The organism is Clostridium frigoris (genome assembly GCF_018861865.1).
Classification (GTDB): domain Bacteria; phylum Bacillota; class Clostridia; order Clostridiales; family Clostridiaceae; genus Clostridium_AD; species Clostridium_AD frigoris.
Window position 1 is genome coordinate 173,015 of the sequence record NZ_JAHLDV010000001.1, and the last position, 54,940, is coordinate 227,954.

The 54,940-nt window shown below is 30.6% G+C and carries 48 protein-coding genes and 1 pseudogene (1 of these 49 only partly in view); 12 read left to right on the top strand and 37 right to left on the bottom strand.

The genetic code is table 11. The annotated features are described in order from the left end of the window. A protein-coding gene (locus KPL37_RS00745) for a ribonuclease H1 domain-containing protein (RefSeq protein ID WP_216145273.1) crosses the window boundary here: on the bottom strand, positions 1-92 show its start. 868 nt of this gene lie to the left of the window's left edge; the window shows 92 of its 960 coding nt (coding positions 1-92); it begins with the start codon at positions 90-92; its stop codon lies beyond the left edge, outside the window. Between the two features lie 358 nt (positions 93-450). On the opposite strand from KPL37_RS00745, the gene KPL37_RS00750 reads away from it, so the two are divergent. After that, positions 451-2,247 carry an ATP-dependent metallopeptidase FtsH/Yme1/Tma family protein gene (locus KPL37_RS00750; protein WP_216145274.1) on the top strand — a complete coding sequence of 599 codons (1,797 nt, stop codon included), beginning with the start codon at positions 451-453 and terminating at the stop codon, positions 2,245-2,247. A 447-nt stretch (positions 2,248-2,694) separates the two neighbouring features. Here KPL37_RS00750 and KPL37_RS00755 read toward each other — a convergent pair whose 3' ends face one another. The 6 genes from KPL37_RS00755 to KPL37_RS00780 are packed head-to-tail and all read right to left on the bottom strand — an operon-like array spanning position 2,695 to position 7,674. Further along, positions 2,695-3,696, bottom strand: coding sequence for a rhomboid family intramembrane serine protease (locus KPL37_RS00755; protein WP_216145275.1), 1,002 nt, complete (start codon positions 3,694-3,696; stop codon positions 2,695-2,697). 27 nt (positions 3,697-3,723) lie between these two features. Further along, complete coding sequence (locus tag KPL37_RS00760; protein WP_216145276.1) at positions 3,724-4,782, bottom strand: HD-GYP domain-containing protein; 1,059 nt, start codon at positions 4,780-4,782, stop codon at positions 3,724-3,726. Between the two features lie 18 nt (positions 4,783-4,800). After that, positions 4,801-5,199, bottom strand: a complete 399-nt coding sequence (locus tag KPL37_RS00765; RefSeq protein WP_216145277.1) for a DUF6762 family protein — start codon at positions 5,197-5,199, stop codon at positions 4,801-4,803. A gap of 15 nt (positions 5,200-5,214) precedes the next feature. Next, entirely contained in the window at positions 5,215-5,631 is a 417-nt protein-coding gene (locus KPL37_RS00770; RefSeq protein ID WP_216145278.1) for a Fur family transcriptional regulator, read from the bottom strand. Between the two features lie 18 nt (positions 5,632-5,649). Further along, positions 5,650-7,110: an aminoacyl-histidine dipeptidase gene (locus tag KPL37_RS00775; RefSeq protein WP_216145279.1), complete on the bottom strand. Its 1,461-nt coding sequence runs from the start codon at positions 7,108-7,110 to the stop codon at positions 5,650-5,652. Positions 7,111-7,125: 15 nt separating this feature from the next. Next, entirely contained in the window at positions 7,126-7,674 is a 549-nt protein-coding gene (locus tag KPL37_RS00780; RefSeq protein ID WP_216145359.1) for a manganese efflux pump MntP, read from the bottom strand. A gap of 260 nt (positions 7,675-7,934) precedes the next feature. Here KPL37_RS00780 and KPL37_RS00785 point away from each other — a divergent pair, with 260 nt between their 5' ends. Both KPL37_RS00785 and KPL37_RS00790 read left to right on the top strand, forming a co-directional pair. Continuing rightward, positions 7,935-8,870 carry a magnesium transporter CorA family protein gene (locus tag KPL37_RS00785; protein ID WP_216145280.1) on the top strand — a complete coding sequence of 312 codons (936 nt, stop codon included), beginning with the start codon at positions 7,935-7,937 and terminating at the stop codon, positions 8,868-8,870. Positions 8,871-9,008: 138 nt separating this feature from the next. Beyond that, positions 9,009-9,410, top strand: a complete 402-nt coding sequence (locus KPL37_RS00790; RefSeq protein WP_216145281.1) for a hypothetical protein — start codon at positions 9,009-9,011, stop codon at positions 9,408-9,410. A gap of 128 nt (positions 9,411-9,538) precedes the next feature. Here KPL37_RS00790 and KPL37_RS00795 read toward each other — a convergent pair whose 3' ends face one another. The 8 genes from KPL37_RS00795 to KPL37_RS00830 form a co-directional block, all read right to left on the bottom strand. Then, positions 9,539-9,925 carry a hypothetical protein gene (locus tag KPL37_RS00795; protein ID WP_216145282.1) on the bottom strand — a complete coding sequence of 129 codons (387 nt, stop codon included), beginning with the start codon at positions 9,923-9,925 and terminating at the stop codon, positions 9,539-9,541. Between the two features lie 41 nt (positions 9,926-9,966). Next, positions 9,967-10,581 (bottom strand): hypothetical protein, encoded by a 615-nt coding sequence (locus KPL37_RS00800; protein WP_216145284.1) that lies wholly within the window; start codon positions 10,579-10,581, stop codon positions 9,967-9,969. A 15-nt stretch (positions 10,582-10,596) separates the two neighbouring features. Then, positions 10,597-11,439 carry an SLAP domain-containing protein gene (locus KPL37_RS00805; protein ID WP_216145286.1) on the bottom strand — a complete coding sequence of 281 codons (843 nt, stop codon included), beginning with the start codon at positions 11,437-11,439 and terminating at the stop codon, positions 10,597-10,599. A 102-nt stretch (positions 11,440-11,541) separates the two neighbouring features. After that, positions 11,542-12,507, bottom strand: coding sequence for a GGDEF domain-containing protein (locus KPL37_RS20220; protein ID WP_216145288.1), 966 nt, complete (start codon positions 12,505-12,507; stop codon positions 11,542-11,544). A gap of 264 nt (positions 12,508-12,771) precedes the next feature. After that, positions 12,772-14,967 (bottom strand): S-layer homology domain-containing protein, encoded by a 2,196-nt coding sequence (locus KPL37_RS00815; RefSeq protein ID WP_216145290.1) that lies wholly within the window; start codon positions 14,965-14,967, stop codon positions 12,772-12,774. A 99-nt stretch (positions 14,968-15,066) separates the two neighbouring features. Next, entirely contained in the window at positions 15,067-16,314 is a 1,248-nt protein-coding gene (locus KPL37_RS00820; protein ID WP_216145291.1) for an efflux RND transporter periplasmic adaptor subunit, read from the bottom strand. Then, positions 16,311-19,394 (bottom strand): efflux RND transporter permease subunit, encoded by a 3,084-nt coding sequence (locus KPL37_RS00825; protein ID WP_216145292.1) that lies wholly within the window; start codon positions 19,392-19,394, stop codon positions 16,311-16,313. Before KPL37_RS00825 ends, KPL37_RS00820 begins: the two co-directional genes overlap by 4 nt. A gap of 146 nt (positions 19,395-19,540) precedes the next feature. Continuing rightward, positions 19,541-20,788 carry a S1C family serine protease gene (locus KPL37_RS00830; protein WP_216145293.1) on the bottom strand — a complete coding sequence of 416 codons (1,248 nt, stop codon included), beginning with the start codon at positions 20,786-20,788 and terminating at the stop codon, positions 19,541-19,543. Positions 20,789-21,202: 414 nt separating this feature from the next. Between KPL37_RS00830 and KPL37_RS00835 the strand changes: the two genes are divergently transcribed. Both KPL37_RS00835 and KPL37_RS00840 read left to right on the top strand, forming a co-directional pair. Then, entirely contained in the window at positions 21,203-23,404 is a 2,202-nt protein-coding gene (locus tag KPL37_RS00835) for a YhgE/Pip domain-containing protein (RefSeq protein WP_216145294.1), read from the top strand. A 33-nt stretch (positions 23,405-23,437) separates the two neighbouring features. Next, positions 23,438-25,636, top strand: a complete 2,199-nt coding sequence (locus tag KPL37_RS00840) for a YhgE/Pip domain-containing protein (RefSeq protein ID WP_216145295.1) — start codon at positions 23,438-23,440, stop codon at positions 25,634-25,636. Between the two features lie 91 nt (positions 25,637-25,727). On the opposite strand, the gene KPL37_RS00845 is transcribed toward KPL37_RS00840, so the two are convergent. The 6 genes and pseudogenes from KPL37_RS00845 to KPL37_RS00870 form a co-directional block, all read right to left on the bottom strand. After that, complete coding sequence (locus tag KPL37_RS00845) at positions 25,728-28,388, bottom strand: Ig-like domain-containing protein (protein WP_216145297.1); 2,661 nt, start codon at positions 28,386-28,388, stop codon at positions 25,728-25,730. 177 nt (positions 28,389-28,565) lie between these two features. After that, positions 28,566-29,183, bottom strand: a complete 618-nt coding sequence (locus KPL37_RS00850) for an SLAP domain-containing protein (protein ID WP_216145299.1) — start codon at positions 29,181-29,183, stop codon at positions 28,566-28,568. 82 nt (positions 29,184-29,265) lie between these two features. Then, positions 29,266-30,081, bottom strand: a complete 816-nt coding sequence (gene spo0A / locus KPL37_RS00855) for a sporulation transcription factor Spo0A (RefSeq protein ID WP_216145301.1) — start codon at positions 30,079-30,081, stop codon at positions 29,266-29,268. Positions 30,082-30,193: 112 nt separating this feature from the next. After that, positions 30,194-30,634 carry a TcaA NTF2-like domain-containing protein gene (locus tag KPL37_RS00860; RefSeq protein WP_216145303.1) on the bottom strand — a complete coding sequence of 147 codons (441 nt, stop codon included), beginning with the start codon at positions 30,632-30,634 and terminating at the stop codon, positions 30,194-30,196. A gap of 24 nt (positions 30,635-30,658) precedes the next feature. Beyond that, positions 30,659-31,177 (bottom strand): annotated as a pseudogene (locus KPL37_RS20355) (TcaA 3rd/4th domain-containing protein); the annotation flags it as partial. Positions 31,178-31,207: 30 nt separating this feature from the next. Beyond that, positions 31,208-32,101, bottom strand: a complete 894-nt coding sequence (locus KPL37_RS00870; RefSeq protein WP_216145306.1) for a zinc ribbon domain-containing protein — start codon at positions 32,099-32,101, stop codon at positions 31,208-31,210. Positions 32,102-32,415: 314 nt separating this feature from the next. Between KPL37_RS00870 and KPL37_RS00875 the strand changes: the two genes are divergently transcribed. Next, positions 32,416-33,849 carry a zinc ribbon domain-containing protein gene (locus KPL37_RS00875; RefSeq protein WP_216145307.1) on the top strand — a complete coding sequence of 478 codons (1,434 nt, stop codon included), beginning with the start codon at positions 32,416-32,418 and terminating at the stop codon, positions 33,847-33,849. Between the two features lie 109 nt (positions 33,850-33,958). After that, on the top strand, positions 33,959-34,387 hold the full coding sequence (locus tag KPL37_RS00880) for a hypothetical protein (RefSeq protein ID WP_216145308.1): 429 nt from the start codon (positions 33,959-33,961) through the stop codon (positions 34,385-34,387). 278 nt (positions 34,388-34,665) lie between these two features. Here KPL37_RS00880 and KPL37_RS00885 read toward each other — a convergent pair whose 3' ends face one another. The 12 genes from KPL37_RS00885 to KPL37_RS00940 form a co-directional block, all read right to left on the bottom strand. Beyond that, on the bottom strand, positions 34,666-37,650 hold the full coding sequence (locus KPL37_RS00885; protein WP_216145309.1) for an Ig-like domain-containing protein: 2,985 nt from the start codon (positions 37,648-37,650) through the stop codon (positions 34,666-34,668). A gap of 274 nt (positions 37,651-37,924) precedes the next feature. Next, positions 37,925-39,121, bottom strand: a complete 1,197-nt coding sequence (locus KPL37_RS00890) for a hypothetical protein (protein ID WP_216145310.1) — start codon at positions 39,119-39,121, stop codon at positions 37,925-37,927. 208 nt (positions 39,122-39,329) lie between these two features. After that, positions 39,330-41,408: a glycosyltransferase family 39 protein gene (locus KPL37_RS00895; RefSeq protein WP_216145311.1), complete on the bottom strand. Its 2,079-nt coding sequence runs from the start codon at positions 41,406-41,408 to the stop codon at positions 39,330-39,332. A 195-nt stretch (positions 41,409-41,603) separates the two neighbouring features. Next, the gene (locus tag KPL37_RS00900; RefSeq protein WP_216145313.1) at positions 41,604-42,602 is read right to left on the bottom strand and encodes a LacI family DNA-binding transcriptional regulator; all 999 of its coding nucleotides are present in this window, start codon (positions 42,600-42,602) and stop codon (positions 41,604-41,606) included. A gap of 93 nt (positions 42,603-42,695) precedes the next feature. Next, positions 42,696-43,631 (bottom strand): ribose ABC transporter substrate-binding protein RbsB, encoded by a 936-nt coding sequence (gene rbsB, locus KPL37_RS00905; RefSeq protein WP_216145314.1) that lies wholly within the window; start codon positions 43,629-43,631, stop codon positions 42,696-42,698. Positions 43,632-43,666: 35 nt separating this feature from the next. Further along, positions 43,667-44,596: an ABC transporter permease gene (locus KPL37_RS00910; protein ID WP_216145315.1), complete on the bottom strand. Its 930-nt coding sequence runs from the start codon at positions 44,594-44,596 to the stop codon at positions 43,667-43,669. A gap of 33 nt (positions 44,597-44,629) precedes the next feature. Beyond that, complete coding sequence (locus tag KPL37_RS00915) at positions 44,630-46,129, bottom strand: sugar ABC transporter ATP-binding protein (RefSeq protein ID WP_216145316.1); 1,500 nt, start codon at positions 46,127-46,129, stop codon at positions 44,630-44,632. Between the two features lie 12 nt (positions 46,130-46,141). Further along, positions 46,142-46,537 carry a D-ribose pyranase gene (gene rbsD, locus KPL37_RS00920; protein WP_216145317.1) on the bottom strand — a complete coding sequence of 132 codons (396 nt, stop codon included), beginning with the start codon at positions 46,535-46,537 and terminating at the stop codon, positions 46,142-46,144. A 2-nt stretch (positions 46,538-46,539) separates the two neighbouring features. Further along, a complete protein-coding gene (gene rbsK / locus KPL37_RS00925; RefSeq protein ID WP_216145318.1) occupies positions 46,540-47,469 on the bottom strand; it encodes a ribokinase in 930 nt (309 codons plus the stop codon). A gap of 235 nt (positions 47,470-47,704) precedes the next feature. Further along, positions 47,705-47,923 carry a M domain protein gene (locus tag KPL37_RS00930; RefSeq protein WP_216145319.1) on the bottom strand — a complete coding sequence of 73 codons (219 nt, stop codon included), beginning with the start codon at positions 47,921-47,923 and terminating at the stop codon, positions 47,705-47,707. 114 nt (positions 47,924-48,037) lie between these two features. Further along, complete coding sequence (locus KPL37_RS00935) at positions 48,038-48,532, bottom strand: VanZ family protein (protein ID WP_216145320.1); 495 nt, start codon at positions 48,530-48,532, stop codon at positions 48,038-48,040. A gap of 296 nt (positions 48,533-48,828) precedes the next feature. Beyond that, positions 48,829-49,344: a polysaccharide deacetylase family protein gene (locus tag KPL37_RS00940; protein ID WP_216145322.1), complete on the bottom strand. Its 516-nt coding sequence runs from the start codon at positions 49,342-49,344 to the stop codon at positions 48,829-48,831. Positions 49,345-49,526: 182 nt separating this feature from the next. Here KPL37_RS00940 and KPL37_RS00945 point away from each other — a divergent pair, with 182 nt between their 5' ends. After that, complete coding sequence (locus KPL37_RS00945; protein WP_216145324.1) at positions 49,527-49,751, top strand: DUF1659 domain-containing protein; 225 nt, start codon at positions 49,527-49,529, stop codon at positions 49,749-49,751. A 59-nt stretch (positions 49,752-49,810) separates the two neighbouring features. Next, on the top strand, positions 49,811-50,047 hold the full coding sequence (locus KPL37_RS00950) for a DUF2922 domain-containing protein (RefSeq protein WP_216145326.1): 237 nt from the start codon (positions 49,811-49,813) through the stop codon (positions 50,045-50,047). A 69-nt stretch (positions 50,048-50,116) separates the two neighbouring features. Here the strand turns inward: KPL37_RS00950 and KPL37_RS00955 are convergent, their stop codons facing one another. After that, on the bottom strand, positions 50,117-50,554 hold the full coding sequence (locus KPL37_RS00955; RefSeq protein WP_216145328.1) for an ImmA/IrrE family metallo-endopeptidase: 438 nt from the start codon (positions 50,552-50,554) through the stop codon (positions 50,117-50,119). A 22-nt stretch (positions 50,555-50,576) separates the two neighbouring features. Then, complete coding sequence (locus tag KPL37_RS00960; protein WP_216145331.1) at positions 50,577-51,011, bottom strand: helix-turn-helix domain-containing protein; 435 nt, start codon at positions 51,009-51,011, stop codon at positions 50,577-50,579. A gap of 229 nt (positions 51,012-51,240) precedes the next feature. Here KPL37_RS00960 and KPL37_RS00965 point away from each other — a divergent pair, with 229 nt between their 5' ends. From KPL37_RS00965 to KPL37_RS00975, 3 genes are read left to right on the top strand one after another with little or no spacing between them, the layout of a single operon-like run. Beyond that, positions 51,241-51,510, top strand: coding sequence for a helix-turn-helix domain-containing protein (locus tag KPL37_RS00965; protein ID WP_216145333.1), 270 nt, complete (start codon positions 51,241-51,243; stop codon positions 51,508-51,510). A 19-nt stretch (positions 51,511-51,529) separates the two neighbouring features. Beyond that, positions 51,530-52,618, top strand: a complete 1,089-nt coding sequence (locus KPL37_RS00970) for a DnaD domain-containing protein (RefSeq protein WP_216145334.1) — start codon at positions 51,530-51,532, stop codon at positions 52,616-52,618. A 32-nt stretch (positions 52,619-52,650) separates the two neighbouring features. Beyond that, on the top strand, positions 52,651-53,184 hold the full coding sequence (locus KPL37_RS00975; RefSeq protein WP_216145335.1) for a sigma-70 family RNA polymerase sigma factor: 534 nt from the start codon (positions 52,651-52,653) through the stop codon (positions 53,182-53,184). A 68-nt stretch (positions 53,185-53,252) separates the two neighbouring features. Here KPL37_RS00975 and KPL37_RS00980 read toward each other — a convergent pair whose 3' ends face one another. Both KPL37_RS00980 and KPL37_RS00985 read right to left on the bottom strand, forming a co-directional pair. Beyond that, positions 53,253-54,314: an acyltransferase family protein gene (locus KPL37_RS00980; protein WP_216145336.1), complete on the bottom strand. Its 1,062-nt coding sequence runs from the start codon at positions 54,312-54,314 to the stop codon at positions 53,253-53,255. A 257-nt stretch (positions 54,315-54,571) separates the two neighbouring features. Next, positions 54,572-54,730 (bottom strand): hypothetical protein, encoded by a 159-nt coding sequence (locus KPL37_RS00985; protein ID WP_216145337.1) that lies wholly within the window; start codon positions 54,728-54,730, stop codon positions 54,572-54,574. Positions 54,731-54,940 lie beyond the last annotated feature (210 nt).

The window sequence follows — 54,940 nt, forward strand, 5'->3', positions numbered from 1 at the left end:
CACTCTGCCCAAGTGCCAACTATTATATTTTCTATTTTTTCATTAGTGTTAGAATTAAACCCTTCTTTTATAGCATAAACTTTTTTACCCATTCTTTATGTTCTCCTTTTTTAAAGCTTCTTTATAATTTAAGCCTCTAGGTATTATCTGATACCCCTTTAATTCTATCATAAATAAAGAATACAATAAATGATAAAATTAACAATTCTCTTTTTACAATATTTACATTTCCATAATCTATTAGGTTCGATGGACAAGACCTTAGAATAATATTATAATAACTCTTACAAGTCGATATTGCATAAGCGCAATTCGACATATTCAACATGTCTCTTAAACTAAAACATAAGATATATTGGTATAAAAAATTTTTTACTTATAAGAAAGGATGGTGAATGATGCGGGTTAATCAAATACTCTAAAGTAGATTGATTTTCTCGCTTCGATCATATGAATAAAATTAAAAATAAGTATATTTTTCTTCCTATTATCACCGCAGTTTTATCACTAGTATTCCTGATTTTTATAAGTAATACCTTTAAAGTATCTTCAAATAAACTATATACAGATTTTCTTAAAGATGCCTCCTTAAATACTATTTCCACAGTATATGTAACAACCTCTCCTAAGATCCAGGTTAAACTTAAGGATGGAACTATTTATGAAACTGATAATCCAAGAACTAACAATTTTAAAGAGGGCTTACTAAAAAATGGTATAAACGTTTCTGAGCAAGCTTTAACTAGTCCAGGAGAAATAGCTTCAATAGCTGGTTTTGTAATTTCTCTTATAGTACTTGGACTTATGAGTTTTAAGACTACGAAAAGAAAAACAAAAGGCATGTTCTCGGCTACAAACCTTGATGTTACTGCAGTTAACGATATTGGATTTAACTTTGATAATGTAGCTGGTAATGAAGAAGCTAAAGATAGTGTACAAGATGTAGTTGATTTTCTTAAAAACCCTAAAAAATATTCTGCTTACGGCGCTAGAATGCCAAAAGGAGTAATTTTGTATGGAGATCCAGGGACAGGTAAAACACTTCTTGCAAAAGCAGTAGCTGGAGAGGCAAATGTACCTTTCTATGCAGTTTCCGGTTCTGATTTTGTTCAGATATATGTAGGGGTTGGAGCTGGAAGGATCAGAAACTTATTTAAAAAAGCAAGAAGTCATGGAAGAGCAGTTATCTTTATTGATGAGATTGATGCTATTGGAAAGAAAAGAGATAGTGGAACTGGTGGAGGATCGGACGAAAAAGATCAGACACTTAACGCTCTACTAACGGAAATGTCCGGTTTTAATGAGACAGAGGGCATAATTATAATTGCAGCAACTAATCGACTTGACATGTTAGATGAAGCACTACTTCGTCCTGGTCGTTTTGATAGACATATAGAAGTAACTCTTCCGGATGTTTCTGCAAGAGAAAAGATTTTAAAACTTCATCTTAAAAACAAACCCATTAAGGATATAGACTACTCTGAATGGGCACACAAGACTTCATATTTTTCAGGTGCAAAACTAGAAAATCTAGCTAATGAAGCTGCGATTATTGCTTGTAAAGACAATTCAACCTTTATTGAAAATATTCACTTAGATAAAGCTTATTCAATAATGCTAGCTGGTTATGAAAAAGTTGATAGGGATTATATTAAAGATGATGACAGAAAAATCACTGCCTTTCATGAAGCGGGACATGCTTTAATTTCACTTAAGATGTTACCAAAAGACAAAGTATCTAAAGTAACAATAATTCCAACTACCAAAGGTGCAGGAGGTTATACCTTAAGTATTCCAGAAGATAAACTATACCAAAACAAAGATTATATAAAGAAAAAAATAATGGTACTCCTGGGTGGTAGAGCCGCTGAAGAGATTATTTTTGGTATAGATCATGTAACCACTGGTGCATATAGCGACCTACAAAGAAGTACTGAGCTTATAACAAACATGATAACAGAATACGGAATGGGTGAGTCTTTAGGATTACTTACTATGGACAAATTAAAAGAATCAGGTTTTACAAATCAAGATGAAGTATTCTCGGAATGTAAAAATTTAATTTCCCAGTTATATGATGAAGTTATAACCATATTAACAAACGAAAAAGAATCTTTAAAAAATATTACAAGTTTATTAATTAAAAAAGAAACAATAAATCATGAAGATTTAATAAGTATTATTAGTGATACTACTAAAATAGAAGATACCTCTAAAACCGAAAAAGCTCTTAATATAACAACATAAATTATTATTTAAGGCACATTCAAATACAACGCAAGCAAATGATGCCTGTTGTTAATTTGAATGTGCCTTATAACTGTTGTGTTACTACTCTCGGAAATTCCCAATATAGAATGCCTATGGCACTTTAAAACCATATTAGTAGCCCACTTGTATAGAAATAGACATTATAACTTATGTGAAAGAATAAAAAAACCGAAAAACCACTGGTATGAATTTCTCCGGAATTTGTACCAAATAAGAAAGTTGAGGAACATTGAAATCCCTTTTAAAATTCTTCTTTTGCCAATATAAAGTTGTCGTGAGCCTGACTAAAAGGAAGGCTAGCGAGCCGGCGCATGCCGAATGAGAGCGATAGAGAATTTTATATTTGCAAAAGTTTAGAATTTCTTAATGGAATTTCACGTTCTAAACTTCTTATTTGGTGCTATGCAGGAGAAAATCATATTGTTACTCTTTAATTTTAAAATTCACAAGAAATGCTACAAGCATTCCCCCAATAAGTCCACCCATATGAGCAAAATTATCAATACCCGGCATTGTAACTCCTATAAATATATTTATAAATATAACAGATAAAATACTTTTTATAAAACCACTACCAGTCTTTCCTTTAGATGTAATTGCAAAAACAAGTACCGCCCCGAGTAATCCAAAGATTGCACCGGAGGCACCAATTGAAATACTTGTTGAAAATATATAACTAAATATAGATGCACCTATTCCAGAAATGAAATAAATAGCAAGATACTTTGTCTTTCCGTAAACACTCTCAACCATAGGACCTATAGCATAAAGCGAATACATATTGACCGCTACATGTACAATCCCACCATGTAAAAACATACAAGTAACAAGCCTATAATACTGACCTTGATTTATTAATTCATTAACCTTTGCACCAAGTAAAACTAAAACATTGGTATCACTATTTAAAACGCTACCACTTGATATATAACTCAAATATGCTGTAACAACATACATTAAAATATTTATAGCTATAATTATTATGGTAATCCAAGGTTTATCTTTTACATTTGTCTTCTCAGATCTACTACGTAAATTATTATTGTTCATAATTGAAACTAAATCATTCACTACCTCTAATTTTACATTTTGAGAATAATTTACTTTTTTCTCTGATACATTAACCCTTATTAATGGTTTTTGTAATAAATTATTAGCAGATAGTACTTTATCAGATTCATCGCTATTCAATTCACCCTCAGATAATAATATATATATATTGTTTTTATCTGCTGGGATATCATACTCTATTAATTGATTTAAGCTTGTAGGAGTCATAAATATTATTCGGTAATCTAAACCATTTATACTCTTGCTCACCGTCCATAGCTCTGAATTATTATTTTTACTTGTTATATCTTCTAATAAATACCCCTGCTGCGAAGTCATCCCATTTATAATGGTTTTTATATTTTTTTCTAACATATTATTCTCCTAATCCAATAGCTATTTTTACATTATTGATTCTACAATAACATTATGATGCTTAAGCAAATCTATTTCGTAAAATTTAATAGGCAGCCGTGTTTCACTCTCATATAGTACCCTTAGTATAGGCCTATCCGGAAAATTTTTATTTTGCTTAATTACATATCCTTCAACACCATTTGATAGTTTTAAACAAACTCCTAATGGAAACACTGAAAATGTTTTTTTGAAATCTTTTACTACTTCCTCATCAAATGCATTTCCAGCACCCGCGAGTATTAGCTCATAAGCATCACTAGGATTAAATTTTTTTCTATAACATCTATCGTTACTTACAGAATCATAAACATCACAAATACCAATTATCTTTGCAAATTTAGAAATTTGATTTTTAGCAAGTCCATACGGATAACCCTTACCGTCAACTCTCTCATGATGATGTTCCACTGCTTTTAAAATCCTATTCGTCATGCTAAAATTCTTCATCAAAATTTCTTTCCCATATATAGGATGATTTTTTACTTCATCAAACTCTTCCTTTGTTAATTTACCAGGTTTCAATAAAATCTTTTTGTTTATTTTAGTCTTCCCAATATCGTGAAGAATTGCACCAATGCTTAACTCTTTCAGTTCACTTTGCGTAAGATTCATTGAAATACCAAGAAAAACCGCCATAATTCCAGTATCTATAGAGTGAAGATAGGTATAGTTATCAAATGTTTGAATATCATACAAACTTTTATTAACATCACCCATCTCAATAATATAATTAACCAAATCTTCCACAACCGATAAAGAGCTTTTAGTTCCTTTTGCATCTCCCTCAGTTACATTTTTCATTATTTTAGACATATTTTTCATAGTTAATTCTTTTAAATCACATAATCTCTCATCTTCTATTGATATATCATCTAGCCTTGAGTCTTCTACATAAATATAGAAAACTCCGAGCTCTCTAAGTTTAGAAATATATTCCTTTGTTAAAGGAACTCCAGCTCTTAGTAGTATACTTCCATCATTAGTTACTATATTTTTACCTAGTATTTCATTTACCTCTACCCTATTAATAAACTCAAGTCTCATGTCCACCTCTAAATTATTCTATTTATATTCTTCTTCTTTACCTTTGATTTTTATAAAAACTTCTTTAAGTTCTTGCTTTATTATCTCGCATACTTCAATTAATGCTTCACCAACTACCATATGGTCAGTAGAATATTTGAACTTAACTAACCATGTTGGGTTATACTCATCATCGATAGGCTCAATAATATATCCTTTAGAACTAAATACATCTTCATTAAAATAATCATAAATTGCTGAAAATTGCCATTCTTCCACATCCTCATGTGTATCAAACGTTAAATTAATTAAGTCTCCAAAGTAGTTTAATTTTGTTACAAACTCTGCGCCCTGAGATGTTTCATAACTTCCAATCTCACGAACAAATTTATTAGTTTCTTTATCTACTTCCATTAATACCAATGAAGAAAATTGCATAAAATTCACCCTCTCTTATTTTTTGCATTTTTTGCAGTCCTTACAAATACCTTTTAAATAAACATGACTTTCTGTAAGTGTAATTCCTGTTTTAGCCTTTATTTGCTCTTCTATTTGAGGTATTGGACAATCTATAACCATCTTCTTATGACATAAATCACACTCAATTATATGTTTGTGTGAATTATTATTTATAACATAGTTATACATATTGTTTCCTAAATCAAACTTATTAACAATTTTTTTACTCTCTAGCAAATCTAATGTTCTATATACCGTTGATAAATCTATTTTAATATCTTCTTTTTTAAGTAAATCATATATTAAATTTGCGTTTATAGCATCAGAGCTTTGGAGTATAATTTCAAGTATGCTTTTTCTTGCTTTAGTAACCCTAATATTATTATCTTTTAAATATGAAAGTACATTCATCTACATCACCTTACTACATTATTTTATTTCTTTTAATACTGCTAATAAGTAATTCCACATTCTTTCTGTTGATGATATACTTAGGTGTTCCTTGGATGTGTGCACATCATACATATTAGGTCCAAAAGATATTTGATCAATATTACCACCAAACTTTTTACTAAATAATCCACACTCGAGTCCTGCATGTATAGCTGCTATTTCAGGCTTTTTGCCAAATAAATCATTATATACATTTTCAAATACTGTTTTTATCTTAGAGCTAGGATCATATTGCCACTCTGGATAATCAGATTCAAATTCAATAGTCGCTCCTACCATTTCTGCAAGCACTATAGTTTCATCACATATTAATTTCTTTAAAGATGCTACTGAGCTTCTTATTGCAGAATCAAACACTATATAATTATCATCTGTTGTAAGTACTCCTATATTTGTTGAACTTTGTACTAACCCTTTTATATCCTGGCTCATGTTTTTAACTCCATTTGGAATTAAGAAAAGTACTTGAAGTGCTTTTGTAGCAGTATCCTCTGAAAATATTTTACGTGAATTATTTTCTAATATTTCGATAGATAAATTAACATCTGGATCAACAGTATTTAATTCATTCTTAAATATAGAATTCCATAAAGCTAATTTCTCTTTAACTATTTTTTGGTCATCTTGTCTAAATAATATAATAGCATCAGCACTTCTTGGAATTGCGTTATTTTTAGCTCCTCCACTTATAGAATTTATTTTAAAATCTATAGCTGATTTTAAATCTATTAAAAAACGTCCCATGATTTTATTAGCGTTACCTCTTTCTTTATCTATTTCCATTCCAGAGTGGCCGCCTTTTAAATCTCTTAGTTTTATAAGACAAGTTACAAAACCGCCCTCTGATTCTTCCCAAATTATAGGAAGTTTTATTTTTTCTCTTACTCCGCCAGCGCAACTTACTAAAAGTTTTCCTTCTTCTTCTGAATCTATATTAATAAGTACTCTTCCTTCTAAATCCTTAGGGTCTAACGCTTCTGCTCCAACCATACCTACCTCTTCACCAGTTGTTACTAATAACTCAATTGGCGGATGAGGGATATCTGTTGAATCAAGTACCGCAAGACTCATTGCTACTGCAATACCATCATCAGCTCCAAGTGTAGTACCATTTGCGTGTAAATTGTCACCCTCTACAATAAACTCGATAGGATCCTTTAAGAAGTCATGTTTTGAATGAAGCTCTTTTTCACAGACCATATCCATATGACCTTGAATTATTATCTTTGGCGCATTTTCATATCCTGCGGTTCCTGGTTTCTTAATTATTATATTTAATGAAGCATCCTGAGTAACTTTCAAATTATGTTCTTTTGCAAAGTTTACTAGAAAGTCACTTACACCCTTTTCATTTCCAGACCCTCTTGGAACCTGGTTCATCTCTTTAAAATATTTAAATGCTTTAAATGAATTTAGATCTTTTAATTTTTCTAACATATTTATCATCCTTTCTTAAAAAAACATCATTTTCAGTCCAAAAAACACTAAGATTATTCCTCCAATGTAGTCTGCATATTTCCCTACAATATCTATTTTTTTTAGATATTTAGAAACTACAAAGGCTATTATTACCATTGCAAAAGTTACGGCTCCAATGATCAATGTATCTTCTAATAATATAACCTTTGTTATATTATTTAATACTGTAAATCCTACCACCATAGCATCTATACTAACAGAGATTCCTAAAATAAAATACATCTTAGGTTTAAGTAATGGACACTTACCTTGATTCGTAATTCCTTCTTTAATCATAACAACTCCAACTAACGCTATAATTATACCGCCAATAATACTTGGCATTGAAGCTACATATGTATTAAAAAGGAACCCCGCATAAGCTCCAATATACGATAATAAAAATTGAAATAAAGCAAACGAAATTGTAAACCCTACCTTGTTTGAAAATTTAGTTTGATTGTTTAAGCCTATACATAAAGCTACTCCAAAAGCATCTAAAGATAGAGCTAAAGCAATCATAAATAATGGGTACATAGACAGCTTCCCCACCCCCTTAATTAATGATTCAATATACTTTAATTTAACTATTTAATAACATTATAATCTTACTAATTAATGTGTATAACTTTCCATATACCATTATCAATTATTGAGCCTTTATTGTCAACTAACATTTAACATTATAAAAAATATTATGGTGTAAATATATCGACAAAAGAGATAATTTAACTGATTATTGCTTGTATATATTTACTTTTATAGACTATAATATAAAGGTATTTAAACTAGGAGGTGTTGTAATGCTATCAATATATAGCAATGGAGAAAATAAACAACTTACAAAGCTAGAAAATATAGAACCTGGTTGTTGGATTAATATGATAGATCCATCAGAAGAGGAGTTAATATTTGTTTCAAAAAACACAAATGCACCTATGGATTTTTTGATGGCCGCTTTGGATGAAGAAGAAACCTCCCGTATTGACATAGAAGATTGTACTTTAATTATATTAGATATTCCCTTTACTGATATAGACGATAATTCCTTAACCTATGATACATACCCTATAGCTGTGATCCAAACAGACAAAGTAATAATTACGGTCTGCTTAAAAAACAGTAAAGTATTATCAGATTTTGGTGATGGAAAAATCAGTTCCTTCTATACCTATAAACGTCAAAGATTTATGCTTCAAGTCCTATATAGAATTGCAAGATACTATTTAATATACCTAAGACAGATTGATAAAAAAAGTTATATAGTTGAAAAACAACTACATAAAACCTTAAGAAATAAAGAACTTATTCAATTATTGGCTCTTAAAAAATCACTTGTATATTTTTCTACTTCCTTAAAAGGAAATGAAATCACCTTGGAAAAAATGCTTAAACTAGATATTCTTCAAAAATATGAAGAAGATAAAGACGTACTCGAAGATGTTATTATTGAAAACAAACAGGCTATAGAAATGTGTTCTACTTATACTGATATTTTAAAAAGCACCATGGATGCCTACTCTTCTGTTATTTCAAATAAACTAAATGTCGTAATGAAATTAATTGCTGCCATTACAATAGTTATGGCTATACCAACTTTGGTTTCAGGACTTTTTGGTATGAATGTAGGTGGAATACCCTACGGTAACGCTGGTATGGGTTTTTGGTATGTGTTTGCAATTATCGTTTTTTTAGTAATTTTTTCTATATTTTTCTTGAACAAGAAAGATATGTTTTAAATATTGAAACTAAATTCGTTCCCCGCTCGTATTATATATGAGTGGGGAACTTTTATTTAGGTTCACATTATTTATGCAACATATTTTCTGTGTAAAAAACGACCCAGAAGATGATTTAATGATAGGAGGACTATACTTATGAGAAGAAGAAAAATTTTATATGCTGCGCTAATTATAGCTGCACCGCTATTTATAGCTAATCTGTCTAACATAACGCTAACAAAAGCTTACGGAGCTACTACCGCAATGCCAGGAGGCACTGTAGTTATTGGAGCAAAGGCTTTTTCACTTGATTACGCTAATGATACTAAAAACGAAAGCGAAATTATGACCGCAATAGTAACTGGTGGTAATGTATATGTTAAAAGTTATGATAATTCATGGGTTAATAATGCCACATACACAAGTATAAATGCTAACATACTTCCTAGTGTAACTTATAAAAACTCAACTGGTATAATAAGTAGTTATGCAGCTGGAGATACCTCATCAGATACACCAACTGTTACAGATCCACTAGAAATAATTAACATAGAATAAATTTAACAAATTGTAGTTTGGAAAAGCGAGTAACGTTTCACAAAATAGGTACCCCTTAAATTTGTTATATAGAGAAGAGGAGAGACAGTTTCAAAAACTATCTCTCCTCTTCTCTATGTAATTATTCTTTATTTAACTTCTTCTCCCTTTTTTAGTTCTAAATCTACTGAATATGCTACTTTATCTGATTTCAAAAGTTTAACTGCCACTTTATCATTTTCTTTTCTGATTGGAAAAGCTGTAGTAGCTGTACCTATTACTGTTTTTTGATTTATAGCTTTGCCGTTATAATAAATCTGGTATTTTGTAACATCCTTATATTGTTTCTTTCCTGCATCTGATAGAGTAACATTTACTACACATCCAAAAGAAGCTTTTCTTACAGTTGCCGTAATTGGTGCTGATGCATCTACTTTACTCTCCTTACTTTTCACATAAAATATACCTGCAATTGCTAGTATAATTACTATAATCGCAACTATACTTATTGTCTTTTTATTAATTTTATTTCCCATTATTATCATTCACTCCTATTATTATATTATTGTTTGTTTTGTTATCTCGCACTTAATTTTATATTTAATTCCTTAATAACCTTCTTATTGCTCCCTAAAAGCTTTACTACCACCTCAGTTCCAGCCTTTTGAACTGGGAAAATTGTAGTTTTATTTTTTATTATACTCTCAACCTTTGATATAGCCGTATTACCCTTGAAATATTGATAATACTTATAACTATTACTAACTTCACTTTTAGCTATTATAATTTCGGCAATAGAGCCAAAATTTGCAGCTTTAACATAAACTGTAACCACATCTTTACTACTTATAACTTCTGATTCTTTAGGCACTGACTCTTTAGCCTTTTGAGCCTTAGCAGCTTCATCCTTTTTTTGCTGAACTGTTAGTGCCTTTTCATTACTCGTGGTATTTGCATCGTCTACACTTGCTTCATTTTTCCCGGGTACTTCCACGCTAATTGAAGATTTTCCATTTGACTTTTTTACAGGATTTTTATTTAGCTGTCCTGTATCTTTTGCACTTTTATTTTTAATAATAGCAGCATCTTTATCAATTTTTGATTTATGAAGTAAAACTACAAAAGATAATATCATTAATATAATTACAAGCAATAAAATTATTATATTGCGTTTTTTTTTGCTCACTTTCATTTCTTATCCTCCTTGCTAGGTTCTGAAATATACTTTACAGTTATTTATATCAGCATCCTTCTTAACAATATACTCCTGTGTTATAGTAAAATCATAAATTTTTGCCTTGTGCGGATTTACATTTACATTTTCAATATCAAACACTCCACTAGCTACTATTTCTCCATCCTCATCCTTAATTATTATTGGTAATGTTTCTAATTTTACAATAGTATCACACCCATTACGAATCAGAAAAACTATAGAAATAGAATTATCTAAACATCTTAGAGTTTTAAACACTTCAATATTAACATCTCCAGCTTTTATTAAAGGTAACTTATTTAAGAATTTTGTAAAAGTACCCTCTAACTCCTGATGAACTTCACCTGGAAATCCTTCAAATTGAACCTTTACCGTATTTACTGTACTAACAGCTTTTCCAAACTGTATTTTCCAATCATCACTGGAAATAACATCAACAAGCATATTTATTTTATCAAAGTAAACCTTATATGGTCTTGCACAGAAAGGCTTTAATATACCAAACTCCTTCATATCCACAGTCTGCCTTGCAATTATATCACCGTTATTATTTACAATAAGTAATGGTACTTTATGAAAATTAATCTGTTTAGATGATCCATTTCTTATATAAACGCTAACTTCAATTTTATCTTCCATATCAAAGGTGTATATACCATTAATAGATACTTGTCCATCTTCAAGTGGTGGTAATTCATTTAACTCTTCTATTATAAATTCTTTTTGAAAATCTGACATAACTCCTTTGTCATATTCATTAAGATCAAGTTCTATCTTTACCGCCTCTTTTTCTAATACATTATTGCTTCTCATTAAATTATCATTACTTGTCATCCAAAATTCCTCCTAATAGGTTCTGCTCTTATTCTTTATACATATCCACTTTAAATTACGTTGAATCTAACAAATAGTTGCACTTCATTTTCAAATAGCATACTAAATTGTAGTCTTATTTCTTCCTGTGTTTTTGCTTTTAAATAAATTATTATCCGCAATTTGTATTACATCTTGAATATCACGTGCTTCATCAGTGTTAACAGCTACCCCTATACTTATAGTAAATTTAATTTTAACCTCATCTGACACCACAACAAAACTTTCTATTAATTTTCTAATCGCATCCGCTTTAATAAAAGATAATGTTTTTGAAGACACTCCATGTAAATATACTACAAATTCTTCCCCACCATATCTACATACTATATCATCCTTGCGTGTACTGGTAAGTAGAAGCTTTCCAAATGTCTTTAATACCACATCTCCAGCATCATGACCATATTTGTCATTTATAAGCTTAAATTCGTCTATGTCAAACATTAAAATACAATAATTTTTTTCATAAATACGTCTGGCTTTTATAAGTTCATAAAAAGATCTCCTATTACAACAGCCAGTTAGTAAATCTGTATTTGCTTGTAATAACATTTTTTCATTTAGCGACCTATTGTCTAGTATAAGTAATACTTGAGCGCAAATAAGCTTTAGAAATTGTTTTGTATACCCCGGAGTAGTACTACCATTAGCCGTTCGTACTTCTATAGCACCAATAATTTCACTGTTTTTAGTTATATACTCAAGTATACTATTTTCTACTACACTTAAAGTATCTAATTCACAACCTATTTTATAATTACTTGAAGCCATTACTATTAGCTTTCTGTTTACAGTTATCGCTATTGTACAATAAGAAACGCCTAGTACGCCTACTATCATGTCACTTAATATTTCATACAAATCTTTTGATAACTGAAAGTCATTTAAATATTTGTACATATCAAGTATGGAGTTTAACATCGCTACTTGTTTTTCATAATCATTAATTATACTAATATACTTAATTGTCTGTGCCTCCATCAATTCTTGGTATTTATTATATTCTATATTAATATCTATATTTTCCACTCTCAACACCTCATAAAAATAATTTAACCTTGTATATCAATAATTATTTACAAAAATATTCCCACCTCTACCTTATTATAGTTAATCTAAGTAGTATTATAGACCTTATTTTTCTATAATTGTTGCTCCTATTAAATTAATTATAAAATTAAAGCAGAAAAATTCCATCTTATGGAATTTTTCCTGCTTTATTATTTATGAAAATTTTATCGTTGGTATATTTAAATCAATTTTAAGGGTTTATTCAATATTGGTGCTAAATAGCTAATATATATCAACTATGTTTCCATCTTGTCCTATATTTACTTTAATAAAACCACCAGTATAATATTTATCAAGTTTTGTTTTATCAAAATACTTGCTAAAACCATAGGCTTTGCCGTTTATTGTTATACTACTTGCATTGATTTTATTTGGTCCAAAAGATGTAATATCACCAAATGCACTGTCATCACTAGAATAAATATAACGGTTTTTGTTCCAAATATCTGATACAAAATAAACTACATCATTATAATTTACACTATTTATATTCTGTGTGTACATTTCATTACTATAAACAAATGAATATTCACTGTCTTCCATTTCCTTTAAAAATGTCGAATCACCACTTCTATAAACTTTAGGTATACTAAAGACTGGATCAATTATAACAGCATATTCATATCCAGTATTGGCACTGTTTTTAGATAACATTATTGAAGAATAAAGATTGATGTCATTAACTGCAATATTATAATTAACCTTTTCTCCATTATGGTAATAAACAGTAGCCTTAGGTAAATTCATACTACTAGTTACATCTTTATCATTTTCCCATTTCATGTCTGTTCCTGTTTTCTCAGTAACAGCATAATTTACTGTAGTATTTTCTTTTTCATCAACCTTTGTAACTACAGTATCGTCAACATATAATTTATACTTTGCACCGACCTCAGGAGAAGTTATCCCACTAAGACATGTTAAAGTACCTTTATCAGTAAGAATCTCATTGTCTGATAAATCATCATCTGTAGCAGATGTCCCAAGTATTATATATTCAGATAACTTTCCAGTCCTGTTTTCTATATCTTTTATATCCACTACCTTATCATCTTTATCTAGTATTATCTGTACTAAATCTCCCTCTTTAAAAAATTCAAGTTTAGAAATATCCATATCATCACTATAACTATAATTTGCTTTATCTATTTGAATATCATATAAACTATTTGAATCAGCAGGAATATCTGTAATATAGCCATCAACATAATTTGAAGCTACAAGTATATATCTATTGTTACCATTTAAATCTGTAATACTGTAAACTACATCCGTATCTTTTATATCACTTTTTAAAATAACCTGACCATTTTCTATAATCTTTGTATTATCATCAAACACTATATTTCCTAGTGTATCTGAATTCTTATCAATATTTGATGCAAGCTCCGGATCACTATATATTGGATCTGTTATAACAGCATAACTTTCATCTACATTACTATCATTATCAAATGTTATAGTTGAATTAGCTTTTAAAAGACCACTTACACTATCATAATTTTCTTTTACACCATGGTAATAATAAGTATTGCTAGATGGAAGTGTCATACTTTTTGCCACTCCACTTTGCTCATAGTTAACAACATTACCTACTATAGTGTCTACAGTAATACTAACTGTAGAGCTTACTATGCCATAAATCTTTGTAACTTGTCCGTCTTCTATTTTGACTCTATACTTTGGTCCAACCTGAATCTTTTTCTTATTACTAGCTGAAATTGTCATAATACCCTTATCTGTAAGAACTTCATTATCCGCTAAATTATCATAAGACTCTGAATTATCTTCTATAATACAATCGGTATATAAATTACTCGCCTGTGAAAAATTTTCTTTAATAGCACTACTGCTTTTCACCTGAGTAGCAAGAAGCCTATCAAACATTACAGCTGCTTGACTCATAGAAACCGTCTCCGTAGTTCTTAACCCCATCTTATCAGTCAAATCTAAATCCGCCGCTTTTTTTATATAATTAATAGGGAAACTTCCTGTTAAATCAGCTTTAGAATAACCTAAAAGGAGTACCATATTAACACAAATATCTTGATAAGTTATACTCTTTGACGGATGAAAATAGCCATCATTTGTGCCATATAAAAGTCCTGCTCCAACAACAGCATTAACATACCCACTTAAAACACTATTCTTAACTACATCCGGAAATATAGTTTTCCCGCGAAGACTAGCTGCACTATCCCCTAACCCATCAGCTATAGCCATAGCTTTAACCAATTCAGCATTCGTCATTTTTTTATTAACATTAGTAACCGAACTATCTATAATACCAAGCTGCTTCATCCTTGTAACAGAAGTTTTATAATCTAAAGTACTCGCAAAAGTTAAAGCAGGAACCATAACATTTATTAACATTGAAAATATTAATACAATACCCAATAACGGTTTTTTAATTTTCATTTTTACACCATCCTTTTTATTTATTATTTTTTAGTATCTTTAAGTAAACTAAGTTTAGAATTACTCAGCAAAGCGAATTGCATTTGTAGTAATATACATTTATTTAATGATATTAACTTTCTGCCCTTCATTTAAGAAGCTTTGCCCTTCAGTTATTACAGATTCTCCAAGCTTTATACCACTTACAATTTCGGTTTGCGTAGTATTTGCTATTCCCACAACTACTTGTTTCTTTTTTAATCTATTAGCCACAATTACATATACATATTGAACACTATTTTCTGTAAATATTGCTCCATTTGGTACAACTGGAATATCTTTTTTTATCACATCTGGAAACTCAGCTCTTACTATCATTCCTGGTTTTAATTTGTTATCACCATTCACTATTTTAAGTTTTACTGTATACAATTGTGTTTTGGCATCCGCAGAAGGACTTATAGTGTCTACTATTCCTTGTATAGCCTTATTATTCATAGATGATATTTGTACATGTATTTTCTGATTTACTTTTACCTTTATAACATCCTTATCTGTCATATCTACTTCAGCTCGGAGACTACTTGCATCAATTATGGTAAATGCACTAACTGCACTTGATACCAACTCCCCCACTTCAACATTTCGCTCAGATATAACTCCATTTATAGGTGATGTAATAGAAGCATTATCTATTTGTATTTGTGCTAAATCAAGCGATGCGTTGGCCTGCTGAACTTGGCCTTGCGCTGCTGCATCCGTTTGTGGTCCTGTTTTTGATTTTAGGAGTGATAAAGAATCACTTGCTGCGTTTTCTTGGAGCTTCGCACTATCCATCTTTGATTTTGCAGCATCAAGTTCGCTTTTGGCAGAGTCTCCTATATTATATTGCTGATGAATTGTATTATAATTATTTTTCGTATCATTATATGTTGTTTTTGCGATAGCTAATGTTGAATTTGCAGATATTAACTGCTGCTCGTAACCCGAACCACTAGTTTTATCAAGATTTGCATTAGCAGTGGTAAGAGCCGCTTTTGCTACATTATATTGCGCAGTAAGTTCCAATTTATCAAGAGTAAATAAAACATCTCCCTTTTTTACTACTTCACCAACATCAACACTTACATTATCAACTTTTCCAGCTATTTTAGATGTAACCACAGTTTGACTAGAGGTTACTAACTTACTTCCATATTTTGAAGTTGTTGTTATTGAAGCTACACTAACTGGAGTCGCCTTAACATTTTTTGAAATATCCTTCGAAAGGACACTTACCTCTTTATTTCCACACCCAACTCCAATTAAAGTTATACTAAGGGTTAGACTTATTAATAAAATTCCTTTAATGCCTTTAAGTTTCATCATAATGTAATCTCCTTATCTATTTTACTAGATCTTTTTTTCTTTTTGTCAAAGAACCCTTTCATATCATCAATTAGAGTGTATACCACTGGAATTATTATTGGTGAAATAAGTGTAGATGCAATCATTCCTCCAATTATTGCAACGGACATTCCTACCCTATACTCACTACCTTCAGCAGTAGCAAGTGCTGAAGGTAGCATTCCCACTATCATAGTTATTGTAGTCATTACGATAGGTCTTAGCCTTGTTGATCCAGACTCTACCAATGCTTCTCTTAGAGGCATCCCTGTTTTCATAAGAGTTAGCGTATAATCTATTAATAATGTTCCATTCTTAGCGCAAAGACCATCCAGCATTATTAATCCAATCATTGAAATAATATTTAAACTGTTTCCTGTAATAGCAAGTGCTATAAATGCGCCAATTAATGCACAAGGTAGTGATAACATTCTTAAAGCTGGTGTTAAGAATGATTCATATAAAACAACCAATATCATATATACAAGTACAATGGATGCAATTACAGCTTGAATAAGTGATTTAAATGAATCTGCCATGCTCTTTTGATCCCCACCATAACTTAGCTCGTATCCATCTGGAATTGTAATTTTACTTATTTTTTCTTTAATTTCAGTAGTAATATCACCAAGGGATCTTCCCTGATTATTAGCATATATGGTAACCATTTCGTCACGGTTCTTTCTTAATATCTGTTGTGGAGTATCTGACATATAAACCTTTGCTAACTGATCAATTGGAATCTGCTCACCAGCCTGATTAGCTACTTTTATTGTGGATATATCCGATTTTGTAACAATTTGACCTTTATCAAGTTTTACGATAACATCATACTCTTCATTATTTTGCCTAAATGCTCCACCAGACACTCCTTGCTCCGTAGTGGCTTTAAGAGCACTTGCTATATCGCTTGGCTTAATTCCATATTGCTCTGCAGCAATTTTGTCGATTTTAACAGCTATTTGACTCTCATTTGCTTGGGTACTGTTACTTATATCTGTAGTTCCAGAGACCGATTGTACTGAGCTTTGAACCTCACTCCCTAATTGTTTTAAAACATCTAAATTAGGTCCAGTTACACTTATTGCTATAGGCTTGCTACTACCCGAAGCACTAGCTTCCCCTATAGATATATCAACTCCAGTAAGAGTTTTACTCCATTCACGTGTCTCAGCCGCAATCTGATCTTGACTTTTTTCTCTTTGTTTTTTAGGGTATAAGTTAACATTAATTTGCGCCGAAGCCTCTTTACCATTAATACCAACAATAGTAAAGTAATTGTCAACTTCTTTTATACCTTTTAAATGAGCTTCTACCTCTTTAACCTTTATATCTGTAAGTTTAACGTCACTACTTGGTGATAATGACAAATTAATTATGAAATTACTTTGATCTGTTTTAGGCGTAAGTTCAGTAGTAATTAATTTAAGTGGAATTAGTAAAACACTAATTATCATTAATAACATTACCACGGCTACCGTCTGCCATCTATGCTCTAGAGAAAACAGGAGGAACTTTTTATAAAAATCATTAAATTTTTCAAATAGCCCTTTTCTCTTTGGCTTCATATTCTTATTATCGTAATCATTATTCTTTTCCTTTAGTAATTTTGAGGCAAGCATCGGCGTAACTGTAAATGAAACAATTAAGGAAAATAAAGCAGCAAAAACTACTGTAAGTCCAAACTGTTTAAAAAATTGCCCGATCATACCTGACATAAATGCTATTGGTCCAAATACAACTATGTCGCATAAAGTTATGGAAATAGCCGCCATGGCAATTTCTTCTCGTCCATCTATAACCGATCTAAAAACTGTTTTTCCCATGGCCACGTGCCTTTGAATATTTTCAAGAACTACTATAGAGTCATCTACAAGAATACCTATGGATAAGGATAACGCAAGTAGTGACAGCATATTAAGAGTAAAGTGGAAAACATACATCATAAAAAATGTTGCAATAAGAGATGTTGGTATAGCAACAAGTATTATTAAAGAAGCTTTTATGCTTCTAAGGAAAAGAAACATTACTAAAATTGTTGAAATTATACCCTCAATAAGACCAAATTTGACTTCTTTAAGTGAGGAATTTATAAAACTTGATGAATCAGATGTTATCGCAACGTTTATTCCAGTTGGAAGAGTTTCTTTCAAAACATCTAGCTGCTTTTGTACAGCTTTAGCAGTTACAACTATATTTGCATCACTTTGTTTTTGAACAAATATACCTATAGAATTTTTTCCATTTAATCTTACAAGTTCAGTTGCCTCTGGATACTCTAGTTTTACATCTGCAATTTCACTAAGTTTTATAGATCCCCCCTTCGACATTGGAATTTGAAGATTTTCTACATCTTTTATGTTTTCAAATTGGCCAAGTACTTTTATTGTTTCTTTAGAATTTTCTTGTTTAAATTGACCTGCTGGTATATTTAAATTATCGCTTTGAAGTTTAGAAGTTATGGTATTAACAGCTATGCCATACTGATCTAAAAGCGTTTTATTTACTTTAATAATTAATTGTTTTTTAATAGCACCCTCGAGAGATACATTACCCACACCCTCAGTTTTCTCGAGTGACTTTTGTATTTTATCTGCACTGTCATACAATTTACTGTAAGGAAGTGAACTTGAAACAGAAAGCATCATTATAGGCATTGCATTAACATCTAGCTTTTTTATTACAGGTTTTGTTGCATCTGTAGGAAGTTTATTTGATATATCGCCAAGTGCCTGTTGAACATCTAAAAATGCAGTGTTCATATCATTTCCCATTTTAAATATAATGGTAGTATAACCATATCCTTCAGAAGACCCTGAACTTATAGTATCAATACCGCTTATACCTGAAATTGCATCCTCTACTGGTTTAACTACATCAGTCTCTATTTCCGCTGTACCAGCACCTGGGTATGTAGTTGTTATTGTTATTACAGGAACATCAATTGCAGGTAATAAATCTGCACCGAGACTTGAATATCCCATTACCCCAAGGCCAACCGTGAGCAAAACTACCATAAGAACGGCAAGTGGCTTTTTCACGCAAAGCTCTGTAATTTTCATTCGTAAATCCCCCTCTAAACTAAAATCAAAATTTTTTATCCCTTTGTTTTTCCATAGTTATTATAGCATATAATGTAAAATTTGTTTATATATAATAAATAAGGAAACCTTTATAAGGTTTCCTCTAGCATTTACTATTTCATCCCTTAATGAATAGCTCCGAGTATTGTTCTATTTTTTCCAATCCATCCTATACCTATAGTATTAACTCCTTTTGAATAATATGAAATAGGATTATTCTCATCATCATAACCTGTTTTAAACTTTTTCCACCCATAAGAAGTTAATAATTTAGAGTAAGCTGTATACTCAGTCTCACTTATATTATAAAAATACTCAACATAATTATCATCGCTACTAAGTACATAAGTATTATAATCAAGTCCTACAGGTTGTGGTACATCAGCTAATAATGGCAGAAATTCAGATGTGATACCTAATTCACTATTAATTTTAGCAAGCGTCTTTTCATTACTAGTCGCTAAAAATGGTTTAACTTCATTAATAGGTATTACAAATCCTATATTACCTGATGTATCGAATCCTGAATAAGTTATTCCAATTACATTACCTAGCATGTCAAATAATGCTCCACCACTTGACCCATAAGTAATACTTGCAGTAGTTTGGATATCATTTCCTCTATCATTTTTCCTATTATTTCCACTTATAATTCCAGTACTTAAAGTATTAGCATAACCTTGTGGACTTCCTATAGCGCAAGCAGCATCTCCTACCTCTACCGTATCACTATTTCCTAAATTAACAGTGCTTAGATTAGTTGCATTTGATAATTGAAGCACTGCTATATCTTGTGTTTCATTATAATTCAAAACACTTTTAACCTCATATTTAGTTCCATTTTGAAGTATTACACTTACATATGACGCACCTTTAATAACATGAAAATTAGTTGCTATAACTCCATTAGACTTTACTATAAATCCACTACCACTAGCAGTTACATCATGATTTTTATCACTTACTTCAATATAAACAACTGCATCTGCGTATTTATTTATAATTTGTTTAGCAGTTAATTCACCAGTTACCGCTACTTGCGTAGTATCAGATAAATTTTTATCTTGCGCAGCATAATTAATCACTTTATTATTACTCTTATAAGCTACAGCTGGTATAATACTTGCATTTACAGTTTTCCCTGTAAGATTATCTATCCACACTCCCTCAAAATTTTTAACATAAATTGACCCACCAGAAACAATGTCATTATTAATTTCAGCGAAGTTTGCTACATCATTAGCATACTCTAAACTTATAGCCTGATTTCCTATCACAACTGTGCCACTTGACATCGCAGCAAAAGTTGTAATATATGTTGATCCCGCTATAATTATTGTTGCAAGAAGTGACCTTAAAATTTTTTTATTCATACTATCTGCCTCCATCATCTATTTTAAATTTCTTTATTTGTAATCAATAAGAAGTCAATCACCATTTTAGGGGGATTATCTCCTGTTTTTTTTATCATCTTTATCTAATATTAACTAATGTTTCATTAATTAGAACATTTTACTAATATTGATAATTATACAATAAAAAAATGTGTAAAAGCAAACATTATTTGTGTTTTTCATGATATACATTTAAATCTAAAAGTGATAGTATATATTGATGATTAAATAATCATCATAAAATTATATATAAGGTTGTGAATGTTTATGAAAAATGTTTTTAAAAATTATAAAAAACATATAAAAAACGTATTTATACGGTGTTTTGCTCATATAAATACGTTTTTTATAGTTTGTAATAAACACATAAAAAAGATTTTGAAGAGTTGCGCTATGTATATTAAAAAAGTTTTGATAAGTTATAAAATAAGTCCTAAAAAGGTTCATAAAATTTATAAAAGAGATATTAAGAATATATTAAGAAACCGTGCAACACTAGCCATGATAATAGGCCTAATTTTAATTCCCGCACTTTATGCATGGATTAATATTAAGGCGGGATGGGATCCATATTTAAATACTAAAGGAATTTCAGTTGCAATTGTTAATTTAGATAAGGGCTCAGAATTAAGAAATATTAAGGTTAATATAGGAGATAATGTTGTAAAAAGTTTAAAAACTAATCAATCTATTGGTTGGACTTTTGTAAGTAAAGCCGATGCTGAAAATGGTATAAAATATGGTAAATACTATGCCAGCTTAACTGTCCCTAAAGATTTTTCAAAGGATCTTCTTTCTGTGGTAACTAGCGACACTCCAACGAAATCAAAACTAATTTACACTGTTAATGAAAAAAGAAATGCTATAGCTCCAAAACTCACGGGGAAAGGTGCAACTGCTCTGCAAGCAGAAATCACAAAAACCTTCATTGAAACATCTAGCGGAACAGTTTTTTCTTTTCTTAATCAAATTGGAGTTGAGGTAGAAGATAATAAACCACAACTAAAAAGGCTTGCCGATATGCTAATTAGTCTAGATGATAAGATGCCTAAAATAAAAAAATCTATGGATAATGTATATGATGAATCTGTAGTACTTCAAAAATATTTGTTAAATGTCCAAAAGGATATTCCTACTGTAAATAAAGGAATCGCAAATGCTTTAACCATTACTAAGACAAGTAATGGATATATAACTAAGTCAAAGGATTCACTAAAATCTTTATCTCCTATTATTCAAGAAGACCTCTCCATTATAAAGGATATAACAGATACTGCTGGATCGTCTTTAACTAAAGTTCAAGACATAATCCCATCAAATACTGCTGTTATTAAAGATGGTTTAGTTACAACTAGGGATAAATATAGTGATGGATTACAGACTATTGACAATGTTATAAGTTTAAATAAATCACTGGATAATTTTTTAGACAATACTGGTCTTGATACTTTAATTGATAATCTTTTAAAAGTTAGAGATGATATGGCAAACCAGCAAAACGATGTTAATTCTATGATTAATACCGTGGACCGTGGTGATCAGGTCCTAACTAGTGATTTAAATGATGCAGTGCAAGCTGCTAATAAGACTTCTAATTCAACAGCTAATATAATGGATGATTTTAAAACTACAATTGATCCCAAAGTTGATAATGTTATGAAAAGCACAAATAAGTTATCAAGTAATTCGGTTAACACGCTCCAAAATATACAAAATAATATGCCCTTGATTAGTTCATCACTTAGTAAAAGTACTAGTCAACTTGACCAAGGCATAAAAAGTTTAAATACAGCAAGAAATAATTTTCCAAAGGCTGCTCAATATCTGCATTCAAATACAGAAAAATTAAAAGGCCTTACTAATGACAAAAAACTTAATGAAGTTATCAAGATGTTGAAAAAAGATGGTGCAAAGGAAAGTGACTTTTTAGCAAGCCCCATAGCCTTAACCCAAAATAGAATCTATGCAATACCTAACTACGGTTCAGCTATGTCGCCCTTTTATACTACACTTGCTCTTTGGGTAGGTGCACTTCTAATGCATTCATTGTTATCAGTAGAGGTTAAAAACTTTAAGGATGGCATACCTGTAAGTACAAGAGAAAAATATTTGGGAAGGTATTTTACCTTTTTAACTATTGCAATTATGCAAGCTTTAGTAACTATAGTTGGAAACTTACTCCTACTCAAAACTTATGCAGTATCGCCTATTATACTTACACTATTTGGAGTGTACGTGAGTATTGTATTTCTTACGATTATCTATTCATTCGTATGTGTACTTGGAAATATAGGCAAAGCTTTGATTGTTGTAGTAATGGTACTACAAATTTCTGCCTCAGGAGGAACATTTCCAGTAGAATTATTAGGTGATTTCTTTCAATTTATACACCCTATGCTTCCATTTACCTATGCTATAGGCGGAATGAGGGAAGCAGTAGCAGGAATTATACCAGAACTACTAATTAATCATGTATTAACCCTTGGGAAGTATTTAGTTGTTAGTTTCTTTCTTGGATTTATATTACAAGAAAGAATGAATAAAGTAACTTCTAAATTTATAGAAGAATTTGATAAAAGTGGTTTAGCTGAGTAGTAATAAAATATATACGTAAGGTTGTGGAGGTTAATGAAAAATATTTTTAAAAGTCCTAAAATAAATATGAAAAATGTTTTTAAAATTTACAAGAGAGATCTAAAAAATATAATATGTAGCTATGTAACACTAATTATAATACTTGGAGTATCTTTCTTACCATCGCTTTATGCATGGTTTAATATTGAAGCAGGTTGGGATCCATATTCAAAGACTAAAGGACTTTTAGTTGCAGTTGTTAATCTTGATAATGGTTCAACATTAAAAGGGACTAAAGTTAATATTGGAAATGATTTGGTAAAGAAATTAAGAACTAACGAGTCTATTGGTTGGACCTTTGTAAGTGATAGCGAGGCTAAAAAAGGTGTAAAATATGGTAAATACTATGCCAGTTTTACTATTCCTAAGGACTTTTCAAAAGATTTCCTTTCTATTACATCTTATTCTGACCCAATTAAAGCAAAATTAATTTATACTGTGAATGAAAAAGAAAATGCTATAGCTCCAAAAATAACAGGTAGTGGTGCAACTTCCCTGCAAGGACAAATCACACAAACTTTTATGGAAACAGCAAGTAAAACACTTTTTACTTATCTTAACCAAGTTGGAGGAGATCTTGAGAAGAGCAAACCGCAACTGGAAAGTCTTGCCAACACAGTAATTAGTGCAGATGATAATATGCCTAAAATTGAAAGTTCCATAAATGATATTTACAAGGAATCATTAATGTTTCAAAAATTAATGAAAAATGTCCAAGATGATATTCCTACTATATCGGGTGCCATAGACAATACTTTGGATATTACTAAAACAGGCAATAATTTTATGGAAAGTAAAAAGAGTTCACTTCAAAGTATATCTCCAATTATGAAGGCTGACCTTGCCCTTATAAAAAATAAAGCTGATACCGCTAAAGACTCTTTAAATGACTTTCAAGACTCAAAGGATTCAACTACTGAATCAGCTAGATCAGCTTTAGTTAAATCACGAGATAAATATACCGATGGAATACAGAAAATTGACAATGTACTAACTTTAAATAAATCAATAAATAATTCCTTAAACAGTACTGTTATTGGAAATTTCATTACTCGTCTTACAAATGTTAAAAATGAAATGACAAATCAGAAGGCAGATGTTAATTCTATGATTAATACTGTAGACAATAATAATGAGGTAATAAATAGTGATATAACAGCCGCGGTGCAAGGCGCCAATAAAACTTCAGTGTTAATGGATAATACCATGAATGCTTTTGACGGGGGAACCGGTCCAGCAATTGATGATGCTATGGACAATGCAAGTGGATTATCTAATAGTGCAATAGATATGTTACAAAATATACAAGGCAATATGCCCCTCATTAGTAGCATGCTTAATCAAACTAGTACTCAATTGGACTCAGGCGTAGACGGTTTAAAGGAAATAAAAGAAAAGTTTCCAAAACTAGATCAAGATATACATTCAAATGCAGTAAAATTAAGAAGCCTTACTGATGATGAAAAACTTAATGAACTTATAAAGATGCTAAAAAGGGATGGTAAAAAAGAAAGTGACTTCTTAGCAAACCCAATAGAGCTAGTACAGAATAAAGTCTATCCAATACCTAATTATGGTTCAGCTATGACCCCATTTTATACTATACTTGCTATTTGGGTAGGTGCATTTATATTAGTTTCAGTGTTAGCAGTTCATGTTAAAGACTTTAAGGATGGCACACTAATAAACACAAAAGAAAAATATTTAGGAAGATATTTTACATTTGTAAGCATTGGAATTCTTCAAGCTTTAATAACTATAGCAGGCAATCTATTTCTTCTAAAAACTTATGCAGTCTCCCCTATAGTTCTTACAATATTCGGGGTATATGTAAGCATTGTATTTACTACAATAATATATACACTTGTATCTGTTTTAGGTAATGGAGGCATAGCTCTCACTATGATTGCACTCGTACTACAAGTTTCAGGCTCAGGAGGAACATTTCCAATAGAATTACTGGGTGATTTCTTTCAATATATAAATCCTACGATGCCATTTACTTATGCCATAGGCGGAATGAGAGAAGCAACAGCAGGAATTATACCTGGGGTGTTAATTAAACATATTTTAATATTAGCTATATATTTCATTGTTTTTTTACTTCTTGGACTTTTCTTCAAAGAAAAAATAAACAAAAAAACTGCAGGCTTTGTAAAACAGTTCCATGAAAGTGGTTTAACAGGTAAATAATCTTTTACTAAAAAAAATGTATGAAATAGACATTGTTTGTCTATTGCATACATTTTTATTTTTCGTGCCTAACTATTAATTTATTAATTTATTAATTTATTTCTGGTATTTCAACTTCTACAGTACATATTTTCTCTTTGTAAAGGCCTGTTATAGTTGTTTTTCCAGGCTTTACAGCTGTTACAAGACCATTATTTACATCTACCTTAGCTATGGCAGGATTACTAGATGTCCAAGTTGTGTCATTTGTTACATCTATATCTTTATTTCCATATTGATCGGTGCCCAGCAATGTAATCTGTCCTGTTGTTTCATTAACAACATTTCCATATTCATCTCTACCAATTATTAATTGCACTCCCTCTACATCTTTGTTTTCATCAACCGTATCTTTAATTACTACCGACGAAGGAGTAACTATAAAAGCATCATCAGAGATTATTAGATTTATAGAATCTGTTTTACCATTAGCAGTAAGAAGACTTATCGTTATAATTGTATCACTACCAATACCAGTTACAGCAGCATTTACGCCAGCTTTTGCCTTAACATTTATTACTGAGCCATCTGTAGTTACAGTAACTAATTTAGAATCAGAAATTATTTTAATAGCCTCTGTGGGAACATCAATCTCTCCATCATTTACTTTATAAGTTAATGCTACCGATTGATCCATTACATCATCCTTAGCATCATTATATATTTTGTAGTTATTTTCAGTAAATGCTATTGAATTTATATTTGTATTATCACCAATGCTTATATTTGCAGTTGCTTTTATAACCTGATCATTTAATGATTTCACAACTATTGTATCAGTTCCTGTTGCTTCACCAAAATATGTTATATACATCTTTTTATCTCTATCATCATAAGAAACTGTTGCAGTAGTTTTGGTTCCGTATAATACGTTTAACATAGTAGGATCAGTAATAGCTTTTCCATATTGGTCAAGTATAACTATTTCTTTTTTCACACTAGCTCCTGGAATTATTGAAATTTTAGTGTCTTCAAGTGTTATAGATTTCACTTTACTCTTCGCCCTTACAGTTACGTCTAATGCATCTTTAATAACATCTGTTGAATTTATTGTTTTATTTCCAACTTTTACTGTGAGTATTGTATCCGACTCTAAGCTTCTAACTGAAGTAGCAGTTGGATCAAATTTTACAGCTATACCCTGAGCATCTTCTGCTGTAGCATCTATAATAATTCCGCTTGCATCATGTTTATAATAAACAAGACTTGCAAAACTTGCAAAACTTGTTTTGGCTTTATTTTTAGCCTCAATAGTCCATCCAGAAGTATCTGGAATTATTTCATCACCTGTGTTATCAACTACATCTAAAACCCTATAAACAGGACTCATCTCATTTGCTATTATACTATTGTCTACAATATTATTTCCAAGTTTAATAGATGCAAGTGTTGTAACTTCTGAAATAGCTACTACATCTCTAGTCGCAACTGTACCATTAACACTTAACCGCACTATGTAAGTTCCAGATTTTTTTGCATTAAATCTTAAGGATTTAACAACCGTCGTAGTTGCTGCTTGTCCATTTATATCTAACTTTTCAACTGTTAGGTTATTGTCTAGTACTCCGTTTTTGTAAACTAAAGCGGTAATATTATTACCATTCTGGTCTATAATCTCATTATGAGCATTTCTTATAACTAAATTTATTACTGACTTTGTATTAACTTTAAGTTTTTGTAATATTATAGCATCAATAGTTCTTGCAACTCCATTTAATGTAGTTGTCACATCAAATTTTGATGCCTTTATGGTACCTTCTGCGTCTATTGTCGTTCCTACATATGGAGTAACTTCATATGTTCCAGCTTTTGTTGATTTAGCACTGATTATAATATCATTTTTATCATCACTGCCGCCACGAAGATCAGCTGTAACTGTTACATCACTTGCAGCTGTACCACTTGTTTTAGCAATTATATTGAATTTAATCATATCAGTTGTTAATTTAGCACCATCGTTTTGTGTTATTTTATTATAAATAATATCTTCATTATTAAACGCTGTAATAGGTTTTTCAGTGGTTAAATCAAGTTGTATGAGTTTAGCTTTTCCTACCACAAAATTAGTGTTTACCTGGGATATTAATTTTGCGCTTGAATTAGTAGCATCTTTATCAAATTTATCAAGTTTTATTACTACGACATCATTTTCAACTAAATCTTTTTCTAATGTTACTTTTGCCATATTATTTTCTGTTGTTAATTTTACTTCAGTTTTGTTTATTGGTATTCCATTTATTGTTGCTGTTACCTTATATGAATCATCTGTTTTTATATTATATGCCTGCCCATACTGATCTACTGCTGTTAGATAGATAACGTTTGATGTATTAGTAATAGCGTTTGTAATACTTGTAAATGTTTTTGGATATAATGGTTCCTTAACATCTGCTACACTAGTATCTCCAGCATCAAATTTAGTTTCACCTTTAGCATTTTTATAAGCCACAGCAGGTATTAATCCCGAAGCTACCCTTTCTCCTGTAACATTATCTATCCAATTTTCATCAAAATCTTTAACATAAATTGCTCCACCTGCGGCTATTGCACTCGTAATTTCAGAAGCATTATCTGAATCATTAGCATAAGTTAAATCAAAAGCTTTACTTCCTATTACAACTGTTCCATTACCCATTGCTGCAAAAGCCGTGAAAGATATTGACCCAGCTATCATTAACGCAGCAAGTGTCGAACTTATAATTTTCTTATTCATATATTTTTGCCTCCGTCTATTTAGGTTTAATTTTATGTATACTCTTATACTCTTTTACACTTATATAACGCTTGTCCTGACAGTATAGTTGCATATTTTTCAAATGTTTTTATAAAAAAAGAAGATGTTTGGAATAAATTCATTCCAAACATCTTCTTTATAACTATTTATTTTAATTTATTGCATTTCAAAGGTAACAGTCCAAGTTGTTAAATCTGGTAATTGTTCACTAAGGCGCGCTTTTTCTATTAATACTTCACATATGCCTATTTTGAACGGACTTATTGTTTTATTTATATCTACAACATCAGCTATTATTACGTTATCATTTGCATCCTTTAACTTGAATGGGAACTTAGTAATTTCAGTTGCATTATTACTTCCATTATACATTAGTAACATTACTTTCAAATCATAATTATCAGTTTTTTCAACGCTATAAGGAAACATCTTTGAATATTTATTATTTTTAACAATATTCTTCTCGGAAAACTCTAACATCTTAGTAAGATCTAATTTAGATAAACCCTCTGGGATTTTTTCAAATCCTTCTTCCATTAATTTATCGTTTAAAATTTCTTTTGAATTCTTAACTGCTTTTTCCTTTAATTTTTTATCTGTTTTATTCTCATTGCCAACATTTAATATTTCACCATCTGGACAAACCTTATAAATAAAATTATCAGATAAATTTTGCTCAGACAAATCCTCAGTAGTTATAGTAACTAACCCACTTAATTTATCGTTTATAACAATAAAATCAATTCCAACATTTTGTATATCTACATTACTCATATATTTTTCCCTTCTCTTCGCCTCAGTATTTTTAATTTTAGCTAAATCTTTAATATATATTATTGTATCATAAAATCAATAACTATTGAACATTATACATTCTTAACTTATCAGCAACCATAGCTATAAATTCAGAATTACTAGGCTTACCTTTTTTATTAAATATTGTATAACCAAAAATTTTATTGATTTGCTCTTCTTTAAGCCCGCTCCATGCAATATCTAATGCATGCCTCATTGATCTTTCCACTCGACTTGGCGTAGTATTAAATTTCTTGCCTATAGCTGGATACAATTTTTTTGTTACCAATGATAAAAGTTCATTGTCATTAATAACCATAACTATTGCTTCTCTTATGTACATATATCCTTTTAAATTAGTAGGTATTCCAATCTGATGAATAATGCTGGTTATATCATTTATCATATCATCTTGACCAGATCCAGTTTTACTTATTTCCCGTGCGATATTATCAGAATAAATAGATGTTCCTACTACACTATTGTTATTACTAGTGTTATTTAACATCTGTCTTATCCTTTTAGTTAATATCGCCATATCAAAAGGCTTTACCACATAATAATCTGCCCCGAGATTTATGGCCTTTTGGGTTATTTTATCATTCCCAACTGCCGATAAAACTATGATATAAGGCTTTAAATTCGAATTCATCTCACTTAATCTCTCAAGGACCCCCAGTCCATCAAGGTTAGGCATAATTATATCAAGCACTAATAAATCAGGTTTCTTTTCGTAAGTAAGATCTATTGCCTTTATTCCATCTCCTGCAATACCAATAACATTAATATCCTTTTGATTTGATAGATATTCATTAAGAACATTACAAAATTCTTTGTTGTCATCTGCTATAATCACGTTTATCTCTTTATTTCCCATGTTTTGTAATCTCCTTTACATATCTATTAAAAACTATACTAATATACATGTTCGACAAGAAAATACAAATTCCTCTTTTTTAAAGAAAATATTGAAATATTTGTAATATTGTCTATTTTCTACTTATAAATTGATAGCTTGAAATAGTACCATTATATTGAAATTTATATACATGGTTAAAAGTTTTTTCATTAGATGCACCATACATATCTACAAAATTATATCTTTCACTAGTAGTAATACTTCCAGATTGAAGATCATCACTAATATTAAAATTTGTAATATATGCAGAAACAAGACTCTCTTGGTTCCCTTCTGCGTAAGAACCAGGTATATTTACTTGTTGTTGCTTATAAATTTCACTCTCATAAGTTAAGTAATAATCAATTAATGAAAAATTATTGGTATTAATAGCATCTGCAAGAGATGATGCATAGTTGTTTAAAAGATTACTTAATTGAGATTTAACATCCTCTAACTGAGCCTTAGCATTATTTTGATTATTAATTGCATCTTCAAAACTTATATTAATGTTTGTTGATCCTGCGGCCAATGAATATTCTTCACTCTTAAGTTTTTTTCCATCTACTGTAGTTGTAGCATATATCTTTGAATCACCATCTATAGGTCCAAAATTAGTAGCATCTTTAACCTTTAAGTTAGTATCTTTTGAATTAACAAATACTTCTGCATCAAGATAATCTGATGTTATATTTAAATAATCAATATCCTCAAATACATTTAATTTTGCTATTCCATCGCTAGTTTCTATAAGATTTACTGTATAAGGCTTACTTAAAGTAACATATTTACCTTTATAATTAGCTATAATTGAATAAGTTCCAGGAATGTATGGTCCAAATTCTTTGGTGGATTTATCCGTTTCACTCCTCCCTATTACAACATTATTAATTGAAAAGGAAACATCTTTTACAGTAGTAGTTATTTCAACAAATGATGGCTTAATACTTATCTTATAATTGGGGAAAATCAGAAACTTTTTTCCTACATTTGTTAATGTTAATGAATTGCTTGATGTTGTGCTAATATTATTAATATCTCTTGGGTTAAGTGCATCATTGTTTAGATTTTGAATAACTTCATTATAATATGAAGGACTTTTTGTTTAATTTAATAAACTACCATATTTATATACTATTGTTTTAACTACATCTACCATATGATAAGAAAATGTTAAAATAAATGCTATTAAAGAAATAACAGCAGCTGTTGATATAATTAAAACGTATAGGTTTGCATTTACCGCAAAACTGTCCTTAATTATAATGCCTAGTGTTGTAATTGAAATAAGAACACCTAAAATAACAAAAGCAATACCTAAATTTAATGAAAGGTATGAAAATAAAATTGATATAATTTCACAAACCATAATGGGTAAAGTTGAAATTAATACTGACTTAAAAATCATAAATGGTGTACATTTTACTTTTGCGAAAAAGCTTATTCCTAGATATATACAAATAAATAAGACTAAAAATCCTACTAAGTATAATTCACAATTTCCAATAAATATTTTACCGTATGGTATTGTATTCATATATTTAAATTTATCAATAGTATTGTTTATGGAGTACAAGGTACTAGTATCCACATTATATGATGGTGAACCTCCCCCAAATAAAACTGCTAACGAAGATATATTTCTATAAAAATTTGTGAAAATTATTGATACACTATTGATAATTTGATTAACTCTCCAAATTCCAAGTATACCTTGAAGGCATGTTAACATAATTAAAATAATTATAGCTGGTGTTTTTTGTGTTTTAGTTACAAATTCTTTACCACCTGAAACTGGATTTAAGACTGAGTTTTTAAAAATGTTGATTATTTCAGAAACGTTAATTTTATTGGCTACTGATTTAACCTGCTGAAATGTCTGGTCTATTTTTTCTTTGTTACGATTCTCATTTGAGGTTTGATTTACTTTCGTGCCACAATTTGGACAAAACTCACCATCGTTCTCAATTTTAGAACCGCATTTACTACAATATGTCATAATGTTCCCCCTTGAATAACTAAATAAAATAATTATTATTACTCTTACTTAATGTACTTCGTCATAAATTAGATTCTCTTAATAGTTTATTAAATATAATATACTCCTAATACTTCTAACAGAAATAAATTAAGCTGCATTGTTTTAGGCATTCTGAAGGTATTTTGAGTTTTACAACGAATATATGTTAAGTGTATAATATAAATAATAACACTAATATTATGCAATTATTTATATTTTAATTGAAACTATTACATATCGAAGTAACCAAAGTTGAAAAATAATAAATATAATACGAATTTGGGGGACTTAAATTGAAATTTTGTACTAAATGCGGAAAAGAAGTAATAGAAGAAGCACAATTTTGCACTAACTGTGGTAATAACCTTCGAGAAGAATCCACTGCCAAACCTAAAATAGATCCTCCTGTGGATCTAGATGCTACAAACCCATCACTTGATTATGATATAAACTCAGTTACTAGTGAGTCAAAATCAAATGAGAATGTTTCAGGACATTTAAAATTGTCAAAGAAAAACAAAATAGTCATGGCAGCATTTGCAGTTTTAATAATACTCTTAATTACTACTGTTAAAGTAGGTAATTCTTTATCTGATCCAGGTAAACTTGTAACAAGATTTCAGCAAGACATAAAAACAAACAATACTTCTGATTTAGAAAATATACTCTGCTCTAATGACACCAGACTAAACGTAGATAGTAAAAGCATTTCCCCCTTATTATCATATTTTAAAAGTAAACCTACATATTTAACGCAGGTTATGCAGGACTTAAATGCTGATGTTATGAGCCCTAAGGATATTAGTAGCCTTACCGCGAAGTCGGATCATACGTTAACTTTAGCCCGCGTTGGCAAAAGTTTTTTTATTTTTCCAAAATATAAAATAAACATTAAACCATCCTTTATTGACATAAAAACTACAGTTAAAGATGTTTCTTTTTCAATTAATAAAACTGTAATGGGTAAAAGTGATGCTGACAACTCCACAAAAGAATTTGGGCCGTACATGCCTGGCACTTATTCAATTTTAGCTAATTACAAAAATAAGTATATTACTTTAAGCAAACCTTACTTAGTTGATCTTATAGCTACAAATGGAGTTGCAAACATAAGTGTATTTGATGATATGACTTATTTAAATATAACTTCTGATAAGCCTGATGCTGACATTTTTGTTAACGGAAAAAATGTAAATGTGAAAGTTAAAAATGCTAGCCATTTTGGCCCTATAGATAGCTCATCAAAAATATATGCTACATGCAAAGTTGACGGCAAAACACTTACAAGTGACGAATACTTAGCTACAACAGATGATAAAGATGCTTATTTAAGTTTTGAGGGTGCCAGTAATACAATAAATGATATTCACGCACAGCTAGACAATCTTTTATACTACTACGCATCTAATATTGCACAAGCTGTAAATAATGGCACACCATCATATATTGATGCTTATGTAGCTTATGGGAGCTCACTATATAATACGCAACACTCATATATATCAAAAACATATGATTCTGGAATAAGAGAAAATTATATTGATTCTAAAATTATAAATTACAACATTAATGATGATAATAAATCGGGAACTATAACCTCTTCTGAATCTTATACCATATTTCATACCAATGGTAGTGAGACTCCCAGCACCTCGAGCTACATTTATGGTTTTAAATATGACGCTTCTATAGGATACCAGCTTACAAGTATAAGCAAAGCAAAATAAAGCTGTTGATTTTCATTCTTTGCTAGCTTACTTGATGCTTGAGACTTGACATTACCATAAATTGCTTTAAAATATAAATTGAGTCTAAATTGTAAGGAGGTGATTTTTCATGAAAAAGTTTCTATATATTACAATGGTGTTAGTTATATCTCTATCTTTTGTTGCCTGTGGTAGTAAGACCACTACAGATGCAAGTAATGATAGTAAAGCTACCACTACTACACCTGCTAAAACTCCTGTTAAAGCTAAAATAACATATACTAAAAATTTAGCATATCTTCCATCATATAGTGGAGTACAAGCTGCTAAATACACTGCTAAAACAAAGAAAGCACTTGCTACTTCTAAATATACCCTAAAAAATACAACAGATGCAAAGGTATTTACTAATTATCTAGCTATCTTAAAACAAGATGGTTGGACAATTACTGGATCCACAAAATCTACTGTAATATTTGCTAAAAAAGGTACACATACAGCAAATATTATAATTCAGAAAACCGGTAAAGATGTAATATTAATGATTTCATCTAAGTAATATAGTATTTATTGGGATAGTTATTCTACTATCCTTTTTTTATTACACTTGTATTCTTTGATGTGCTTCTACTTTATTTCCCGAGAAATATGTGAATTTTTACATAATATCTCAGTGCCTTTTGGTTTGTTATATATTAATGTAGAAACTTGCAACACTTTAATTTTAGTTGATTAATTAAATAAAAATAAAGATGCAACCAAACAATGGTTGCATCTTTTGTTACTTTTCCTATTTTTCTATATATAACCGCTTATCTAAGATTTAACACCCCTATATTAGTTTACTTGTGGCACTTCAACTTCTATAGTATATAAACTTCCTTTGTAAAAGCCTGTTACAGTTGTATTACCAGGTTTTACTGCTGTTACAACACCAGTCTTTACACCTACTGTAGCAATTTCCTCATTAGCCGAAGCCCAAGTTGTATCAGTTGTTACATCTACATCTTTATGTCCATATTGATCAATACCGAGTAATGTAATCTGTCCTACAGTCTCTTGAGTAACATTTCCATTTACATCTCTACCGATTATAAGTTGTGTCCCATCTAAATCTTTGTTTTCATCAACAGTATCTTTAATAGTTACTGTTGATTTAGTAGCTACTGGCACATCATCGCAGAATGTTAAATCTATTGAAGATGTTTTCCCGTTGGCTGTAAGAAGACTTATTGTTATAACCGCATCTTTGTCACCAATACCAGTTGTAGCATCATTAGCTTTTGCTTTAACATTTATTATTGAACCATTTTTAGTTACAGTAACTAACTTAGAATCGGCAATTACACTAATTGCACTTGCAGGAACATCTATGTCTCCACCATTCACTTTATAAGTTAATGATACATTTTGATCATTATCCTCACCAGCCGCATTATATACTTTATAATTATATGCATCAAATGCTATTGAATTTATATTTGTGTTATCACCAGTAGTTAGATTTATAGTTGCCTTAATAGCAGCATCAGCAACAGATTTTACAACTATTGTATCAGTTCCTGTGGATACCCCTGTATATGTTATATACATTTTTTTAGATGTCTCATCATAAGAAACTGCTGCAGTAGCTTTTATACCATTTACTACTGTAACCATAGCAGGATCCATTATAACTTTCCCATATTGGTCAAGTACAACTATTTCTTTTTTAACAGTCGCTCCCGGAATCAATGAAATTTTAGTGTCTGCAAGTGTTATAGATTTCACTGCACTCTTAGCTTTTACAGTTACGTTTAATGTATCTTTAATTACAGATGTTTCATTAATTGCTTTATTGGAAGCACTCACGACTAGTGTTGTGTCTGTTGCCAAATTTTTAACTGCGGTTGAACTTGGATCAAATTTCACAGCTATCCCCTCTGCATTAGCTATTGTAGAATTAACAATAACCCCTTTTGCATCATGTTTATAATAAACAATACTTGCAAAACTAGAATCAATAACATTTGCTCCATTTTTAGTTGAAATAGTCCAAGCTGCAATGTCAGGAGTTATTTCATCACCTTTATTGTCTTTAACACTTACAACTCTGTAAATAGGATTCGCTGCTCCTGATATTATAGTATTATCTACAATGTTGTTTCCAAGTTCAATAGAGTTAAGAGTCGTAACTTCTGCTCTCACTGCTACATCATAAGTTGCAACAGCATCCTTAACACTTATTCTCACTGTATAGTTTCCTGCTGCGCTAGCATCAAATCTTAATGCTTTAACTGGAGATGTTGTAGCTACCTGTCCATCTTTATCTAATTTTTCTACTTTAATATTGTCAGATAATACTCCATCTTTGTAAACTGCTGCAGTAACATTATCACCACTTACATCGATAGCTTCGTTATGCATATTTCTTATTACCAAGTTCGCTGCAAGTTTTGTATTAACTTTAAGTGTTGATATTGTCATTGGATCAATAACTGTTGCAACTCCATTTACCGAAGTTGTCACACTAAAAGCATTAGCCTTTACAGTTGTACTTGCATCAAATGTGGTTCCTACATATGGAGTAACTTCATATGTACCAGGTTTTATAGTTTTAGCACTGATTACTATATCATTTTTGTCAGTTCCACTTCCGCCTCTAAGTGATGCTGTAGCTGTTATGTCAGCAGCTGATGTGCCACTAGTTTTAGCAGTTATGTTGAATTTAAGCATATCTGGTGTTAAAACAGCACCTTCATTTTGAGTTATTTTATTATACTTAATTTCTTCGTTATTAAATGAAGCATCTGGGTTTTCAGATGTTAATTTAAACGCTGTAAGTTTAGTTACTGAAACTTCAACTGTATAAGTAGCTTTGTTACCATTTAAAATATTATAAGCAGTTATAGTTAATGTACCTGCTTTTATAGCTTTAAAATTAACCTTATTCCCAGTTGTATCTACTGTTAAATTACCACTATTGAGGTCTGAAGTACTATCAAGTAAACTCCCACCTGCATCAACTATCCATCTTATTTTGCTCGCTGTTAAATCTGCAGGATTATTATATTGGTCTCTCACATCGGCAGTTAATGTAACTGCTGCATCTCCTATTGAAACAGTTTCGGCTGATGCTTTTACAGACAAAATTGATTGTGGTGCTACTGCTGCATCCTTTGCTACTGTATAATTAGTACTTATTGAAGACACTACTTTAGCTGTAGTCGAGCTTGCTGTTTTATCAAACTTTTGGAGCATTATAACTACGACATCATTTTCAGCTAGTTTTTTGTTTAATGTTATTTGGGCCATATTATTAACTGTATCTAATGTTGTTTCGCTCTGGCTTAAAGGCATTCCATTCACTGTTGCTGTTATTTTATATGTAGAATCTGTTACTATATCAAAAGCTTCTCCATATTGATCAACTGCTGTTAAATAAACAACATTAGATGAATTTGTGATTGCATTTGTTATATTTGTAAATATTTTTGGATAAGATGTTTCCTTAATATCTGGTAAACTTACATCTGCACCGTCAAAGTTTACTGTTCCAGTAGCATTCTTATAAACTACAGCTGGTATAACACTAGCCTTAACAATTTCTCCTGTAACATTATCTATCCAGTCTCCGTTAAAGTCTTTAACATATACCATTCCACCTGTAGTTATTGAATTGATGATTTCATCAGAATTAGCTAAATCATTAGCATAAGCTAAATCAAACGCCTTGTTTCCTATAACAACCGTGCCATTGTCCATTGCTGCAAAAGTCGTGAAAGATGTTGACCCTGCTATTATTAACGCTGCAAGTGCTGAACCTGTAATTTTCTTATTCATATATTTATGCCTCCATTTATTTGGGTTTAATTTTAAAAGTGCATTTTTATTAAAATATTATAAAAACTTATAATTCTATGTTTACTGTTATACACTTAAATAACGCTTGTCCCAACATTATAGTTGCATGTTTTAAGAATGTTTTTAGAATCTTTTTTTTGACAAAATGCCCACTGTTGTTAAAAAAGAAGATGTTTAGAATAAATTTATTCTAAACATCTTCTTTATCATTAAACCACCTGCCAAAACTTACATCCAAGGCTAATTAAGTTCCTTATATTCCAAAAACTTGCCTTAACACAGAAAGATTTGTAGCATCAACATTCGCAGCTAATGTATACTTGAATTTATTTCTGCTTTGCGTATCCATTGTACTATAAATTGACTTAACGGATGCTTGATCTGAACTAGAATTATATGATGAATTTGATGCCATTTTACCCATAGATGTCTGCATCATTGATATCATCTGTTTTTCTTTTGAAGTCCCTGCCTGAGAATACGCACTACTTAAATCATCCTTAGCTTTTATTAATGAAGCACTTTTAGTAGCATTCTGCGTCTGAGATACTTTTGCCTTTTCTACCGCAAGCTTTTGTGCCTTTTCAGCCTGAGCTCTAATTCCCTCTAATTCTTTCTTTTTAGTACTGTCTGATGCATTACTAATGGCTCCATTAATTTGATTAAGACCCTTACTTATAATTTGTTTTTTTTCTTCTATTGATTTACCCTTAGAATTATCTATAATGTCTTGAATTTCTTTTAATTTTGCTTTTTCTGCCTCTCCAGTCATTAGAGCTGCGGCATCTTGTATCTTACTTTTCAATATATCTAGCTGCTTATCAATTTCTGCACCACTCATTTTAGTAATCTCTTGAAATGATTTTTTTAGACTCTTCTTTGGAGCCTGCGCAATTATTATATTATCTTTAATTTTAAGACTACTTATTTCAAACGGAAACATACTTGGGTCAACTTTTATTGAATTAGCCTCAACATAAAGTTTCTTATTATCAAGCTTTGTAATTTGAGAGATAACAAATTTATTAGGTAATCTAAGTTTTCCAATTTTAAAATTTTGCGCATCATACGTAACTTTTCCATTTAAAACACTTACTTTTCCCTTTGATGAAAATAATAAATCAAGATTCTTGTATTTTATAGGAGCCTCAATTAAAAGCTCATCATTTAAAATTTCTACATTAGCTCCTGTAAGAATTATATTTCCTTTAGTTATAGGCTTTGCAAAATATAAGGTAGTTAACTCATCCATATTCTCTTGCGTTAATTCGAATTCTCCACCTATTACCTGCACCTTTGCAAGTTTTCCTATAACCCCTGTGCTAGTTGTTTTTTTAAATGTCGCTCCACCAGTATATAATATCATGTATGCAAAAACTGCTAGTATACCTACTAAAATAATAAGTATTCCTATCAATTTATTCCTCTTAGCTCCCTTAGTTCTAGTCATATAGTTCCCCTCCTTTATTATAATTTACATTTACCATTGTACAAAACATGAATAATGCAGTCAATGAATAATCTATAAATATTGTAAAAACATTCCTTATGATATACATATAACCAAAAAAAACAAATGACGAGTATAAGCTCGCCATTTGCTAACAATCATTTTAACTTAAAATTTCGGGAGAGAACATTTTAAAGTTAATATGTTATTATTTTGTTGTATCGACACCTTTTAAATCATATAATACTTGCGAATTTTGCCCACCCATTTGATGAGAGTTTGAAGTGGTAACAGCTGTTTTACTAGTTGAAGTTGTTGCTGCCTTAGTAGAAGTTGTAGCAGTATCCTTCCATTTACTTTCAGGAACTATTGCACCAACTTTTTTAGCCCATGTCATGACATCATTAGTTGAACCTTGACCTCCTACCATTACATATCTAACTTCTCCACTCTTAACAAGTGCTTTAAACTGAGCGAGTGTTATCGCTTTATCAGTTCCAAAGAAACCCCAAGTCATTACAGCTTCACCGGTTTTGATTATTATATCTGATGCTGCACCACTGGTAGATGAAGTTACAAGAATATATTTTTCTGTAGTTTTATTAGCTTGTAAGAATTTTATTAACTTTGCATTACTTGATGTACTTGAGCCCCTCATTGAGCTTCCCATGCTTGAACTTCCAGTTTTAGAACTAGAAATTTTACTTAGTCCTGCAGCTGGCATTGATCCCATTGCACCAAACAAAGTAGTTACAGACAAAGTTATAGGGGTTATTAGAAGTCCTATTAAAGCAGTGGCTACTAACATCTTTGAAAGTCTCAAATTATTATTTTTCTTTACCTTAAGTACAATAAGTATTATTGATGATATAAAACATAAAACAGAAAGTGCTATCATTAAAATCTTAGTTATACTTGAAGTACTGTACATGTAAGATAAAATCAATAACTGTAGTGCTCCACTTATAATAAGTGCTGCTGGTAATATCCATGATTTCCAGGTACGCTCAATGTAAAGCTCCCACATAGAAACAATGCCTATTCCTGATAATGCTGCAATTGGTGCAGCAATCATAGTTAAATAATAAGGATGGAATGTACCTGTTGTGAAACTGAAATATATAAATTCAGGTAATAACCACATTGACCATAATAGTAAATCCAATTTTCTCTTGTTATTAAAAGCAGGTTTGAATTTTTCCTTTAGAGCTGCTGCGAGGATTCCAAGAACTGCAAGAGGAAATAACCAAATTATTTGAGTAGACAACCCATTATTTGAGAATAATCTTGCAAAGCTAGCTGGTTCGGCACCACCCATGGTGCTGTTACCTCCACCACCAGATTTTCCACTTTGACCGCCGCCACTTGGCATTCCACTAGGTCTAGTACCTGTAGGAGGGGTACCTCCCTGCACTCCGCCTTGAGGGTTTGTATTACTAGAAGTTGTAGTTTCAACTTGAGTTTTAGCGCTACCTCCACGCGTACCAGTAGTAGTGGTTCCAAGTCCAAGTCGTTCTAGTCCATTATGTCCAATTATAAGTTCTAGTTCTGAGTTATTTGTACTGCTGCCTACATAAGGTCTATTTGCAGCAGGTATTAAATCTACAACTATAGCCCATGAGAATGAAACGACAAGTAATACAAGGGTTCCACAGATAAGATGAATTATTCTCTTTTTAAGAGAAATAGCATTTGATAAAAGGTAAACTAAATATATAGCTGGAATAACCATATAAGCTTGAAGCATTTTTATGTTAAAACCAATACCTACAATAGCAAGTCCTATTAGGAGATATTTAAATTTCCCTTTTTGCGCTGCTATAGATATAAACCAACATGCGATTAGAAGAGTTAAAACAAGTAAATTATCACATGTATTATTTCTACTTACTGCAACAAAAATTGGAGTCGTTGCAAGAAACAGTGCTGAGAGAAGTCCCGCCGTAGTTCCAAAAGATCTATTAACAATTTTATATATTACGAAAACTGAGATTACTCCCGCAAGAGCCTGTGGAAGAATAATACTCCATCCACTATATCCAAATATTTTAGCAGAAATAGCTTGAAGCCAAAACCCTAAAGGCGGTTTATCAATGGTTACAAAGCTTGCTGGGTCAAAAGATACGAAAAAGAAATTCTTAAGACTCAAAGTCATACTTTTAACGCCCGCAGCATAATACGCATTTGAATATCCATTTACACCTAGATTAGCAAAATTTAAAATTGCAGATAATATTAAGATTAATGACAGTAAAATCTTTTCCTTATAAAGTTTTAATTTTTCCATTTTTATTTGCCCCTTTTTAGAATGAGTCCCAACATTTATAAATTATTATATTTAAATAATAACAAAGGAATGTATAAAAAATATCACATAACTATGTGAAAAATATGTTAATTATTATTATGACAAGCAAAAAAAGACACCGAATTATTCAGTGTCTTTAAATATATGCTTATTCCTCACAACGCTACATCACTGCTAAGTTGTTCCGCGAACTACAATACTCGGTGAAAAATATATTTTCGAATTATCTATTGATTCTCCTTTTATAATATCTATTATTAGTTTGCAAGCCTCTTGTCCCATACTATAAATAGGTTGTTGAATTGTTGTAAGTTCTGGTTCAATCATTTTAGATAATTCTATTCCATCGAAACCCATTATTACAATGTCTTCAGGGATTTTATATCCTCTTCTTTTAAGAGTTTTCATTCCCCCTATAGCCATTATGTCGTTGGAATAAAAAATAGCATCAACAGTTGTACATTCATCAATTATATGATTAGTTACTTCAATACCACCTTCTAAAGTAAATGTACTTTCAAAAATTAATGATTTATTGTAAATTCCGTATTTAGTCATACTCTCTTTGTATCCATTTATTCTTTCTTTATTTATAGTTATTTTCTTTGGCCCTGATACAAATACTATGTTTTTCTTATTTTTACCATACAAATATTCTATTCCACATTGTATTCCCTTTTTATTGTCAAAATAAACACCAGGATAATCTTCAAAACCTTTAATATACCTATCTACAAATACAAATGGTATATCATTTAGTTTTAATAATTTAGCACTATCCTCACTTTCTTGTCCTGGTATTAAAATTATCCCATCAATTAATTTACTTATTAAAAGTTTTACATACTTCTTTTCCTTATTTGCATTATTATCAGAATTACAGAGTATCACATTATACCCTAATTTATTTGCAACATCTTCTATAGCCCTTGATAACTCTGAGAAGAATGGATTTGTTATATCTGGCATAATTATTGCAATACTTCCAGACTTTTTAGTCTTTAAACCCCTAGCGATATTGTTAGGAATATATCCAGTTTCCTCTATTACTTTATAAATTCTCTTTTTAGTTTCTTCACTTATATTATCGTCCTTCTTATTGATAACCAAAGATACTGTGGTTTTTGAGACACCTACTTTTTCTGCAATATCTTTCATTGTTATCTTATTCATTATTTAACTACCTCAATTCTTCATAGAATATACAACTATATAATTTTAATTATATATTAATAATCTACAATTGACCAATAGACCTCATCATTTTTATTTTTTAGTCTTTACATATAATTTTAAGTCAACTCCGATTTCCTTAGCAACACTTGCGCCACTTAATATCTTTTTGACATTTTCTATAGCCATACTTCCCATTAACTTTGGTTGTTGTGCTACTGTAGCTGTCATTTCACCGGCATCTACAGCTTTTTTTGCATCGTCGCCTCCGTCAAATCCAACAACTATAGCTTTTTTACCTGAAGTACCTAATGCTTTAACAGCTCCTAATGCCATCTCATCATTTTGTGCAAAAATAGCCTGAATATTAGAATTTGATTGTAGCATATTTTCAGTTACAGTTAGTCCCTTTTGTCTATCAAAATCAGCTGGTTGAGATGATACAACCTTTAAGTTTTTGTCTACATCAACTATATTATGAAACCCTTTTCCTCTATCACGTGTTGCAGAAGCACCTGTTGTTCCTTGAAGTTCTGCTATATTACCTTTATCACCAAGTTGCTCTTTTATAAAGTTACCTGCCATTTCTCCACCTTTTACATTATCTGAAGCTATATGACAAACTACTTCTCCTCCATTAGATTTTCTATCTACAGTTATTAATGGAATTTTTTCGTTATTAGCTTCCATAACTGAACTTTGAGCTGCATCACTATCCACGGGATTAAGTATTATAGCACTAACTCCCTTTTGCAATAAATCTTGAACGTTTGAAAGCTCTTTTGATGAATCATTTTGTGAGTCTACAACTAATAATTGATATCCTAATTCTTTTGCCTTAGCTTCAGCACCTGCTTTTAGTGTTACAAAGAAAGGATTGTTTAAAGTTGAAACAACCATACCTATTTTTTTAGAATCAGATTTTTTACTTGGAGTTGAAGTGGTACTGCTAGATCCACATCCTACAAGTACACCCACTGTCATAGTTGTTATCATTGCCACCGAAACTAGTTTCATTAATTTTTTCATTAATTTGCCCCCTAATTAATATTTTATTTCTTGTTTTAGTTAGTCTTTTTCTTCTCAATCAAAACTGCCAATAGTATTACTAACCCTTTTACTATAGTTTGATAAAAAGCTGAAACATCCATAAGATTTAGCCCATTACTTAAAACTCCAATAATTAATACACCTATTATTGTTCCAAATATTGTTCCTTCTCCCCCTACCAAGTTTGCTCCTCCAATAACTATTGCAGCTATTGCATCTAATTCATATCCATTCCCAGCCGTTGGAGCAGCAGACCCTATTCTACTCGTAACAATTATTCCAGCTATTGCAGCCGTAGCACCCGATATAATGTATGCCCAGGTTTTAACGTTATTAACACTTATACCAGAAAGTCTTGATGAATCTTCATTTCCACCTACCGCATATATATATCTTCCATACCTCGTTTGTGTCAAAACATACGCACAAATTGCAAATACAATTATGGTAATAATAACTGGAACGGGTATTCCGAGTATTCTACTATTTGTTAATTTAATAAAATCATAACCTAACCCAGATATAGGATTACCTTCAGTAAATACATAGGTAACTCCCCTAAATACAGTTTGTGTAGCCAAAGTAGCTACAAATGCTTGAACTCTTCCTTTTGCAACAATTATTCCATTAATGAACCCTACAAAAACTCCTGTAAATAATGCTGCTAGTATTCCTAGTGGTATACTTCCTGTATTTTTTATAGTTGCAGCAGCAACTGCACCCGCTATTGCAACAATTGAACCTACTGATAAATCTATCCCACCTGTAAGTATTACAAAAGTCATACCTAATGATATAACTGCATTCACAGAAATTTGAGTAAATAAATTTCTTAAATTTGATACCTGTAGAAATGTTGGTGAAATTATACTAACAATTATGCATAATATAGCTAATGCTAAAACGGATTTATATTTTAATAAATTATCTTTTATATTCGTCATTTTAACCCTCCCGTGCAAGTCTTATACTCTTTTTTATTCTCCAATAGCTAATTTCATTATGCTTTCTTGAGTAGCCTCTTCCCTACTTAACTCCCCAGTTATTTTCCCCTCGTGCATAACTACTATTCTGTCTGATATTCCAAGTACTTCTGACATATCCGAAGAAATCATAATAACTGCTTTTCCTTCTGATTTTAACTGATTTAATACGTCATATATCTCTTTTTTTGCCCCTACATCTATACCTCTTGTGGGTTCATCTATTATTAAAACTTTAGGAGACTGTATAAGCCACTTTGCTATAATAACCTTTTGTTGATTTCCACCACTTAAATTCTTTATTAATTGGTCTTGAGTAGGTGTTTTAATCCATAATTTCTTAATATATTTTTCAACTATATTTTTTTCATCTATTTTACTTATACAAAACATTTTCTTTTCAAACCTATCCAAAGAAGCTAATGTCATATTCTCTTTTACAGATAAAGGGAGTATTAGTCCTTCTTTTTTTCTATCTTCCGACAAGTATGCTACTCCGTTATTTATTGCATCTTTAGGACAATTAATATTTATTTGTTTTCCATTCATCTCAATAGAGCCACTAGTTTTTTTATATTCCCCAAAAATAACCTTTGCAACTTCTGATCTACCTGCACCCATAAGTCCTGATATTCCAAGGATTTCTCCTGCTCTTACTTCTAAATTAATTGATTTTAAAACACCCTCTAAACAAATATCCTTTAATTTTAATATAGGGGTTACATTAGTAGGCTCTTTATATGGGTATTGTTCTTCCATTTTTCTTCCTACCATCATAGTTATTAAATCGTCTTTATTGACATCGTTTACTTTGACTTCGCCTACATATTTACCATCTCTTATAACATTTATTCTATCGCAAATTGCAAAAATCTCGTCCAATCTATGAGATATATATATTATTGCTATGTCCCTACTTTTAAGCAGCTTAACAACTTTAAAAAGCTTCTCTGTTTCAGTATCTGTTAAGGCTGATGTTGGCTCATCCATAACTATGATATTGGAGTTTTTTGAAATTGCTTTTACTATTTCAAGCATTTGCATTTCTCCAATACTTATATTTTTAACGTACTCCTGTGGATCAACGTTACTACCTATTTGTTTAAGATAATCTTTACACATAATGTTCATTGCTTTTTTATCTAACTTTTTAGTTAATTTATTAATTTTCTCATTTCCTAAAAACAAATTTTCTGCGACTGTTAAATTGGGGATAACACTTAACTCTTGGTGTATTATTGATATGCCTAATTTTTCAGCTTCCTTAACATTTTTTATATCTACCTCGGAACCTTGTATAACAACTTTCCCATCATCCTTTTGATAAACGCCACCTAAAATTTTAATTAATGTAGATTTTCCTGCACCGTTTTCCCCTAAAAGAGCTAGTACTTCTCCCTTATATAAGCTCAAATTTATATCCTGAAGTGCCTTTACTCCAGGAAAACATTTGGATATACCTTTCATCTCAAGAAAAGGAATCTTTCTTTCCATAGTTACTCCTCCTTAAAAAATTACTCCAGATTTAAGAATTATATTAGCATAAGGAGTTTGCTCTCCAGTTCTAATTACAGCCTTACAATCATTTAACATTGTTTTTAATTCCTCATGAGTTATAAACGTAAATTTTACATTTTCAAATTGTTCTTTTATTTGTGCAAAAACTTTAGGATTATTTTCTTCTATTTCTGAGGCCAAAATTATTTCTTCTACTTGAAGTTCTAACAATACATTCTTTAGTGTTTCTATAAAACTAGGAATGCCTTTTGATAATGCCATATCTATCCTTTTGGTTTTATCAGGTATTGGTAATCCACAATCTCCTATAGCAATTAAATCTTTATGTCCCATTTTTGCTACCACGCTAGATATCTCTCCATTTAAAATTCCTGTTTTTTTCATGCTCACTGCTCCTTATAAATTTCATTAATCTCTTTTAAAAGTGGTATTGAAGCTTGTGCTCCTTCTCTTTGAACTACTATAGCTGAAACTCTATTTGCAAATTTAACTGCTTCTACAAGAGTTTTAATATTTAAATTAGATTTTGTTAACTTAGTTGCTATTGCTCCTATAAATGAATCTCCAGCTGCAGTACTATCCACAGCATTAACTTTGTATGCTGGTATTAACACTTCTGATTTCTTTGTTATCACCGCTGCGCCCATGCTACCTAAGGTAATAATTACATACTTAACTTTATTATCTAAAAAAGTATTCGCAGCTTGCTTTGCACTTTCTAAATCTACAACATTTACCCCTGTAAGTGTTGTAGCTTCTGTCTCATTAGGCACTATGATGTCTGTGCATGCAAATAATTCTTTAGGAATCTCTTTTGCTGGGGCAGGATTTAAAATTGTAATAACCCCATTTTCTTTTGCTAGTTTAAACGCTTTCATTGTAACCTCAATAGGTGTTTCAAATTGTGCTACTATTATGTCACTACTAACTATAACTTCTTTACACTTATCTATTTCTTCTAAATTAAGAGTCATATTTGCACCTGCTACAACAATTATTGAATTATTACCTTTATTATCTACAGTAATTATTGCTGTACCTGTTGGTTTAACATCATCTTTAAAAATACTATTGACATTTATACCTTCTTTGCCCAGGGCATCTACTATTTGCGATCCATTAGAATCTTGGCCTATTTTGCCTATCATATATACTTCTGACCCTAGTCTTCTCGCTGCAACGGCTTGATTAGCGCCTTTGCCGCCATGTGCTAATTTAAAGTTTTCACTAAAAATAGTTTCTCCAACCAGTGGCATTTTATTTATAGAAACCACCATATCCATATTGATACTTCCAAGAATACAAACCTTATTCATAAGCTCACCTCTTTTTAGTTAACCGATTAAGTAATACGGTTAACTTGATTATAAAACCATATTACTTAGATGTCAATACTTCTAAATATATTTCTTGTAAATGTTTTCATAAAGTTAAAATATATATAATATCAACGAAAAAACTACCGAAATATAGTTTTCGGTAGTTCCCATTCATAGATTTCGATACTTAATTAATAACTAGACTAGTTACATCTATGGCGAAATTAACTTGTTATTTTATAGCTCTATTTTCAATAATTACATTACCTATCTTATTAATTGTTCCTTCTGTATGTGCAACTTTATAAGTAATATTATCAATCTCTGCTTTATGTGTAGTATTACTGTGTTCAATAGCTTTTACAACAGAAAATATTTCATCTTGTCTTGCTTCCATAGCGTCTAATTTCTTCATTAACATTTCGAACATTTTCTTTGTTTCATTATCCATTTTAAATCACCGCCACTATTTTAATTTCAAGTAAAATAATTATAACATCTTCAAACTCCTTTATCAACCTCTAAAATTTCACATTATTTATTGGTTACCAATTTCAATCCCTCTTTATGAACCTATCGATCTTTGCCCTTTTTTCTTTTCTATAACATTACCCCACGTAGCCGATATAAACATTCCCAAAATTCCACCGCTAAAGTCAATTATTATATCAAGAACATTAGAGGTTCTGTTAGGTATATATTTTTGTATAAACTCATCTATCACAGGAAACATTAAAAGTAGAAATAGCAACATCCATATTTTATTACTTCTTTGTAATTTAGACTGCCTTACTATAGAACATATCAATAAACTAAAAATGAAGTATTCAAAAAAATGTGCATTTTTTCTCACATAATAATTAACATCATTGAATTTAACCCCTACTTTTTCTATGTTAGCTGAAGAAATGTTCAAGACCCTGCCTGCAAAATCTATGAGACCTCTACTACTTTTTTGAGATGTCTCACCTGGTCTTGTTCCATTATAAAAGATTAATCCTAACCAAAAAACACATAATAAAATCTTCGCTATCGTCTTTCTTTTCAATACAATCTTCATAAATTTCTCCTAACCTTTAATGCTGTCATTAATTTTTTAATAAAGTATATTATACCATATATTAATTATAATAAGTATCATGTAACGACGGGTCCTAACAATTTTACAAAACTTTAATATTTCTCTAGTTCTATCCTGCTCTTTCGTTTCAGTTTGAGTACTAGCTTGGGTACTAGCTTGGGTACTAGCTTGGATAGTCAACGGAATTATCGTCTTAAAAACATCACCTTCTATAAATATAGGCTCTGCTTCAGAATATATTTTATTGTATTCATATATATTGCTAACAATTAGTCTTATCTCATTGGAACTGTTAATCTATTAATAAACTTTGCCATACTGTAAAATGCACTAATATAAACCCTGTTTATATTATAGTAGCTATCAGTTACACCTGAGAACCCATTGTCTGTACTGATACCTAAGTTATATCCAGCTGCACGTACTGCACTCGCAGTTGAGCTGTTGTATGCACCACAAGGATATGCAACATGCATAACTTTTTTAGCTAACAACTTTTCTAACATTGCTTTAGATTTTTTTAGGGTAGCTACTTGTTTAGTATAGTTTAGGAGAGATAAGTTGTCATGATTCGCAGTATGACTCGCTACTATAAAGTTATCTTTATCCATTATCTTAAGTTGTGAGGAATTTAAAAAGTTTGTATGACCTATGCAGTTTGTAATCATAAATACAGTTGCTTTCTGACCGTTAGCTTTTAACAATGGATAAGCTAATGTATAGTTGTCTACATATCCATCATCGAATGTTATAACTACTGGCTTTGATGGTAGTGCTATATGTTTTGACATAATACTTATATCGACTATAACATTTTTTTCTTAATATAATAAAGTAATATTTACCTAATATTGTTAAAAATCCCATTAAAAAATTAAAAGCAATTATGTAAATATTTATTTTTAAAAAACCGCACAAATAATTATTACTGCATATATATTAAGTGAAAACAAAATAAAAGGAGTGATTAATTATGGCAGTTGTATCAACAAAGGTAGCAAGTGTTTTAAAACTTACAATGAAGACAGGTATAGACATCAATGGCAAAGATGTATTTGTTACAAAAAGTCTAGGTAATATAAGGGTTAATGCAGTTGACGAAGATATTTTCGTTATAGGACAGGCTATTTCTAAACTCAAAACTTATCCATTAGTTGGCATGGACAGACAAGATCAGAATAGCTTAGTTATGGAATAGGACTTTTAAACATTTAAGATCTAGTACCAAAACAAATTAATTTAAAGGGGGAAAATTATATGCATAAATTAGTTATGAGATTTTTAACAAGTATTGAGGGTAAGTATTTTACGTTAAGTGTAGACGACATTAAAACGGATGGAGATGGAGCACCAACTATAACTGAAGCTGAGGTAAATACTCTTATGGATTTAGTAGTGTCAAAAAACATCTTTTTATCAACTAGTAGTGACTTAATTGGTAAGAAAGATGCTAAAGTAGTTACTACTGATACTAGCTCATTTGAAGTAGCTTAACTAATACTCGAGTGATTCTAACACAAATAAAACTCTCAGAGTTAAAATCTCTGAGAGTTTTATTTGTGTTTAATTTATATTTAATTTATATTTTATTAATTTTGCAGGAACACGAATTAAGGAACTAATTTGCTCAATATTTAGTTCACCATATCCTTGATCTTTAATATCATTATTGATTAGAATTTCGGCAGCAAATTTATCTGCTTGAATTTCAAATTTGTTTTTAACTTGCAATGGGTTTTCAATAAAGTAACTTATAGACATATTGCTATGAAGAATTGCATGACCAAGTTCATGAGCACAAACATATTTCATTTCATGTTCTTCAATCTCAGAATTTATGTGAATCATTTCACACCCATGTGTTCTCTGAAAAAATCCTTTTATTTCATTTCCAAGATTACTTAATATAATTTTTATGTTCAGATGTTCACATAGTTCAAACGGATTTAAAGTACCATAGGTTACAAACAGAGATGAAACAGTTTCTTTAATAAAATTCATTGAATCCCCCTAAATAAAAGCATTATTTGTTTTCTTCATTTTGCACTCTTTCTGCATAAGTAATTCCAATTCGTATAGCATTTGCTAGCGCTATTTTACTTGCCTTTGATAACATTTCTCCGTTTAACATAAGATCTGGCTCTGAAAAAATAATATCCATAGCATCTCTTACATCCGTTATTTCAGCAAAATCTGATGTTGGAGTTTTAGTAATATCTATAGCTTGTTCTTCCTCATCTACAAAAAAGCCTAAAGGAACTTCACACTTTTCTGCAATTTTATTTAAAAGAACATAGTTAGGATAAATTCTACCATTCTCAATATCACCAATATATCCTCTTGAAAGTTCTAAATCCACTGCTAACATGCTTTGAGTATATTTCCCACCAATTATTTTGGATTTGTGCTTACGCGCTTTGTTTACTAATAAACCAATTTCTTTTTTAGATAAAACCATAACTACACCTCCAATAATAAAATTATGAAGTAATTATACGTCAATGACGTTATTATGTCAATAAATTGAAGATAAATATAGTAAATAAATGTAAACAATGGATAATAACTACTTAAGAGGTTATTCGTCGTTAAATGACGTCTTAATGGTTTTACAGGTAATACATTTTATGGTATATTGAATTAAAGAAGTTAATAAACGTCGTTATATAGTTATAGGGGGTATAAAAATGATATTAGAAACACTTAATACACTTACTTGGTATAAAAAAATGGAAGTTTTAAGAGTAATGAAAGGATGGGGTCAAAGACAAGCCGGACTAAAATGTTTTACAACCAATAAAAATTATTGGCTCTGGGAAAAGGGTAAAAGTTATCCAAACCATTCAAGTAGGAGTTCAATAGCAAAAGCTTTTGGAGTAAACATGGAATATTTATTCCCTCCAACTGATAAAATCACAAGTAATTTTATAAATAAAAAAAATGACAATAAAAATTAATTAAAAGGAGTAATAAATAATGGCTAAATATAGACAGCTTTATACGGAATTTTGGACTGATGCATTTGTGCTTGAGCTAGATTCACAGGAAAAACTTTTTTATTTGTATCTTTTAACGAATACAAAGTCTACGCAGTGTGGAATATACGAGCTATCGCCTCGACTTATTTCACTAGAGACAGGATGTGACAAAGTAATTGTAGCCGACCTACTTAAAAAATTTTGTGATTATAACAAGATTTTATACAGCGCACAGACGAATGAAATTATGGTATTAAATTGGATCAAATACAACGTTCCAAATAACTCCAATGTCCTTGCTTGTATAAAAAAAGAAGCTCTGAAAATCAAAAGTAAAGTATTACTAAAAATATTATATGAAAAATATGAAGCTGCCGGATTAGATGTAAATGATATTTTCAAAGGAATCATTGTAAACGTTGCACCAATTGATGAAAATGCTATAGGTCCTATGGACTCAGAAAATTCAGAGGATCAAAACAATAATACAATTGTTATGGATGTTGCCAGCAAATCAGGTGAAAACTCAATTATTAAGCCCCTTAATAGCCCCTTGGTAGGGGCTATAAAGAGCCTACCAAGTAATAGAATAAGAAGTAATAAGCAAGAAGTAATAAATAAGGAACAAAAAATAATAAATAAAGAAGAAGTAGAAGTAGAAGAACTAGTTTTCGAAGAAAAAGTAATTACTAAATCAGAAAATACTGCTGCTACTGCTGTTGAAATAAAAACTATAATTAAAATATTTGAAGAAAATGTACATGCTATCACACCTTTGGTATATGAAAAAATACTAGATTTTACTAAGCTCGTAAGTGATAAAGTCATAATTATGGCTATAACCGAGGCCGTTAATTATAATGCCAAAAGCATTAAATATATCTCACAAGTTATCAATAGCTGGATAAGCAAAGGCATAAAAACTGCTGAGCAGGTAATTGCCTATCAGAAAAAATGGACTAGCAGTAGCAGAAGTAGCAGCAACTATAATGAATCTCGTTACGTGAAAAGTGAAAGATTTTGCGACTACGAACAGAGAACCTACGATTTTGATCTTTTGGAAAAACAACTACTTGGGATAGCTTAATAAATAAGAAATTAAAAGGCGGTGCTGTATCTATGGAAAAACTTGTTGAAAAAGCTAAAAACGGCGACAGAGGTGCTACAGAGCTTATAATCGGAAAGTTTAACTACCTTATATTCAAAGAGTCTTCAAGGTATCACATTCCAGGCTATGACACCCAAGATTTAATTCAACATGGTTATCTTTCGGTGATAAAAGCTATAGCCCTATATAAACTAGGCAGTAACAGCTTTAACGGGTATTGCATCAACGCCATAAGAATGAACTTTAGGGCACTTTTAAAAGGAGAAATTAAGCACTTTCGCGAAGTCCCAAACAGTAATATGATAGACTTTGACGCCCAGGAGCATTATGAATTCACCTTGGAGGATGAAGTAATCGCCTACGATGAGGCTAAGAATTTATATATTGCTCTTAATACTCTTGAGCCATTTGAACGTTACATCATTGAAAGATATTATATTATGGGACACTCCCTTACAGAAATAGCTAGCACAACTGATAAAAGTTATCATCAATATGTGAGGATTAAGAAAAAAGCCCTTGAAAAATTAAAAGCAAATATGTAGATATTTATTTTTAAAAAAACTCAAAAATAAAACTCTCAGAGTTAAAATCTCTGAGAGTATTATTTATGCTATATCTTGTCTGTTATGGATGTACCATCAGATTTGGGACCTTTCTTTGAAAATCTTTTACCTAATATGAATGGCATATAATTGTTGATTACATAAATTATTGGGATCATAACTATCAAAGTTACCCCCACATGTATTATGCCATTTAACGTTACTATATATGATTTCTCACTACTTAAAAAACTAATATGTGTTATTACTTTATCGATGATTGGATATAGTATCATTTGATGAAACGCAAAAAATATTATACTGTTTTTGCCTATATATATTAGTAATTTTGATTTCGGTAACAATCTACAAAAAATTAATGCTGCCATAATTCCAGTAATAGCTGACCCAAAGAATAAGAAATAATTACCGTATGTAATAGAAGACATATCCACGCGAGCATTTATATAAAGAACATTCAAATGTCCTATAATTACATTAATAATTAAAAACACAACTAAGTATTTTATACTCACAAGTTTACTTACCTTGTTTTCCATCCCTTTTATTAAATAACCTATACCGTAAAATACTACAGCAATAAATGCTACATCAAAGCTCCAAGGTAATGGCTTTCCAATATAAGTGTTGTAGATACCTCCAATAATTGCGCTAACTACTAAACATGTGATAATCTTTCTTTTATCATTTTTAGTCCATTTAACTATTAAGAAAAACATCATCTCACACATAAACAAACAAACTATAAACCACAGTGTTCCATTATGTAGAGTACCATTGTTATATCTTAATGGTATGAGTGTTCCAATAAGTGATTTTAAAGGACTAACGTCTTGTTTATTATTGAATACAAAAAAATATATATACTCAATAAAAGAAAAACAAAAATACGGTATACCTATAGTTATAATCCTCTTTTTTAATAATGCTGAGAATTTATTATATTTTACATTTGAAAATAAATATCCTGACATAAAGAAAAATAACGGTACATGAAATGTGTATACTTCCGCTTGAATAGGCAGCAAAATAGGCGCATGACCAAACATAACCAAAATCATTGCAAATCCCTTCGCCATATCAATCCAATTCAGTCTCTTGTTTTCCATATTAATTTGTTCCTCCTATAATAACCTTTTATTCGACATATTATCACATAAAAGAGAAGAACAACAAATAGCTTAAAAGGATTTACTAGCTATACTTCTTGTCATACAGTAATATTAGCGCTTTTCCTTAAGATTCCACCCAATTCCTATTATTATCAAGAAAATAATGAGAACGACCCATAAATTGTTAAATAAGTAATTCACTTAAGTGTTGTATTCCTTTACATTAAGACTTATAATCTACTTATAAGGTTATGTTAGAAAAATTTATTAATAATTTTATTACGAAAGGGTGTAAAAGTTATGATAAAATTTGTAATTATTGCAATTGTATTAACTAGTACATATATTATATTAAGTAGTTTAATGAAAGCAGCTGGTAAATCTGCTCCTACAATGCCAACAATCATCCCCACAATCACCCCTATTTCAACACCATTAGCATTTCAAGTTTTTAACCACGTTAGATCTCACTGCATTTAAATGTATATTTAAATAATTTTTTATATAAAGAAGGGGCTGTCTCAAAATGATTAAAAAATCATTTTAAGAGATAGCCTTTTTTTCTTATTAATTTTAATAAAAACATTAAAAAATTACTCTTTTAATGTTTTTTTTTAATGCTA

What these genes read in the sequence shown, in the direction of transcription:
- KPL37_RS00750 (WP_216145274.1), top strand. Translation starts at nt 451, where the DNA reads ATGAATAAAATTAAAAATAAGTATATTTTTCTTCCTATTATCACCGCA.
- KPL37_RS00755 (WP_216145275.1), bottom strand. Translation starts at nt 3,696, where the DNA reads ATGTTAGAAAAAAATATAAAAACCATTATAAATGGGATGACTTCGCAG.
- KPL37_RS00760 (WP_216145276.1), bottom strand. Translation starts at nt 4,782, where the DNA reads ATGAGACTTGAGTTTATTAATAGGGTAGAGGTAAATGAAATACTAGGT.
- KPL37_RS00765 (WP_216145277.1), bottom strand. Translation starts at nt 5,199, where the DNA reads ATGCAATTTTCTTCATTGGTATTAATGGAAGTAGATAAAGAAACTAAT.
- KPL37_RS00770 (WP_216145278.1), bottom strand. Translation starts at nt 5,631, where the DNA reads ATGAATGTACTTTCATATTTAAAAGATAATAATATTAGGGTTACTAAA.
- KPL37_RS00775 (WP_216145279.1), bottom strand. Translation starts at nt 7,110, where the DNA reads ATGTTAGAAAAATTAAAAGATCTAAATTCATTTAAAGCATTTAAATAT.
- KPL37_RS00785 (WP_216145280.1), top strand. Translation starts at nt 7,935, where the DNA reads ATGCTATCAATATATAGCAATGGAGAAAATAAACAACTTACAAAGCTA.
- KPL37_RS00790 (WP_216145281.1), top strand. Translation starts at nt 9,009, where the DNA reads ATGAGAAGAAGAAAAATTTTATATGCTGCGCTAATTATAGCTGCACCG.
- KPL37_RS00795 (WP_216145282.1), bottom strand. Translation starts at nt 9,925, where the DNA reads ATGGGAAATAAAATTAATAAAAAGACAATAAGTATAGTTGCGATTATA.
- KPL37_RS00800 (WP_216145284.1), bottom strand. Translation starts at nt 10,581, where the DNA reads ATGAAAGTGAGCAAAAAAAAACGCAATATAATAATTTTATTGCTTGTA.
- KPL37_RS00805 (WP_216145286.1), bottom strand. Translation starts at nt 11,439, where the DNA reads ATGACAAGTAATGATAATTTAATGAGAAGCAATAATGTATTAGAAAAA.
- KPL37_RS00815 (WP_216145290.1), bottom strand. Translation starts at nt 14,967, where the DNA reads ATGAAAATTAAAAAACCGTTATTGGGTATTGTATTAATATTTTCAATG.
- KPL37_RS00820 (WP_216145291.1), bottom strand. Translation starts at nt 16,314, where the DNA reads ATGATGAAACTTAAAGGCATTAAAGGAATTTTATTAATAAGTCTAACC.
- KPL37_RS00825 (WP_216145292.1), bottom strand. Translation starts at nt 19,394, where the DNA reads ATGAAAATTACAGAGCTTTGCGTGAAAAAGCCACTTGCCGTTCTTATG.
- KPL37_RS00830 (WP_216145293.1), bottom strand. Translation starts at nt 20,788, where the DNA reads ATGAATAAAAAAATTTTAAGGTCACTTCTTGCAACAATAATTATAGCG.
- KPL37_RS00835 (WP_216145294.1), top strand. Translation starts at nt 21,203, where the DNA reads ATGTATATTAAAAAAGTTTTGATAAGTTATAAAATAAGTCCTAAAAAG.
- KPL37_RS00840 (WP_216145295.1), top strand. Translation starts at nt 23,438, where the DNA reads ATGAAAAATATTTTTAAAAGTCCTAAAATAAATATGAAAAATGTTTTT.
- KPL37_RS00845 (WP_216145297.1), bottom strand. Translation starts at nt 28,388, where the DNA reads ATGAATAAGAAAATTATAAGTTCGACACTTGCTGCGTTAATGATAGCT.
- KPL37_RS00850 (WP_216145299.1), bottom strand. Translation starts at nt 29,183, where the DNA reads ATGAGTAATGTAGATATACAAAATGTTGGAATTGATTTTATTGTTATA.
- spo0A (WP_216145301.1), bottom strand. Translation starts at nt 30,081, where the DNA reads ATGGGAAATAAAGAGATAAACGTGATTATAGCAGATGACAACAAAGAA.
- KPL37_RS00870 (WP_216145306.1), bottom strand. Translation starts at nt 32,101, where the DNA reads ATGACATATTGTAGTAAATGCGGTTCTAAAATTGAGAACGATGGTGAG.
- KPL37_RS00880 (WP_216145308.1), top strand. Translation starts at nt 33,959, where the DNA reads ATGAAAAAGTTTCTATATATTACAATGGTGTTAGTTATATCTCTATCT.
- KPL37_RS00885 (WP_216145309.1), bottom strand. Translation starts at nt 37,650, where the DNA reads ATGAATAAGAAAATTACAGGTTCAGCACTTGCAGCGTTAATAATAGCA.
- KPL37_RS00890 (WP_216145310.1), bottom strand. Translation starts at nt 39,121, where the DNA reads ATGACTAGAACTAAGGGAGCTAAGAGGAATAAATTGATAGGAATACTT.
- KPL37_RS00895 (WP_216145311.1), bottom strand. Translation starts at nt 41,408, where the DNA reads ATGGAAAAATTAAAACTTTATAAGGAAAAGATTTTACTGTCATTAATC.
- KPL37_RS00900 (WP_216145313.1), bottom strand. Translation starts at nt 42,602, where the DNA reads ATGAATAAGATAACAATGAAAGATATTGCAGAAAAAGTAGGTGTCTCA.
- rbsB (WP_216145314.1), bottom strand. Translation starts at nt 43,631, where the DNA reads ATGAAAAAATTAATGAAACTAGTTTCGGTGGCAATGATAACAACTATG.
- KPL37_RS00910 (WP_216145315.1), bottom strand. Translation starts at nt 44,596, where the DNA reads ATGACGAATATAAAAGATAATTTATTAAAATATAAATCCGTTTTAGCA.
- KPL37_RS00915 (WP_216145316.1), bottom strand. Translation starts at nt 46,129, where the DNA reads ATGGAAAGAAAGATTCCTTTTCTTGAGATGAAAGGTATATCCAAATGT.
- rbsD (WP_216145317.1), bottom strand. Translation starts at nt 46,537, where the DNA reads ATGAAAAAAACAGGAATTTTAAATGGAGAGATATCTAGCGTGGTAGCA.
- rbsK (WP_216145318.1), bottom strand. Translation starts at nt 47,469, where the DNA reads ATGAATAAGGTTTGTATTCTTGGAAGTATCAATATGGATATGGTGGTT.
- KPL37_RS00930 (WP_216145319.1), bottom strand. Translation starts at nt 47,923, where the DNA reads ATGGATAATGAAACAAAGAAAATGTTCGAAATGTTAATGAAGAAATTA.
- KPL37_RS00935 (WP_216145320.1), bottom strand. Translation starts at nt 48,532, where the DNA reads ATGAAGATTGTATTGAAAAGAAAGACGATAGCGAAGATTTTATTATGT.
- KPL37_RS00940 (WP_216145322.1), bottom strand. Translation starts at nt 49,344, where the DNA reads ATGTCAAAACATATAGCACTACCATCAAAGCCAGTAGTTATAACATTC.
- KPL37_RS00945 (WP_216145324.1), top strand. Translation starts at nt 49,527, where the DNA reads ATGGCAGTTGTATCAACAAAGGTAGCAAGTGTTTTAAAACTTACAATG.
- KPL37_RS00950 (WP_216145326.1), top strand. Translation starts at nt 49,811, where the DNA reads ATGCATAAATTAGTTATGAGATTTTTAACAAGTATTGAGGGTAAGTAT.
- KPL37_RS00955 (WP_216145328.1), bottom strand. Translation starts at nt 50,554, where the DNA reads ATGAATTTTATTAAAGAAACTGTTTCATCTCTGTTTGTAACCTATGGT.
- KPL37_RS00960 (WP_216145331.1), bottom strand. Translation starts at nt 51,011, where the DNA reads ATGGTTTTATCTAAAAAAGAAATTGGTTTATTAGTAAACAAAGCGCGT.
- KPL37_RS00965 (WP_216145333.1), top strand. Translation starts at nt 51,241, where the DNA reads ATGATATTAGAAACACTTAATACACTTACTTGGTATAAAAAAATGGAA.
- KPL37_RS00970 (WP_216145334.1), top strand. Translation starts at nt 51,530, where the DNA reads ATGGCTAAATATAGACAGCTTTATACGGAATTTTGGACTGATGCATTT.
- KPL37_RS00975 (WP_216145335.1), top strand. Translation starts at nt 52,651, where the DNA reads ATGGAAAAACTTGTTGAAAAAGCTAAAAACGGCGACAGAGGTGCTACA.
- KPL37_RS00980 (WP_216145336.1), bottom strand. Translation starts at nt 54,314, where the DNA reads ATGGAAAACAAGAGACTGAATTGGATTGATATGGCGAAGGGATTTGCA.